Raw genomic sequence first — 44,549 nt, 5'->3', positions numbered from 1 at the left:
CGCCGACTCGGCCGACCCGAACATGGCCTCCTACCGCATCAGCGTGGACAACCTCGCCGACTGGATCGCCACCCGCGGCTACAGCGCCTCCTGACCGGCCATCCGCTGACAGGAGCGAGCACGAAGGGCCGGCCCCCACAAGGGGCCGGCCCTTCGTCGTGTCTCAGGACTCGGCGAGGACGGCGAGGATCCCCTCGCCGTACTTGGCCAGCTTGTTGTCGCCGACCCCGTTGATCCTCGACAGCTCGGTCAGCGAGGTCGGCGCCTCGGTGGCGATCTGCCGCAGCGTGGCGTCGTGGAAGATCACGTAGGCCGGGACGCCCTGTTCCTTGGCGGTGGCCGCCCGCCAGGCGCGCAGCCGCTCGAACACCGGGACGGCGGCCGGGGCGAGGTCGGCCACCATGGTGGCCGCGCCGCGGGGCTTGGCGGACCGGCCGGACGCCGGCCGCTCCGGCTCCCGCCGCATGGTGACCGTCCGCCGCCGGCCCAGCACCTCGGCGCTCGCCTCGGTCAGGGCCAGGGTGCCGTAGTCGCCCTCGACGGCGAGCAGGCCCTCGGCGAGCAGTTGCCGGACCACGCCCCGCCACTCGGCCTCGCGCAGGTCGGTGCCGATGCCGAAGGTGCTCAGCGAGTCGTGCCCGTGCTGGTCGATCTTGTCGGTGCGCTTGCCGAGCAGGATGTCCACGCAGTGCCCGGCGCCGAACCGCTGGTTGCGTTCGCGGTCGAGCCGGTAGACGGTGGAGAGCAGCTTCTGCGCGGCGACCGTGCCGTCCCAGGACTCCGGTGGCTCCAGGCAGGTGTCGCAGTTGCCGCAGTTGGCGGTGCCGCCCTCGCCGAAGTATTCGAGGAGTTGCGCACGGCGGCAGCGGACCGTCTCGCAGAGCGCCAGCATGGCGTCGAGGTGGGTGGCGAGGTTGCGCCGGTGGGCCAGGTCGCCCTCCGACGTCTCGATCATCTTGCGCTGCTGCACCACGTCCTGGAGCCCGTATGCCAGCCAGGCCGTCGACGGCAGCCCGTCCCGCCCGGCACGGCCGGTCTCCTGGTAGTAGCCCTCCACCGACTTGGGCAGGTCGAGGTGGGCGACGAAGCGTACGTCGGGCTTGTCGATGCCCATGCCGAAGGCGATGGTGGCGACCATGACGAGGCCGTCCTCGCGCAGGAAGCGCTGCTGGTTGGCCGCTCGGGTCGCCGCGTCGAGCCCGGCGTGGTAGGGCAGCGCCGGGATGCCGTTGGCGACCAGGGACTCGGCGGTCTTCTCCACCGAGGCCCGGGACAGGCAGTAGACGATGCCGGCGTCGCCCGGGTGCTCGTCGCGGAGCAGTGCGAGCAGTTGCTTGCGCGGCTCGCGCTTGGGCACGATCCGGTACTGGATGTTGGGCCGGTCGAAGCTGGCCACGAAGTGCCGGGCATCGGTGAGCTTGAGCCGGGTGGCGATCTCCGTGCGGGTGGCCGCGGTGGCGGTCGCGGTCAGCGCGATCCGCGGCACCCCCGGCCAGCGCTCGTGCAGCATCGACAGGTTGAGGTAGTCGGGGCGGAAGTCGTGCCCCCACTGCGAGACGCAGTGCGCCTCGTCGATCGCGAAGAGCCCGATCCGCCCGCGCTCCAGCAGGGCGACCGTGGCGCGCGTCGCGAGCGCCTCCGGGGCGAGGTAGAGCAGGTCCAGCTCACCGGCGAGGAACGCCGCCTCGACCCGCCGCCGCTCGGCCAAGTCCTGCGTCGAGTTGAGGAAACCGGCCCGGACGCCGACCGCGGTGAGCGCGTCGACCTGGTCCTGCATGAGCGCGATCAGTGGCGAGACGACCACCGCCACGCCGTCGCGGACCAGCGCCGGGATCTGGTAGCAGAGCGACTTGCCGCCCCCGGTGGGCATCAGCACCAGCGCGTCGCCGCCGGCCACCACGTGCTCGACGACCTCGTGCTGGAAGCCGCGGAAGGCGTCGTAGCCGAACACCCGGCGGAGCACCCGCAGGGCGTCCTCGGTCCGCTCATCGGTGGGGGAGACCATTCGCGCAGTCTACGAGCGCCCGCCGACAGCACCCCGTCCCGAACGGGCGCGTGGCGGGAACCAGGACCTTGACAAAACGGACAAGCACCTGTTCCGGTCGTCACCCCGTGGAATCCCGGGCGGGGTCGAAGCCGTTAGAGTCGCTGACTGACCACGCGCGGCCGACCGGCCGCGGCGCCACGGCTGGGGGTAGCGGGTGAGCGAGGCGCGGACGGCGGGAGACCTGGTGCCGACCACGGAGACAGCTCTCGGACGGCCGGCGCCGGCCGAGGCGGACACCACCCTGGTGGTGGTGACCGGCCTGTCCGGCGGTGGCCGCAGCACCGTGGCCCGGGCGCTGGAGAACGTCGGCTACTACGTGGTGGACAACCTGCCCCAGGCGCTGATGCTGGACATGGCCGAGCTGGCCTTCAAGGCCGGCGGCGCCGCCCGGCGTACGGCCATGGTGCTGGACGTCCGGTCGCGGGCCTTCTCCACCGACCTGGCCGGGGCGATCCGGGAGCTGCGTGAGCGCGGCTTCCAGCCCCGGGTGGTGTTCGTCGACGCCGACGACGAGGTGCTGATCCGCCGCTTCGAGAGTGTCCGCCGCTCGCACCCGTTGCAGGGCGACGGGCGGCTGGCCGACGGGATCGCCGTCGAGCGGGCCCTGCTGGAGGAGGCCCGGGACCAGGCCGACGTGATCATCGACACCAGCCACCTGAACGTCAACCAGCTCCGCCGCCGGGTCGAGGAGCTGTTCGGCGGGGAGGACTCCCGCCGGCTGCGGATCACCGTGCTCTCCTTCGGCTTCAAGTACGGCCTCCCGCCGGACGCCGACTTCGTGATGGACGCCCGGTTCCTGCCGAATCCCTACTGGGTGCCGGAGCTGCGCGAGCACACCGGGCGCGAGGAGGCGGTCAGCGCGTACGTGCTGGGCCAGGAGGGGGCGGACGCCTTCGTGGCCGGGTACGCGGACCTGGTCAACGCCACCACCGCCGGTTTCGAGCGGGAGGGCAAGCGCTACCTGACCGTGGCCGTCGGCTGCACCGGCGGCAAGCACCGCAGCGTGGCGATCGCCGAGGAGCTGGCCGCCCGGCTGCGCCGCTCCGGCATCGCCGCCAACGCCCAGCACCGCGACCTGGGGCGGGAATGACCCCGACCAGGGTGGTCGCCTTCGGCGGCGGACACGGGCTCTCGGCGTCGCTGCGGGCGCTGCGGCACTGCGTACCCGGACTGGACCTGGACATCACCGCGGTGGTCACCGTCGGCGACGACGGCGGCTCCAGCGGGCGGCTGCGCGCGGAGCGGGGTGGCCTGCCCCCGGGCGACCTGCGGCAGGCGCTCGTCGCCCTGGCCGGCGACCACCCGGCCACCCGGCGCAGCGCGGCGCTCTTCCAGCACCGCTTCGCGGCGGCCGGCGGGAGCGGGGGAGCGGCCGACCCGCTCGCCGGCCACGCGGTCGGCAACCTGCTGCTGCACGGGCTGACCGAGCTGCTCGGTGACCCGGTGGTCGCGCTCGACCACGCCGGGGCGATGCTCGGCGCGGTCGGCCGGGTGCTGCCGATGTCCCGGCAGCCGGTCGGGATCGAGGCCCGGGTACGGGGCGCCGACCCGGACCGCCCCGACGAGGTCCGCACGGTGCGCGGCCAGCACCAGGTGGCGGTCACCTCCGGCACGGTCGAGTCGCTGCGGCTCACCCCGGCCGCGCCGGCCGCCTGCGCGGAGGCGGTGGCCGCGGTGCGCGCGGCCGACTGGCTGATCTTCGGGCCGGGCAGCTGGTACACCAGCGTGCTGCCGCACCTGCTGGTGCCGGGGCTGGCCGACGCGATCGTCTCCAGCCCGGCGCGTCGGCTGGTGACCCTCAACCTGGTGGCGGAGAAGGAGACCTTCGGGCTCTCCCTGCCCGACCATCTGGACACCCTCCGGCGCTATCTGCCCGAGTTGAAGGTGGACATGGTGCTGGCCGACTCCAAGGCGGTGGGTGATCCCGTGGCGGTCGAAGTTGCGGCAGAATCGCTTGGTGCCCGGCTGGTCCTCGCTCCCGTCGCCGTCACCGACGGCACGCCCCGTCATGATCCGGCCGCCCTGGGCGCCGCGCTGGTGCCTGTCCTGGGCGCCGATCGTTAGACACGTACGTAATCACCGGCGACACGCCGGAACCGGTCCGTGAGGGGGCGCGCAACATGGCGATGACGGCTGCGGTCAAGGACGAGCTGAGTCGGGTCGACGTGCCCAAGCCCTGCTGCCGGCGGGCGGAGATGGCCGCCCTGCTCCGGTTCGCCGGCGGCCTGCACATCGTGTCGGGTCGCGTCGTGGTCGAGGCGGAGCTGGACACCGGCGCGGTGGCCCGGCGGCTGCGCCGGGAGATCGCCGAGGTCTACGGCTACCCGAGCGAGATCCACGTGCTCGCCTCGGGCGGCCTGCGCAAGGGCAGCCACTTCATCGTGCGGGTGGTCAAGGACGGCGAGGCCCTCGCCCGGCAGACCGGCCTGCTGGACGTCCGGGGCCGCCCGGTGCGCGGCCTGCCGCCGCACGTGGTGGCCGCCAACGTCTGTTGCGCGGTCTCCGCCTGGCGTGGAGCGTTCATGGCGCACGGCTCGCTGACCGAGCCGGGCCGGTCCAGCGCGCTGGAGATCACCTGCCCCGGCCCGGAGTCCGCGCTCGCCCTGGTCGGCGCCGCCCGCCGGATCGGCATCACCGCCAAGAACCGCGAGGTGCGCGGTGTGGACCGGGTGGTGGTCAAGGACGGCGACGCGATCGCCGCGCTGCTCACCCGGATCGGCGCCCACTCCAGCGTGCTGGCCTGGGAGGAGCGGCGGGTGCGCCGCGAGGTGCGGGCCACCGCGAACCGACTGGCCAACTTCGACGACGCCAACCTGCGCCGTTCGGCGCGCGCCGCGGTGGCCGCCGCAGCCCGGGTCACCCGGGCGCTGGAGATCCTCGCCGAGGACGCCCCCAACCACCTGACCTCGGCCGGCCAGTTGCGGCTGGAGCACCGGCAGGCGTCGCTGGAGGAACTCGGCGCGCTCGCCGACCCGCCGCTGACCAAGGACGCCATCGCCGGCCGGATCCGCCGGCTGCTCGCGCTCGCCGACAAGCGAGCCCGCGACCTGGGCATCCCGGATACCGAAGCGGCCGTCACGCCCGACATGCTCGTGGTCTGATAGGACCGGTGAGGCGTCGGGCTGCGAAGGGGATCACCACCCGCCGCAGCGCGGCGGCGCGCGCTCGGATAAGGTCGCTGCGTACGGCAAGGGGGCCGGCAAAGGCATCCCTCGCCGTGCTCACCGCCTCGGGCGGTCTGGTCTCCTGGGACCGCGGCGGGGTGGCCGAGATGAACCGTCAACGGCCGGCTCCACCGGTCGGCGAACAATCTCCGCCGGCCGGGGTCTGACGCCGGCGGACCAGAACGCGAGGAGATGGGACCTGTGACCATCCGGGTTGGCATCAACGGCTTCGGCCGGATCGGCCGCAACTTCTTCCGGGCAGTGCTGGCGTCCGGCGCTGACATCGAGGTCGTGGCGGTCAACGACCTGACCGACAACGCGACGCTCGCCCACCTTGTCAAGTACGACAGCATCCTGGGTCGCCTCCCGCACGAGGTGAAGGCCACCGCCGACGAGATCACCGTGGGCGGCAAGACCATCAAGGCGTACGCCGAGAAGGACCCGGCCAAGCTGCCGTGGGGCGAGGTCGGCGCCGACGTCGTCATCGAGTCCACCGGTTTCTTCACCGACGCCACCAAGGCGAAGGCGCACGTCGACGGCGGGGCCAAGAAGGTCATCATCTCCGCCCCGGCGAAGAACGAGGACGTCACCGTGGTCATGGGCGTCAACCAGGACCAGTACGACCCGGCCAAGCACACGATCATCTCGAACGCCTCCTGCACCACCAACTGCCTCGCCCCGATGGCCAAGGTGCTGCACGACACGTTCGGCATCCAGCAGGGTCTGATGACCACCATCCACGCGTACACGCAGGACCAGAACCTGCAGGACGCGCCGCACAAGGACCTGCGCCGGGCCCGGGCCGCCGCGCTCAACATCGTGCCGACCTCGACCGGCGCCGCGAAGGCGATCGGCCTGGTCCTGCCGGACCTCAAGGGCAAGCTGGACGGCTACGCGCTGCGCGTGCCGATCCCGACCGGCTCCGTCACCGACCTGACCGTCACGGTCGGCCGGGAGACCACGGTGGACGAGGTCAACGCCGCGCTCAAGGCCGCCGCGGACGGCCCGCTCAAGGGCATCCTGGTCTACAACGACGACGCGATCGTCTCCTCGGACATCGTCACCGACCCGGCGTCCTGCATCTTCGACGCGCCGCTGACCAAGGTGATCGGCAACCAGGTCAAGGTCGTCGGCTGGTACGACAACGAGTGGGGCTACTCGAACCGCCTGGTGGACCTGGTCAAGCTGGTGGGTAGCTCGCTGTGAGCATCCGTAACCTCGACGACCTGCTCGGCGAGGGGGTGTCGGGTCGGCGCGTGCTGGTGCGCGCCGACCTGAACGTCCCGCTCGACAAGCAGAGCGGTGAGATCACCGACGACGGCCGCATCCGGGCCGTGCTGCCGACCCTGAGCGCGCTGGTCCAGGCCGGCGCCAAGGTGGTCGTCTGCTCGCACCTGGGCCGCCCGAAGGGCGCGCCGGACCCGCAGTTCAGCCTCCGCCCGGTCGCCGGGCGGCTCGGCGAGCTGCTGGGCGCGCCGGTGCACTTCGCCGAGGACACCGTCGGCGACTCGGCCCGGTCCACCGTGGAGGGCCTGGCCGACGGCCAGGTCGCCCTGCTGGAGAACCTGCGCTTCAACAAGGGTGAGACCAGCAAGGACGACGCCGAGCGGGGCGCCTTCGCCGACCAGCTCGCCGCCTTCGGCGACGCGTACGTCGACGACGCCTTCGGCGCGGTGCACCGCAAGCACGCCAGCGTCCACGACGTGCCGGCGCGGCTGCCGCACTTCGCCGGCCGGCTCGTGCTGCGCGAGGTGGAGGTGCTCGGCAAGCTCACCGGCGACCCGGAGCGGCCGTACGTGGTGGTGCTGGGCGGCTCCAAGGTCTCCGACAAACTGGCCGTGATCGAGGCCCTGCTGCCGAAGGTCGACCGGCTGCTCATCGGCGGCGGGATGTGCTTCACCTTCCTCAAGGCCCAGGGCCACGAGGTGGGCACCTCGCTGCTCGAGGAGGACATGGTCGAGACCTGCCGCAACCTGTTGGAGCGCTCCGGCGGCAAGATCATGCTCCCGGTCGACGTGGTGGCCGCGGACGCGTTCGCGCCGGACGCCACCCACGACACCGTGCCCGCCGACGGCATCCCGAGCCACCGGCTCGGGCTGGACATCGGCCCGGAGACGGTGGCCGGTTTCGCCGCGGCGCTCTCCCAGGCGAAGACGATCTTCTGGAACGGCCCGATGGGCGTGTTCGAGATGGCCGCGTTCGCCAACGGCACCCGGGGCGTGGCCGAGGCGATCACCAAGGCCGACGCGTTCAGCGTCGTCGGTGGCGGTGACTCCGCCGCGGCCGTCCGGGCCCTCGGGCTGGACGAGTCGTCCTTCGGCCACATCTCCACGGGCGGCGGCGCCTCCCTGGAATACCTCGAGGGCAAGACCCTCCCCGGCATCGCGGCCCTGGAGAACTGAATGGCGAGCACCACCCGCCGGCCGCTGATGGCCGGCAACTGGAAGATGAACCTGAACCACCTCGAGGCCAACCTGCTGGTGCAGAAGCTGGCCGCGAGCCTCAACGAGAAGCAGCTCACCGACGTCGAGACGGTGGTCCTGCCGCCCTTCACCGATCTGCGCACCGTGCAGACCGCGGTGGACGGCGACAAGCTGCTGATCGGCTACGGCGCGCAGGACCTGTCGCCGTTCCAGTCGGGCGCGTACACCGGGGACATCGCCGGGCCGATGCTCGCCAAGCTGGGCTGCACCTACGTGGTGGTCGGCCACTCCGAGCGGCGGCAGTACCACAACGAGGACGACGCCCTGGTCAACGCCAAGGTGGCCGCCGCGCTGGCGAACGGGCTCACCCCGATCCTCTGCATCGGCGAGGGGCTGGAGATCCGCGAGCAGCTCCGGCACGTGCCGCACTGCTGCGATCAGTTGGACGGCGCGCTCAAGGGGCTCACCCCGGAGCAGGTCACCAGGGTCGTCGTGGCGTACGAGCCGGTCTGGGCGATCGGCACCGGCAAGACAGCGACCCCGGAGGACGCCCAGGAGGTCTGCGGCGAGGTGCGCAAGCGCCTGGCGGAGACCTTCGGCCAGGACACCGCGGACCAGGTCCGGATCCTCTACGGCGGCTCGGTGAAGTCGTCGAACGTGGCCGCGATCATGGCCCAGCCGGACGTGGACGGGGCCCTGGTCGGGGGCGCCAGCCTGGACGCCGAGGAATTCGCGCAGATCTGCCGGTTCCCGGAGCACATCGCCCGCTGAACGCTCGCTATCCTTGACGCTGCCCGTCCACCGGTCGGTGCCGCCGTGCCCGACACGACCGGGCAGTGATCGCAACGAGAGGACTGACCCCCGCCATGCCGATCTGGTTCGCCTACACGATGATCGTGTTGCTGGTCATCACGAGCATCCTGCTCACCCTGCTGATCCTCCTGCACCGCGGTAAGGGTGGCGGGTTGTCGAGCATGTTCGGCGGCGGCGTCAGCTCCAGCCTGGCCGGCTCCTCGGTGGCCGAGAAGAACCTCGACCGCTACACCGTTCTGGTCGGCATCATCTGGTTCGCGTGCATCGTCGGGATCGGGCTCTGGCTCCGGCTCCAGACGGGCAGCGGCGCCTGAGCGAGCGCTCCGAGTCGTACAATCTGCGCGCGGTCCGTCACGGACCGCGCGCAGTTTTTTCTCCGCACGTCGCCCGCCGCCCACCCCCGCAAGCGGCGGTCCCCTCCGACGACAGGAGCGAGCAGCCGTGTCCAGTGGCAACGTCATCCGCGGCACCCGGATCGGGTCCGCCCCTGAACGATTCGAGCAGCGGATCGAGCCGGCGCCCCGCCGGCCGGTCACCTACTGGTGCGCAAACGCCCACCGCGTCCAGTTCCTCATCGCCGCCGAGGCGGAGGCCCCGGAGACCTGGGACTGCCCGCGCTGCGGCGAACCGGCCGGCCCCGACCCGGGCAACCCGCCCGGCCGGGCCCGGGTCGAGCCCTACAAGAGCCACCTGGCGTACGTCCAGGAGCGGCGGACCCCGGAGCAGGGCGAGGCGCTGCTCGCCGAGGCCCTGGAGACGCTGCGCCGGCGGCGCGGCGGGGCCTGAACACGCGGGAGCCCCGACCCGCCCGGGCCGGGGCTCCGCCGTCGTTCAGCGCAGGCTGCGCAGCCGGGGCGGCACGTCGGCCGCCGCGGCCCGGTCCAGCAGCCAGAGGGTACGGGACACCCCCCGCACCCCGGCCGCCGGCAACTGCACCGGCCCGGCCCCGGCGAGGGCCATCCCGACCGCCCGGGCCTTGTCCGCCCCGGCGGCCACCAGCCAGACCTCCTCGGCCGTGTTGATCGCCGGGAGGGTCAGCGTGGTCCGCACCGGCGGCGGCTTGGGGCTGCCGCGCACCGCGCTGACCGGGCGGTTGTCGTGGTGCACCGGGTGCTCGGGAAAGACCGAGGCCACGTGCCCGTCCTCGCCGACGCCGAGCATCAGCACGTCGAAGTGGGGGAGGGCGGCGGTCCCCGGCCGGGCGGCCCGGGCCAGCTCCCGCGCGTACCCGGCGGCGGCCGCCTCCGGGTCGTTGCCGGCCGGCCCGTCCGAGGCCGGCATCGGGTGGATGCGGGCCGGGTCCAGCGGCACCGCGTCCAGCAGCGCCGCCCGGGCCTGGGTCTCGTTGCGCTCCGGGTCACCGGCCGGCAGGAACCGCTCGTCGCCCCACCAGACGTCGACCCGGGACCAGTCGACGGCGTCCCGGGCGGGCAGCTGCGTCACCGCCCGGTACACCGCCGCGGCGATCCGCCCGCCGGTCAGCACCACCGACGCCTGGCCGCGCTCGGCCTGCGCGTCGAGCAGCTTCACCACCAGCCGGGCCGCCACCGCCTGCGCCAGCAGGTCGGGGTCGGCGTGTACGGCGACACTCGCCTCAGTCATCCATCGCGCCTTCGTGCTCCGACCGCCCCGCGGCGGCCACCTGTGCTGTCCGACCGCCGAGCGGTCCGTGCGCTCCGCTCACTCGTTGGCGGTCGCGCCGGCGTGCGCGGTCACCCCGGCCTCGGCCCGCTGGGCGGTCGCCGGATCCTTCCACACGTGCACCCGCTGGGCGGGCCGCTGGTCGAGCCCGGTCAGCCCGGCGGTCGCACCGAGCGCCTCGGCGTAGACCTGGTCGGCGTCGAGCCGGCGCAGCTCCTCGGCCAGCTCGTCGCCGAGCGGGCGGCGGACCAGCGGCAGCGTCCGGTCCTCCTGGCCGGTACGCCGGAAGACGGCCACGTTCTCGTCCCGGGTCAGCGTCAGCTGGTCGCCGTTGGCGCAGCGCAGCTGCACCTCCCGCATCCGGGGGAACTCGTCGGTGTGCTGCCAGCTCGGGTCGATGCCGAGCCGGGCCACCAGCCAGCCGCGCATCAGCGCCGCCGTCGGGTCGGTCCGCGGCGCCACCACGGTCGCCTCGGTGACCCGGGCCTGGGTGGTGTCGAACGCCCCGGCGACCAGGGTGCGCCACGGGGTGATCCGGGTCCAGGCCAGCTCGGTGTCGCCCGGGGCGTAGTCCGCGGCCCGCTGCCGCAGGGCGGCGATCGGATCGGCGGCCTGGGCCGCGTCGGTGATCCGCCGGTCGGCCACCACGCCGAGGAAGTCGGTGGCGATCTCCTCCGGCGGCTCGCCGTGCCACCAGGTCACCACCGGCACGTCCGGCACCAGCAGCGGCATGACCACCGACTCGGCGTGCAGCGCGAGGCGCCCGTACATCCGGGTCACCACCGCCTCGCACGGGCCGAGCCGGCCGCCGACGACGATCTCCGCGTCCAGCCGGTTGCGGTCCCGCTCGACGTCGGAGCGGACCACCACGAGCAGCCGGCACGGGTGGGCGGCGGCCGCGATGGTCGCCGCCGCCTCGGCCTCCCGGACCCGCTTCTCGTCGACCACGACGATCAGCGTGAGCGCCATGCCGCTGGCCACCCCGCCCGCGCTGCGCCGCTCGGCGGCGAGCGCCTTGACCACCTCGTTCCCGGTGGTGTCCCACAAGCCGATCAACGGAACCTCCTGGTTCGCTCGCAGTGCTCGCTCACGCTCTCCGCCAGGACCGGCCCTCGCGGGCCAGCATCTCGTCGGCGGCCCGGGGACCCCACTCGCCGGCCCGGTACGGCTCCGGCTTCGTGCCCGCCCAGGCGTGCTCCAGCGGGTCCACCGCCTGCCAGCTCTGCTCCACCTCGGCGGCGTCCGGGAACAGCGTCCGGTCGCCGATGAGCACGTCCAGCACCAGCCGCTCGTACGCCTCGGGGCTGGACTCGGTGAACGCCTCGCCGTACTGGAAGTCCATCGCGATGTCGCGGACCTCCATGGTGGTGCCCGGCACCTTCGAGCCGAACTTCAGCACCACGCCCTCGTCGGGCTGCACCCGGATGACGAGCTGGTTGGGGCCGAGCGACTCCATGTCGGCCGGGTTGAACGGCAGGTGCGGCGCCGTCTTGAACACGATGGCCACCTCGGTGACCCGGCGGGGCAGCCGCTTGCCGGCCCGGATGTAGAACGGCACCCCGGCCCAGCGCCGGTTCTGGATGCCCAGCTTCACGGCCACGTACGTCTCGGTGGTGGAGTCCGCCGGCACGCCCTCCTCCTCGAGGTAGCCGACGGCGCGTTCGCCGCCGACCCAGCCGGGCAGGTACTGCCCGCGGACGGTGTCCTGGGAGACGTCCTGCGGCACCGTGATGGCCTTGAGCACCTTGAGCTTCTCGGTCCGGATCTCGTCGGCGTCGAAGCTGGTCGGCTCCTCCATGGCCACCAGGGCGAGCAGCTGGAGCAGGTGGTTCTGGAGCACGTCGCGGGCGGTGCCGACCGAGTCGTAGAAGGCGGCCCGGGTGCCGATGCCCACGTCCTCGGCCATGGTGATCTGCACCGAGTCGACGTACTTGGAGTTCCACAGCGGCTCGAACAGGTTGTTGGCGAACCGCAGGGCCAGGATGTTCTGGACCGTCTCCTTGCCCAGGTAGTGGTCGATCCGGAACACGTCCTGCCGGGTGAAGACGTCGTCGACCAGGTCGTTGAGCGCCTTCGCCGAGGGCAGGTCGTTACCGAACGGCTTCTCCACCACGACCCGGCGCCAGCCGCCGGACTTGGCGTTGTCCGCCATGCCGGTGCGGGCGAGCTGCTTGAGCACCACCGGGAAGGCCGCCGGGGGGATGGAGAAGTAGAAGGCGGCGTTGCCCGGGATGCCGTGGGTGTCGCGCAGTTCGTCGAGGGTGCTGGCGAGGTGGTCGAAGGCCGCGTCGTCGTCGAACGAGCCGCCGACGAACTTGATGTTGCCGGCGAGCCGGGCCCAGACCTCCTCCCGCCAGGGGGTACGGGCGTGCTTCTTGGCCGCGTCGTGGGCCAGCGACTCGAAGTCGCCGTCGCCCCAGTCGCGCCGGGCGAAGCCCAGGACCACGAAACCGGGCGGCAGCAGCCCCCGGTTCGCCAGGTCGTAGACCGCTGGCAGGAGCTTCTTCTTGGCCAGGTCGCCGGTCACCCCGAAGATCACCAGAGCGCAGGGCTCCGGGATCCGTGGCAGCCGGCGGTCCTGAGGATCGCGCAGCGGGTTCCCTGCGCTGTCCTCGGTTCGCGACTGCGGGGCTCGCAGGACCGGCTCACTCCTCGCGCTCACGGTGCCTCCTCGCTCCGCCGATGTCACGTCATTCATCGTCACGTCAGTGTCCGTCCGGCCGCGTCCAGTAGCTGGGCGACGCCCGCCGCCCGCTCGGTCAGGTGCAGGCGCAGCACCGGCCGCCCGCGATCGGCGAGGGCCCGCCGGTCGCCGGCGGCCTGCGCCGCCTGAAGGTCTCCGAAGGTGTACGGGCGGCCGGGCACCGGCAGGTCGTCGGTGACCGCGCCGGTCACCTGAAGGTGGCTGCCGGCCCGCGGGCCGCCCTTGTGGTACTGCCCGGTGGAGTGCAGGTACCGCGGTCCCCACCCGAAGGTCACCGGGCGCGCGGCCGCCCGCGCCAGCAGCGGGCGCAGCCCGGCCACGGCCGCGTCGGCCCACCGGTCGAGGTAGGCGGTCACCGCCAGGTAGCCGTCGTCGCCCAGCCCGTCGAGCAGCCAGCGCAGTGCGCCGGCCAGGTCGGCGGGGGCCCCGGCCGGGGCGTACACCTCGATGGCGCCGTCGGTGGCCGAGGGCGACTCCGCGGGGGGCGGGCCGGCGGCGAGCAGCCGCGCGGTGTGCTCCCGGCTCTCGGCGACGTCCGGCTGGTCGAACGGGTCGACGTCGAGCACGGCGGCGGCGATCGCGGTGGCGTACTGCCAGGTGAGGAACTGCGCGCCGAGCGGGCCGTTGACCGCCACGTCGGCGGGGCCGGGCGCGACGCCCGGGCCGAGGGCGCCGCCGTAGCCGACGGTCAGCACGTCGGGCCCGGTGGCGCCGGGCGCGTCCGGGGACTCGACCACCACCGGCAGGACGCCCTGGCCGACCTTGCCGGTGGACTCGGCGAGCAGTTGCTCGGCCCACTCGCCCAGCCCGTCGAGCCCGGTGCCGTCGGACACCAGTGCGACGGTGGCCCGGCCGGTGGTGGCCGCGGTGGCGAGCGCCGCCCCGAGGGCGAGCCCCGGGTTGTCCCGGTCGCGGCCCAGCGCATCGGCGACGGCCCCGGCGTCGTCGAGCAGGTCGGCGACCGGCACCCCGGCCAGCGCCGCCGGCACCAGCCCGAACGCGGTGAGCGCCGCGTACCGGCCGCCCACCTCCGGGTCGGACTGGATCACGACGACGCCCAGCTCGTCGGCGAGCGCCTCCAGCGGGGAGCCGGGGTCGGTGACCACGACGAAGTGCCGGGCGATCTCCGCCTCGCTCATCCCGGCGTCCAGGAACGCCTGCCAGTAGGCCCGCCGGACGCTGTCGGTCTCCACGGCGTCGGCGGAGTTGCCGGCGACCACCACGACCGTGCGTCCCAGCCGCTCGGTCAGGGCCGCCCGGACCTGGCCCGGGTCGGTGGTGTCCAGCACGGTCAGCGGCCGGCCGAGGGCCCGGGCGAGCACCTCCGGGGCGAGCGCGGAGCCGCCCGTCCCGGCCAGCACCACGTGGTCCAGGTCGGCCAGCTCCTCGGTCAGCTCGGCGAGCTGGGGGAGCAGCTCCCGGCTGCGTTCGTGGGTGTCCAGCCAGCCCAGCCGGGCCCGGGCCGTCGCCTCGGCCTCCGGCCCCCAGAGGGTCGGATCCTTGGCGGCGAGCCGGGCGGGGAGGCCCGCGGCGACCAGCGCGGCCCGCACGGACGCGGGCGCGGACCCGTCGACCGCGTCCGCACCGTGCACGGCCAGCCCGGCGGCGGCGTCCGCCCGGCCGGCCAGCAGGTCGCTCACCTCACCACCCCGTCCTCGTGGCGTGGCGCGCCCCGGGGTGGCACCCCGGGACGCGTCCGGCGCCGTCCGTCACGCGTCGCCCCCGGCCTGTTCGGCGGCCTTCGCGTTGCCCTTGGCCGCCCGGCCCGGCTTTCCGATGCCCTTGGCCGCCTCGGCGAGGGACTTCCTGACCCCGTCGATCAGCTCCAGGTAGCTCGTCTCGAACTTCTCCACGCCCTCCCGCTCGAGGGTGGCGATCACGTCGGCCATGTCCACACCGACCGCCTGGAGGTCGGTGAAGACCTTGCGGGCCGCGTCGTACGAGCCGGTGATGGTGTCGCCGCGGGTCTCGCCGTGGTCGGCGTAGGCGTGGATGACGGCTTCCGGCATGGTGTTGACCGTGCCGGGGGCGATCAGCTCCTCGACGTAGATGACGTCCCGGTAGTCGGGGTTCTTGGTGGAGGTCGAGGCCCACAGCGGGCGCTGCGGGTAGGCCCCGGCGTCGGCCAGCTTCCGCCACCGGTCGGAGCCGAAGACCTCGCCGTAGCGCTCGTACGCCAGCTGGGCGTTGGCGATGGCCGCCTTGCCGCGCAGCGCCTTGGCCTCGTCGGAGCCGATCTTCTCCAGCCGCTTGTCCACCTCGGTGTCGACCCGGGAGACGAAGAACGAGGCGACCGAGCCGATCTTCGACAGGTCGTGGCCGTTCGCCTTCGCCTGCTCCAGACCGGCCAGGAACGCCTCCATGACCTGCGAGTACCGGTCGAGGCCGAAGATCAGCGTGACGTTCACGCTGATCCCTTCGGCCAGGGTCGCGGTGATCGCCGGCAGGCCCGCCTCGGTGGCCGGGATCTTGATGAACAGGTTCGGCCGGTCGACCAGCCACCAGAGCGCCTTGGCCTCGGCCACGGTCCGGTCGGACTCGTGGGCCAGCCGCGGGTCGACCTCGATCGACACCCGGCCGTCCACGCCGGCGCTCTTGTCGTAGGACGGGCGCATCACGTCGCAGGCCCACCGCACGTCGTACGTGGTGAGCATGCGGACCGCCTCCTCGACCTCGAGGCCCCGGGTGGCGAGGTCGCGCAGCTGCCAGTTGTACTCGTCGGCGTCGCTCAGCGCCTTCGCGAAGATCGTCGGGTTGGTGGTCACCCCGGCCACGTGCTGCTCGCGGCGGAGCTTGTCCAGCCCGCCGGAGCTGAGTCGTACCCGGGAAAGATCGTCGAGCCAGATCGCCACACCAGCGGCCTGGAGCTCGCTCAGCCTGTCCGTCATGCCGTCCACGCTCCCCTCAGTTGCCGGTCGTGAAACCGGTGATGTCGCCCACCCGGGTCAGCGCCGCGTGCGCGGCGGCCACGATCCGGTCGGGGGTGAACCCGAACTGCTCGAAGAGCACGGTGTGCGGCGCGCTCGCCCCGTAGTGCTCCAGGCTCACGCACTCGCCGCTGTCCCCGACGATCGCCCGCCAGGACATGGCGATGCCCGCCTCCACGCTCACCCGTGCCTTTACCCCGCGCGGCAGGACCGACTCCCGGTACGCCTCGTCCTGCGCGAAGAACCACTCCTGGCAGGGCATCGAGACCACCCGGGTGGGGGTGCCGTCCGCCTCCAGCCGCTCCCGGGCGGTGAGGCAGAGCTGCACCTCGGAGCCGGTGCCGACGATGATCACCTGGGGCCTGCCGCCGGACGCCTCGGCCAGCACGTAGCCGCCCTTGGCCACGCCCTCGGCGGCGCCCAGTTCGGTGCGGTCGAGGGTCGGCAGCGCCTGCCGGCTGAGCGCCAGCGCGGTGGGCCGGTCGGTGTGCTCCAGGGCCTGCCGCCACGCCCAGACGGTCTCGTTGGCGTCGGCCGGGCGGACCACGTCCAGGCCGGGGATGGCGCGCAGCGCGGTCAGGTGCTCGACCGGCTGGTGGGTGGGGCCGTCCTCGCCGAGGCCGATCGAATCGTGCGTCCAGACGTAGGTGACCGGCAGCTTCATGAGCGCGGCGAGCCGCACCGAGGGGCGCATGTAGTCGCTGAACACGAGGAACGTGCCGCCGTAGGGGCGGGTGCCGCCGTGCAGGGCGATGCCGTTGAGGATCGCGCCCATGGCGTGCTCACGGATGCCGAAGTGCAGGGTGCGGCCGTACTCGTCGCCCGGGAAGTCCTTGGTGGCGTGCTCCGCCGGGATGAAGGACGGCTCGCCCTTCATGGTGGTGTTGTTGCTCTCCGCCAGGTCGGCGGAGCCGCCCCACAGCTCGGGCAGCACCGGGGCGAGGGCCTCCAGGACCTTGCCGGAGGCGGCCCGGGTGGCCACGCCCTTGGCGTCGGCCGGGAAGGTGGGTAGCGCGTCGGTCCAGCCCTGCGGGAGGGTCCGGGTGGACATCCGGTCCCAGAGCGCCTTGCGCTCCGGGTTGGCCTGCGCCCAGGCGTCGAACGTGGTGGTCCACGCCGCCTGCGCCTCGGCGCCCCGCTCCAGCACCTGGCGGGCGTGCTTGAGCACCTCGTCGTCGATCTCGAAGGTGCGCTCCGGGTCGAAGCCGAGGATCCGCTTGGTGGCCTTCACCTCGTCGGCGCCGAGCGCCGAGCCGTGGATCTTGCCGGTGTTCTGCTTGTTCGGGGCGGGCCAGCCGATGATGGTGCGCAGCGCGATGAAGGAGGGACGGCCGGTCTCCGCCCGGGCCGCCAGCAGCGCCTGGTGGAGCGCCTCGACGTCCTCGTGGTAGTCGCCCTGGTCGGCGTCGCCGCGGCGCCAGTCGACCGTCTGCACGTGCCAGCCGTACGCCGCGTACCGGGCGGCCACGTCCTCGCTCTTGGCGATCCGGGTGTCGTCCTCGATCGAGATCTCGTTGTCGTCGTAGATCACGCAGAGGTTGCCGAGCTGCTGGTGGCCGGCGAGGGCGCTCGCCTCGTGGCTGATGCCCTCCTCGATGTCACCGTCCGAGGCGATGCACCAGATGTCGTGGTCGAAGGGGGAGTCGCCGCGCTCGGACTCCGGGTCGAACAGGCCGCGCTCGCGGCGGGCCGCCATCGCCATGCCGACCGCGTTGCCGAGGCCCTGGCCGAGCGGGCCGGTGGTGGTCTCCACGCCGGGGGTGTGGCCGTGCTCCGGGTGGCCCGGGGTGAGCGAACCCCACTGGCGCAGCGCCTTGAGGTCGTCGAGGGCCAGCGGGTAGCCGGAGAGGAAGAGCTGGATGTAGAGGGTCAGGCTGGAGTGCCCGGCGGACAGCACGAACCGGTCCCGGCCGGTCCAGTTGGGGTCGGCCGGGTTGTGCCGCATGACCCGGTTGAAGAGCAGGTACGCCGCCGGGGCGAGGCTCATGGCCGTGCCCGGGTGGCCGTTGCCGGATTTCTCCACGGCGTCCATGGCCAGCACGCGGACCGTGTCGACGGCCCTGCGGTCGAGGTCGGACCAGTTGAGAGCGGGAAGCTCGGGTCGGTTGGCAGCCACGATGGTTGTGCTCCTCGGCAGATGGGCGGAACCCTCACTGATGACCCTATCGAGCGGCCCTAAACGTCCGCCCGGGGATCTCTGCATGCTGGTCTGTACGTCTCCGACCGGATCCGCCGTTCAACTGGGAATGTGACGGCCCGCACCGTTGCCGGGTCTGCGGGGCAGCCAAAACGACGACGCGTAGTGTGTGGGGCGGTGTGTGGACCCGGATGGGGTCCGAGCCGACCCCGACCTCCCCCGCCGAAGCCGGAAGGTGGCAATCCGTGAGCATGATCACCGAGCGCCCCGTCAGCGACTCTGCCGGGCAGCCGCCGGTGCGCACGGTGACGGAGGTCTCGGCGACCGGTCGGCGGGACGTGCGGGCCGTGGTGGCCGCGTACGTGGCGCTCACCAAGCCGCGGATCGTCGAGCTGCTGCTGGTCACCACCGTGCCGGCGATGATGCTGGCCGAGGGTGGCATGCCGGCGCTCTGGCTGGTGGCCGTGGTGCTGGTCGGCGGCTCGCTCGCGGCGGGTGCGGCCAGCGTGCTCAACTGCTACATCGACCGGGACATCGACCAGTTGATGCGGCGCACCAAGCGCCGCCCGCTGCCGGCGCACACCGTGTCGCCGCGCAACGCGCTGGTCTTCGGCCTGGTGCTGGCGGTGGTGTCGGTGGCGCTGATGGCCGCCGCCACCAACTGGCTGGCCGCCGGCCTGACGCTGGCGGCGATCGCCTACTACGACCTGGTCTACACGCTCTGGCTGAAGCGCACCACGGCCGCCAACACCTTCTGGGGCGGTGCCTGCGGGGCCGCGCCGGTGCTGATCGGCTGGGCGGCCGTCACCGGCTCGCTGGCGCCGGCCGCGTGGGGCCTGTTCGCGGTGGTGTTCTTCTGGCAGATGCCGCACTTCTACGCGCTGGCGATCAAGTACAAGGCCGATTACGCCCGGGCCGGCATCCCGATGCTGCCGGTGGTGGCCTCGGTCCGCCGGGTCAACGCGGAGATCATTCTCTTCTCCTGGCTGACCCTGCTCTCCTCGCTGGCCGTCTGGCCGCTCGGGATGAGCCCGATCTACGGCGTCACCGCGCTGGTGGTCGGTGGGATCTTCGTGGTCGAGGCGCACAAGCTCTGCCGGCGCGCGGCGCGCGGCGAGGCGGTCAAGCCGATGCGGCTGTTCCACTGGTCCACCACCTACCTCACCATCCTGTTCGCGGCCGTCGCCCTCGACGCCCTGCTCTAGTCGCATTGCGGCGCTGACCGGAGTGGATGAGTTCCCGCCTGTCGCGCATTTCATCAGAATTTTTTTCGGCCTGAGTCGGACGGGCTCAACCCGGACAGACTGTGACGATCTCCCCCGCCCGGTTTGCCCAGGCATAGGCGACATGTCCGGGCGAATTACCTGTGGTCTTCCTTAAACCTGTAGGTAATTGGCATCACATTCAGTTCATGGTTCTCGCACATCCGGGTGGATGTCTGCTTAGGCTTCGCGTCATGGCAGATGGTTCCGATACGACGCTGACGGCTGACAAGACCGCCGAGCAGGCCCCCAACGGCCTGGTCGCGGGCATCAAGTCGTTCGCCGCCGGACACGGCGGGGCGAAGGCGGTCATCGAGTACGTCGGCAAGCGCGGCGCACGGATCGTCCTCGTGGGTGAGGACGGGGTGTGGGCCGACCAGTTCGCCGACGGCACCGACGTCGCGCGGCAGGCCTGCGCCACCGCAGGCGTCGCCGTCGAGAACGCCTGGGAGCGTGAGCTGATGGACCAGATGCGTCCGAGCAACGACCTCTGGCGGTCGATGGCCCGGCGCACGATGGCCCGTTGACATAAATTGACCAACCACCACCAGTCGACCCGGGGGAAACCCCGGGTCGCTCTCGTCACCTGCAAGGCACTGCCCGACCTCGACCCGGACGACCGGCTCGCGCTCGACCCGCTCGCCGCCCGCGGCGTCGCCGCCGAGGCGGTGGTCTGGGACGACCCGGCCGTCGACTGGTCCCGCTACGACCTGGTCGTGCTCCGCTCGCCGTGGGACTACGCGCTGCGCCACGACGAGTTCGTCGCCTGGGCGCGGACGGTGCCCGCCCTGGTCAACCCGGCCGACGTGGTCGCCTGGAACACCGACAAGCGCTACCTGGCCGAGCTCTCGGCGGCCGGGGTGCGCACCGTGCCGACCGCCTGGGTCGAGCCCGGCGCCGACTGGGCCCCGCCCGCCGATACCGGGGAGTACGTGATCAAGCCGGCGGTCAGCGCCGGCAGCCAGGACACCGGCCGCTACGACCTGGCCGACCCGGAGCACCGGGAGTTGGCCGTGGCCCACGTCCGGCGGCTCTCCGCCGCCGGACGGGTCACCATGGTCCAGCCGTACCTGGCGGCCGTGGACACCGCCGGGGAGACCGCGCTGCTCTTCCTGGCCGGGCCGGACGGCCTGGCGTTCAGCCACGCGATCCGCAAGGGGCCGATGCTGACCGGCCCCGACCGCGGCGTGGCCGAGCTCTACAAGGAGGAGCGGATCGACGCCCGGACGGCCACCCCGGAGCAGCTCGACACGGCGGAGAAGACCCTGGCCGTCGTGCCCGGCGGCACCGACCGGCTGCTCTACGCCCGGGTGGACCTGATCCCCGGCCCGGACGGTGCGCCCGTCCTGGTCGAGCTGGAGCTGACCGAGCCGAGCCTGTTCGTCGGCTACGCCGACGGCGCCGCGGACCGGCTCGCCGGGGCGGTCGCCGCCCACCTGGCCCGGCGGTCCTGACCCGCGTCCCGGCCCGCGTCGAGCGGGCCGGGGCCGGCGTCACTCACCGTCGGAGTGGTTGCGCTCCCACCGGCCACCGATCGGCGGGGTGTCCAGCCGGACGGCGGCCTCGTTCCCGGCGAGGTCGTTGTCCTCCACCCGGCAGGAGACGCAACTGCCCGCGCCGGTGATCCAGAGCCCGTAGGTCTGGGTGTGCTCGTCCCGGTGCCAGATCCGGTTGCCCCGCACCGTGGCCGAGTCGAACGGGGCGTTGACCGCGATCCCGGCGCGCTCCGGCGGCCCGGCCGGCAGCTCGTACGGCGTGCCGGGCGCCGGGGTGGCCTCGTTCCAGCCGGTCGCCCCGTCGGGCCGCACCTCGGCCAGGGACAGCTCCGTGTCGGTGTTGTCGGCCACCACCGCGGTCCGCGAGTCGACCCGCAGGATCTTGCCCCGGTGCCCGCCCGGCGGCCAGTCCGCCGCCCCGTCGGTGACCCGGCGCGGGGCGTACCGCACGGTCGCGCCGGAACCGCGGCACTCCGGCGCGGACCGGCGCCCGTTGTCCCGGATCCGGTTGTCCACCACGGCGGCGTCGATCATCGGCCGGTCGATCCGGATCCCGTCCAGCGCGTTCTCCCAGATGTGGTTCCCCTGGATCACCACGTCCTCCGCAGGGCCCCGGTAGCCGTGGCCCAGGTCGTGCTCGTGGTAGCCGTAGCCGCCGTTACGGCTGATCCGGTTGCCCCGGATCACGTACGGACCGGGGGTGTTGCCCATGCTGATCCCGTCGCCCACGTTGCGGTCGATCACGCAGTCGGTCAGCAGCCCGCCGCGGCCGGCGATCCCGGCCGTGCCGTTGGCGGAGACGTCGAAACCCGCCTCCAGGTTGTTCGTCAGGGTGCAGGCCGAGACGATCAGCCCGTCGGCCCCCCAGTCGGAGATGCCGAACCGGTTCGCCTGGCTGTGGCAGCCGACGATGCGGAAGCCGCGCGGGGGCGGCCAGTAGTCCTTCTGCAGCTCCAGGAAGATCCCGTTGGTCCCGTTGCCCACCGTGGTGCAGTTGGCGATGGTGAGCCGCTCCACGTCGCCCCAGCCGCCGATGCCGACGCCGATGCCCGCGCCGCCCATCTGCTCGCCGTTGTCCAGCCGGCCGCAGCCCACCACGACCACCCCGTCGATCAGGCCGTCCTGGAGGAAGTCGCAGCCCAGGCCGGTCGCCCCGGTGTGGTGGATGTAGAGGTTGCGGAACACGCCGCGCACCACGTACTGGAGGCCGAGGCCCTTGGCCAGGTAGTTGTACTGGGTCATGCCGACGCCGGAGCCGTCGATCTCGAAGTCGGCGAAGGTGCAGTCGGCGATGTGCCGGTCCCGGTCCGCGCCGTGCTGCACGGTGGTCCAGAACGCCAGCGGGACGGGATCGTTCCGGTTGCCCTCGTTGCTGAGCAGGAACCGGGTGGCCGCCGACCCCGCGCCGATCAGCGACACCCCGCTGCGCCAGACGGTGCCGGCGTCCCGGATCGAGTAGATGCCCGGCGGGCAGTAGATCACCCGGGCCCGGCCGTCGGCCTCGTAGCCCTCGCCCAGCCGGTCCACGAGGGCGGCCAGCGCGGGCTGGTCGTTGGTCACGCCGTCGCCGGTGACCCCGAAGTCGTGGGCGTCGCACCACAGCGGCGCGCCGGCCACCGGTGTCAGCCGCTGCGGGACGGTCGTGGACAGGCCCTTGCGCGACACCGGCGGCTCCCCTCGGGCGGACGGTCCGTGGCGCGGACCGCATTCCCGCTGCCGGCGGGGGGGTAACGCCGGGGCGGCCTCAGGCGGCGGCGGTGACCGGCTGGTCGGCCGGGGTCGCCGCGGTGGTCGGGGCCGGCGGGGTGGCCGGGCGCCGCTCCCGGGTGGCCCAGAGCACGCCCAGGGTGGCCAGCAGCACCAGGCAGGAGCCGAGCATGTGCGCGGCGACCAGCACCGCGGGCAGGTGGGTGAAGTACTGCACGAAGCCGATCAGGCCCTGGCCCAGCTCGACGGCGACCAGCACCCCGGCGGCCCGGGCGGCCCGGGCGGCGCCCACCGCGCGGAACGCGAAGAGCAGCGCCACCGAGAGGCCGATCAGCAGGAACACCCCGTCGGCGTGCACCTGGGAGATCGCCTCCGGGTCCAGGCCGTTGCGGGCCGCACCCTGGTCGCCCGCGTGCGGCCCGCTGCCGGTCACCCAGGTGCCGACCACCAGCACGGCCGCGCTGACCACGGTGGCGAGCCAGGCGAGGGTACGCAGCGGCGCCGGCACGGTCGGGCGGACCGGCCCGTCCGGCTCGCCGGTGCGCCGCCAGAGCGCGTACGCGGCGGCGATCACCACCATCGAGGCGAGGAAGTGCAGCCCGACCACCCAGGGGTTGAGGTTGGTGAGCACGGTGATGCCGCCGATCACCGCCTGGGCGGGGATGCCGAAGAGCACGCCGATCGCCAGCGGCAGCAGGCCGCGGGGGCGGGGCCGCTGGGCCAGCACGGCGAGCACCACGGCCAGCGCGATGACCCCCACCGCGAAGGTGAGCAGCCGGTTGCCGAACTCGATCACCCCGTGCACGCCCATCTCGGCCGTGGTGTGGTACGACTCGTCGGTGCACCGCGGCCAGGTGGGGCAGCCGAGACCGGACGCGGTGAGCCGGACGGCCCCGCCGGTGACCACGATCGCCACGTTCGCGATGATCGAGGTGTACGCGAGGCGGCGCAGCAGCGTGGGGGAGACCGGGAACCGGACGGAAGCCTTCACGGAGCGAATCCTACGCACCGTAGTGGATCCCGATCGGGTGACTCCGCCGCACCGGTGGTCGGGATCACCGGACCCCGGGTTTGCGGGCCTCCGGCGAATTACGTAACGTTGGCGTTGTGAAAAACGCGGCGGCGCCCTCGGGGCACCAGCAGGCGACCATTCCGGTCGTCGGCCCCGCCGCGTCCACCGATCTTTCCACCCGCGACCGGGTGACCCAGCTGCTGCTGGAGCAGGGGGCGACCACCGCCGCCCAGCTCGGCTCGGCGCTCGGGCTCAGCCCGGCCGCGATCCGCCGGCACCTCGACGCGATGCTCGCCGAGGGCGACGTGGAGGCCCGCGAGCAGGTCGTGCGGGGCAGCCGGGGCCGGGGCCGACCGGCCAAGGTCTTCGTGCTGACCGAGGCGGCCCGGGTGCGCTGCGGCACCCACCACTACGACAACATCGCCACCGCCGCGCTGCGCTGGATCGCCCGCGCCGGCGGCTCGCGGGCCGTCGAGGCGTTCGCCGCCGAGCAGGTGACCGCCCTGGAGGAGCGCTGCCGCGCCGCCATGGAGGACGCCGGCGACGACCCGCTCGCCCGGGCGGAGGCGCTCGCCGGGGCGCTGACCGCCGAGGGCTACGCTGCCAACGCGTCCACGATCGCCTCCGGCGGCCAGCTGTGCCAGCACCACTGCCCGGTGGCGCACGTGGCCGCCGAGTTCCCCCAGCTGTGCGAGGCCGAGACCGCGGTGATCTCCCGTCTGGTCGGCACCCACGTGCAGCGCCTGGCCACCATCGCGCACGGCGACGGGGTGTGCACCACGCACATCCCCACCCAGCCGCGTGCCCAGTCCGGTAACACCGTCACCACTGTGAGGACAGATAGATGACCGAGCAGATCGTCCAGCCCCTGACCCAGGAGGAGCAGCTTGCCGCCCTGGGCCGCTACGAGTACGGCTGGGCCGACCCCGACGTCGCGGGGGCGTCCGCCCAGCGCGGCCTCAACGAGGCGGTGGTGCGGGACATCTCGGCCAAGAAGAACGAGCCGGCCTGGATGCTCGACCTGCGCCTGAAGGGCCTGCGGCTGTTCGACCGCAAGCCGATGCCGGCCTGGGGCGCGGACCTCACCGGGATCGACTTCGACAACATCAAGTACTTCGTGCGGTCCACCGAGAAGCAGGCCACCAGCTGGGAGGACCTGCCCGAGGACATCAAGAACACCTACGACCGGCTGGGCATCCCCGAGGCGGAGAAGCAGCGGCTGGTCGCCGGCGTCGCGGCGCAGTACGAGTCCGAGGTCGTCTACCACAAGATCCGTGAGGACCTCGAGGAGCAGGGTGTCATCTTCCTCGACACCGACACCGCGCTGCGCGAGCACGAGGACATCTTCAAGGAGTACTTCGGCACGGTGATCCCGGTCGGCGACAACAAGTTCGCCGCGCTGAACACCTCCGTCTGGTCCGGTGGCTCGTTCATCTACGTGCCGAAGGGCGTGCACGTGGAGATCCCGCTGCAGGCCTACTTCCGGATCAACACGGAGAACATGGGCCAGTTCGAGCGGACGCTGATCATCGTCGACGAGGGTGCGTACGTGCACTACGTCGAGGGCTGCACCGCGCCGCTCTACTCCTCCGACTCGCTGCACAGCGCGGTCGTGGAGATCATCGTCAAGAAGAACGCGCGGTGCCGCTACACGACCATCCAGAACTGGTCGAACAACGTCTACAACCTGGTCACCAAGCGCGCCGTCTGCCACGAGGGCGCCACCATGGAGTGGGTCGACGGCAACATCGGCTCCAAGGTCACCATGAAGTACCCGGCGGTCTACATGACCGGCGAGCACGCCAAGGGCGAGGTGCTCTCGGTGGCCATGGCCGGCGAGGGCCAGCACCAGGACGCGGGCGCCAAGATGGTGCACGCCGCGCCGCACACCTCCTCGACCATCGTGTCGAAGTCGATCGCCCGGGGCGGCGGCCGCACCTCCTACCGGGGCCTCGTGCAGGTGCTGGAGGGTTCGCACAGCAGCCGGAGCACGGTCAAGTGCGACGCGCTGCTGGTCGACACCATCTCCCGCTCCGACACCTACCCGTACGTCGACATCCGCGAGGACGACGTGTCGATGGGGCACGAGGCGACCGTCTCCAAGATCAGCGACGACCAGCTCTTCTACCTGATGAGCCGGGGCCTGAGCGAGGACGAGGCGATGGCGATGATCGTGCGCGGCTTCATCGAGCCGATCGCCAAGGAGCTTCCGATGGAGTACGCGCTGGAGCTCAACCGCCTGATCGAGCTGCAGATGGAGGGTGCGGTCGGCTGACGCCGGCCCACTCTCCGGTTCACCTGACACCGCCGTCGCCAGAACAGACCAAGGAAGAGATGACTACCCAGGCTTCCGCGCCGCCCGCGACCAAGTCGCAGGCGCTCCGCTCGTACGACGTCGCCGACTTCCCGGCCCTCACGGGCCTGGAGGAGGAGTGGCGCTTCACCCCGCTCAAGCGCCTGCGCGGCCTGGTCGGTGGGGCGCAGGCCGCGACCGGCACGGTCCGCCACGAGCACGGCGACCTGCCCGCGGGCGTCACCGTCGGCCGGATCGGCAAGGACGACCCGCGGGTGGGCAGCGTGCTCACCCCGTTCGACCGGGTCAGCGCGCTGGCGTACGGCGGGGTCGACGAGGCGCTGCTGGTGCAGGTCGCCCGGGACGCGGTGGTCGAGGCGCCGGTGAGCCTGCGGGTGGTCGGCGGCGGCGCCGAGGCGGTCGCCCTCGGCCACACCTTCGTCGAGGTGGGCCGGTTCGCCGAGGTGACCCTGGTGCTGGAGCACGTCGGGTCCGCCACCCTGGCCGACAACGTCGAGGTGTCGGTGGGCGACGGCGCCAAGCTGACGCTGGTCACCATCGCCGATTGGGCCGACGACGCGGTGCAGGCGCAGCACCTCAAGGTGAAGCTGGGCCGCGACGCCAAGGTGGTGCACGTCCAGGTCAGCCTCGGCGGCGACCTGGTCCGGCAGTACACCTCGGTGGAATACACCCAGCGCGGCGGCGAGGCCGAGCTGTACGGCCTCTACTTCGCCGACTCCGGCCAGCACCTGGAGCACCGGCAGCTGGTCGACCACACCGTGCCGGACTGCCGCAGCTACGTCGGCTACCGGGGCGCCCTCCAGGGCGACAGCGCGCACACCGTCTGGGTGGGTGACGTGCTGATCCGGGCCGAGGCGACCGGCACGGACACCTACGAGATCAACCGGAACCTGCTGCTCACCGACGGCGCCCGGGCGGACTCGGTGCCCAACCTGGAGATCGAGACCGGCGAGATCGCCGGCGCCGGGCACGCGAGCGCGACCGGCCGCTTCGACGACGAGCAGCTCTTCTACCTGATGGCCCGGGGCATCCCGGAGGGCGAGGCCCGCCGCCTGGTGGTCCGCGGCTTCTTCGCCGAGCTGATCAACAAGATCCCGGTCGAGGAGCTGCGCGAGCGGCTCGGCGACGCGATCGAGGCCCGCCTCGCCAAGGCCGGGGCCTGATGATCAAGATCTGCTCCACGGAGGACGTGCCCAAGGGCACCGCGATCAGCGCCGACGTCGACGGCACCCAGATCGCCGTCGTGCACGGCGAGGACGACGTCTTCTACGCCGTCTACGACGAGTGCTCGCACGCCGCCGTGGCCCTCTCCGAGGGCGAGGTCGACGGGTGCACGCTGGAATGCTGGCTGCACGGATCCCGTTTCGACCTACGGACCGGCGAGCCCACCGGGCTGCCCGCGACCGAACCCGTTCCCGTCTACCCCGTCGAAGTCCGCGACGGCGACATCTACGTCAGCCTGACGCCGAGCAATGGAGTGACCCGATAATGAGCACCCTGGAGATCCGCGACCTGAAGGTGTCGGTCAAGCTGCCCGAGGGTGAGCTCAAGCCGATCCTGCATGGGGTAGACCTGGCGGTTAATTCGGGTCAAACCCACGCGATCATGGGCCCGAACGGCTCCGGCAAGTCGACCCTGGCGTACTCGATCGCCGGCCACCCCAAGTACGAGATCACCGGCGGCTCGGTGACCCTCGACGGCGAGGACGTGCTGGCCATGTCCGTCGACGAGCGGGCCCGCGCCGGCCTCTTCCTGGCCATGCAGTACCCGGTCGAGGTCCCCGGCGTCTCGGTGGCCAACTTCCTGCGCACCGCCAAGACCGCCATCGACGGCGAGGCGCCGAAGCTGCGCACCTGGGCCGGCGAGCTGCGCGGCGCCATGGAGAAGCTCCAGATGGACCCGGCGTTCGCCCAGCGCAACGTCAACGAGGGCTTCTCCGGCGGCGAGAAGAAGCGGCACGAGATCGTGCAGCTCGAGCTGCTCAAGCCGAAGATGGCCATCCTCGACGAGACCGACTCCGGCCTCGACGTGGACGCGCTGCGCGTGGTCAGCGAGGGCGTCAACCGGGTGCGCGACACCGGCGACACCGGCCTGCTGCTGATCACCCACTACACCCGGATCCTGCGCTACATCAAGCCCGACTTCGTGCACGTCTTCGTGGCCGGCCGGATCGTCGAGCAGGGCGGCCCGGAGCTGGCCGACAAGCTCGAGGAAGAGGGCTACGAGCGGTACGTCGCCGGGGCCGGCTCGGCGCGGGCCTGAGCGGGCACCCGATGACCTCGATCGCGATCCCGTCGGGCATGCCGCAGTACGACGACGTGCCGCGTTACGACGTGGCCAAGGTGCGGGCCGACTTCCCGATCCTGGACCGGGAGGTCAACGGGCACCCGCTGGTCTACCTCGACAGCGCCAACACCTCGCACAAGCCGCGGCAGGTGCTCGACGTGCTCGCCGAGCACTACGCGCGGCACAACGCCAACGTGTCCCGCTCGGTGCACACGCTGGGCACCGAGGCGACCGAGGCGTACGAGGGGGCCCGGGCGAAGATCGCCGCCTTCATCAACGCGCCCAGCGTCGACGAGGTGGTCTTCACCAAGAACTCCACCGAGGCGATCAACCTGGTGGCGTACGCGTTCTCCAACGCCTCGCTGCGCCCGGACGCCGACCCGCGGTTCCGGATCGGGCCGGGTGACGAGATCGTCATCTCCGAGATGGAGCACCACTCGAACATCGTCCCGTGGCAGCTCCTCGCGGAGCGGACCGGCGCGACCCTGCGCTGGTTCCCGGTCACCGACCACGGCCGGCTCGACGAGTCCGGGCTGGACGACCTGGTCACCGAGCGGACGAAGATCGTCTCGCTGGTGCACATGTCCAACATCCTCGGCACGGTCAACGCCACCTCGCGGATCACCCAGCGGGTCCGGGAGGTGGGCGCCCTGCTGCTGCTCGACTGCTCGCAGTCGGTGCCGCACATGCCGATGGACGTGGTCGACTACGACGCCGACTTCATCGTCTTCACCGGCCACAAGATGTGCGGTCCGACCGGCATCGGCGTGCTCTGGGGCCGGGGCGAACTGCTCGCCGCGATGCCCCCGGTGTTCGGCGGCGGCTCGATGATCGAGACCGTGTCGATGGCGCGCTCCACGTTCGCCGCGCCGCCGGCCCGGTTCGAGGCGGGCACCCCGCCGATCGCCGAGGCGGTCGCGCTCGGCGCGGCGGTCGACTACCTCACCGGGGTCGGGATGCAGGCCATCCAGTGGCACGAGAAGGAGCTGACGGCGTACGCGCTGGACGCCCTCGCCACCGTGCCCGGGCTGCGGATCTTCGGCCCGAACGTGCCGGTCGGCCGGGGCGGGACGATCTCGTTCGCGCTCGGCGACGTGCACCCGCACGACGTCGGGCAGGTGCTCGACTCGCTCGGCGTGCAGGTCCGGGTGGGGCACCACTGCGCCAAGCCGGTGTGCACCCGGTTCGGCGTGCCGGCCACCACCCGGGCGTCGTTCTACCTGTACACCACGACCGAGGAGATCGACGCGCTGGTGGCCGGTCTCGAGCAGGTGCGGAAGGTGTTCGACTGATGCAGCTCGACCAGCTCTACCAGGAGATCATCCTGGACCACTACAAGCACCCGCACGGCCGTGGCCTGCGGGACGCGACGGACCCGGCCGCCCGGGTCGGCGAGGCGCACCACGTCAACCCGACCTGCGGCGACGAGATCACCGTGCGGGTGGCCACCGACGGCAAGGTGTTCACCGACATCTCGTACGACGGGATGGGCTGCTCGATCAGCCAGGCGTCGGCCAGCGTGCTGCACGAGCTGCTGCGCGGCCGGGCCGCGGACGACGCCGGCGCGGTGCACGAGGCGTTCGTGGAGTTGATGTCCGGGCGTGGCCAGGTCACGCCGGACGAGGAGGTGCTCGGAGACGGGGTGGCGTTCGCGGGTGTCGCGCGCTACCCGGCCCGGGTCAAGTGCGCGCTGCTGTCGTGGATGGCGTTCAAGGACGCCGCGGCACGCGCCGGGGTGGGCGTGAGCCCGGAGGTGAAGGCATGAGCAGCGAAGAGACCGCCTCGACGCCGGAGACCGGCGCGGTGGCGACCGACAGCGCGGCGGCGAACGGTGCGCCGGCCGGCGGCAAGGCCGTGATCGATGACATCGAGGAGGCCATGAAGGACGTGGTCGACCCCGAGCTGGGCATCAACGTGGTCGACCTCGGCCTGGTGTACGGCGTCCACGTCGACGACCAGAACGTGGCCACCCTGGACATGACGCTGACCTCGGCGGCCTGCCCGCTGACCGACGTGATCGAGGACCAGGCCCGGCAGGCGCTGACCACCGGCCCGGGCGGCGGACTGGTCAGCGACATCCGGATCAACTGGGTCTGGCTGCCGCCGTGGGGTCCCGACAAGATCACCGACGAGGGCCGCGACCAGCTCCGCTCCCTCGGCTTCAACGTCTGACCGTCCCCGGTCCCGGTCGAGCGCGACACCCTGCGGGTGTCGCGCTCGACCCGTCTCGGCGGGCTGAGATCTTGGTGCCAACCGGCCCCTACCGGGGCCATTTCCGTCCAAGGTCTCTGCCGGGCCGCTCGCACCGCCACCCCACCGAAAAACGGGTGGCGGGGTGGGGGAGTGGGGTGCAGGATGGGCCGGTGATCGAGGCGTACCCGAAGCAGGTTCCTGTCCGTGCGGCCACCGCCGCGCGTCGACAGCGCATCCTGCCGCCGGCCGCCTCGACCCGCCGCCCACCGTCGTGACCGGGGCGTTCCTCGCCGGTCTGGTGGCCGGCTACGGCGTCGCCGTGCCGGTCGGCGCGATCGCGATCCTCATCCTCGGGCTCAGCGCCCGGACCTCCTTCCGGGTCGGCGCGGCCGCCGCGCTCGGGGTGGCCACCGCAGACGGCCTCTACGCGGCGGTGGCGGTACTGGGCGGCGCCGCCGTCGCCGCCGTGATCGCGCCGGTCGCCGAACCGCTGCGGCTGGTGGCCGCGGCGGTGCTGTTCGCCCTTGCCGCGCACGGCGCGTGGCGGGCGCTGCGGTCCCGCGCCGCGGCCAGGGCCGCCGCCGTCAACCGTGGCCTCGACACCGCGGGGCGGGCGTTCGGCGGCATTCTGGCCCTGACCCTGCTCAATCCGGCCACCGTCATCTACTTCGCCGCGCTCGTCCTCGGCCGCAACGACGCGACCGGCCGGGACCCCGTGGGTGCGGCGCTCTTCGTGCTCGGCGCCTTCCTCGCCTCGGCCAGTTGGCAGTTGCTGATCGCCGGCGGCGGCACCCTGGTCGGTCGGGTCCTCACCGGCCCCCGGGGTCGTCTGGTGACCGCCCTGGCGTCCAGCGCGATCATCGCCGCGCTCGCCGTCGTCACGCTGCTGGGCTGACCCGCAGCGCATCGATGGCTGCCAGCGGCCGCCGTCCTGTCAGGAGTGCCACCTGTCCGGCTGATGTCGAGGATCCCTCGTCCGCCTAGGGTTTCTGACCATCCGTGGATCATCCGCGTACGCCCCGTGGATCCGGGAGCGTGGGCGGCTCCACCCACTCCTCACCGAGCAGGGGGACGACGACTTGAGGATCACTCTGGTACGACCGCGCCGGTCGACAGACCGTCGGGCGCGACGCGGGCGGATCGCGGGCCTCCTGGTCGCCGCGCTGGCGGCGGCGGTGCTGCCCGCGCTGGCGGCCCCGGCCCCGGCCGGCGCGGCCCCGCCCGCCGGGGGCCCGTGGCACAAGGTGGACGGTAAGCCCGCGCCGACCAAGGCCGGCCGGAAGGCGACCGTGCACGCCGAGCGGCTGACCACGTACACCCTGGACCGGAAGAGCATGAAGGGCGTCCTCGACAAGGCGCCGCCGGAGCGGAACCGGGCCCTCCGCGCGCCGGCCCAGGGCGTGACGCTGCCCGCGCCGGACGGGACGTTCCAGCGGTTCGAGCTGGTGGACTCGCCCGTGATGGAAGCCGGCCTGGCCGCGGCGCACCCGGAGATCAGCACGTACGCCGGTCGGGGCCTCGACGACCCGACCGCGACCGTGCGCGCGGACCTGACTCCGCTCGGCTTCCACGCCTCGGTCCGCTCGGCGGCCGGCAACTGGTACGTCGACCCCTACTACCACCTGGACCAGAGCCTCTACGCGAGCTACTTCGCCCGCGACCTGGAGAACCCGCACGGCGACCTCGTCGAGCGCGAGGATGTCATGGCGGCCGCCCAGGCCCTCGAGGGCGAGGTGGGCGTGGCGCCCACCGAGGTCCCCACCGGACCGGTGGTGAAGCTGCGCACCTACCGGGTGGCGCTGGTGACCGACCCCTCCTACGCCACCTTCTTCGGCGCGGAGAACGTCACCGCGGCCAAGGTCACGCTGATGAACCGGGTCACCCAGATCTACGAGGACGAGACCGCGATCCGGCTCGTGCTGATCAACGACACGGAGAAGACCAACCTCAACACCCCCGCGCTGGCCACCGAACCCAACGGCCCGTGCGGCGCGGCGGCGTGCTTCACCCCGGCCCAGCTCAGCTCCTGCGGCGGCGGCACGCTCAGCCGCAACCGGATCGTGCTCGGCCAACTCGTCGGCGCGACCAACTACGACGTGGGCCACGTCGGCCTCGGCGTGAACGGCGGCGGCGTGGCCAGCCTCGGCGTCATCGGCGGCAACGGCAAGGCCCAGGGCTGCACCGGCCTGCCGACACCGGTCGGTGATTTCTACGCGGTGGACTACGTGGCGCACGAGATGGGCCACCAGTTCGCCGGCAACCACACCTTCAACGGCAACCAGTGGAACTGCTCGGGTGGCAACCGGAGCGGGGCCAACTCGTACGAGCCGGGCAGCGGATCCTCCATCATGGCCTACGCCGGGATCTGCCAGCAGGACAACCTCCAGCCGCACAGCGACCCGTACTGGTCGCACCGCAGCTACACCGAGATCACCAACTACGTCACCGCCAGCCGCCCGGCGATCAACGAGGTGCAGACGGTCTCGCTGCGCGACCTCGACACGGACGGCGACTCGTTCACCGTGTCCTGGAACGGCGTCGAGTCCGCGCCGATCGTGCGGGGCGCCAACTACAGCACGGCCGGCATCAAGGCGGCCGTCGAGGCGATCGCCGGCTGGCCGGCCGGTGCGACGGTCACCGTGGCCGCCTTCGGCGGCACCGGCCTGCTCAACGACACCGGTTTCCAGGTCACCTTCGGTGGCACGCTGGCCGCGACCAACGTCGCCCCGCTCGCCCTGGCGGGCCTCTCCGGCGCGTCCGGGTTCGTCGGTGAGACCGCCAAGGGCGGCGCCATCGACAACGGCGGCTTCCTGGTCGAGGAGACCGCGAACCACGCTCCGGTGGTCACCGTGCCGGACACCGTCACCATCCCGGTACGCACCCCGTTCGCGTTGTCCGGCAGCGCCACCGACTCGGACGGCGACACCGTGACGTACATGTGGGAGCAGAACGACCGGGGGGGCGCCACCGGCACCGCGCTGGTGAACAACACCAAGGTCAACGGCCCGCTGTTCCGGGTCTTCGGCACGGCCGCGTACGTCTCGCCGAGCGACACCCTGAAGTACCACTCGCCCGGCCTGAACGCGGTCGACACCGACCCGACCCGGGTCTTCCCGGACCTGCCGCAGATCCTGGCGGGCAACACGAACGCCAAGACGGGCGCCTGCCCGGCCGCGCCGGCGCCGCCGACCAGCGGTGGCGCCACCAACGTGCTGCCGGAGCTCGTCGACTGCTACTCGGAGTTCCTGCCCACCCGGGACTGGGTCGGGTTCACCAACGACCGGACCATGCACTTCAAGCTGACCGCCCGGGACGGCCGTCCGGGTGGCGGCGGCGTCGGCAGCGCCGACGTCGCGGTGGTGCTGGCGCCGGACACCGGGCCGTTCCTGGTCACCTCGCAGGGTTCCGCCGCCGTCCTGGACGGTGGCTCCACGCAGGCGGTGACCTGGGACGTGGCCGGCACCGACGCGGCGCCGGTGAACGCCGGCCAGGTGAAGATCACGCTCTCCGCCGACGGCGGGAGGACCTTCCCGTACGTGCTGGCCGAGAGCACTCCGAACACCGGCAGCGCGACGGTGACCCTGCCGAACGTGGCGACGAAGCAGGCGCGGCTCCGGATCGAGGCGGTCGGGAACGTCTTCTTCGACCTCAACGACGCCGACCTCACCATCCGGGCCGTGCCCGTGGTGTCGAACGACGCCCCGGCGGGTGGGGCCGCCGTCCAGTACAGCGACGGGCTCGCGCCGACGGTCACGGTCACCGCGACCGACGCGGACACCGTCGGGGCGGAGCTGACCGCGTCCGCCGCCGGCCTGCCGGCCGGCCTCTCCCTGGCCGTCTCGGCCACCTCCGGCGCCGGGACACCGGGTACGCGGAGCTGGACGGTGACCGGGGCGACCAGCGCGGCGCCGGGCGACTACCCGGTCACCGTCACCGTCACCGACGGGACCGGCCTGGTCGCGGCCACCTCGTTCACGATCCGGGTCGACGCCGAGGACGCGGCGGCGAGCTGGGCCGGTGACACCCTGGTGACCACCGACGGCGCCGGGAGGGCCCTGCTGCGGGCCGTCGTCCGGGACAGCGCGGTGCTGCCCGGTGCCACGGACACCACCGCGGGGGACATCCGCAACGCCACGGTCACCTTCGCCGAGGGCGGCGTGCCGCTCTGCACCGGCGTGCTGGACCTGCTCGGCGCGGCCAGCAGCAGCGCATCCGCATCGTGCGAGGCGACCCTTCCCGCGGGCAGCCACACCGTCACCGCGACGGTCGGCGGCCACTACACGGGCAGCACCAGCGCCCAGGTGACCGTGGCCGCCTCCGACGGGTCGTTCCTCACCGGTGAGGGTGCGCTGGCCGCGGGCCGGCCCGCCGGTCGCTACCCGGCGGCCACCGGATCGTCGGTGACCGTCGACCTGGTCGCCAAGGCGGCCCAGCCCGCTAAGAGCCCGACCGGTTCCGCGACCATCGGGTTCCGGTCCGGCGGCCGGAACTACGAGATCCGGGGCACCGCCGTCGAGGGCGTCGGCCTGACCAGCAGCGGCGGGGCGGCCCAGGTGCGCTACCGGGCCAGCCTGGTCGACCGCACCGGGACGGTGGTGGCCGACGGGCTGACCCTGGCCGTGACGGTGACCGACCACGGTGCCCCCGGCCGGTCCGACAGCGTCGGGATCACCCTGTGGCAGGGCGGTGCGCTGCTCTTCTCGTCCGACTGGACGGGGGCCGGCACCGCCGAGGTGAGGCTGACCAGCGGAAACCTCAGCGTCCACTGATCGACGGGCGACGCGGGAGGGCACCGGTCCGGTGTCCTCCCGCGTTCCGTTTCTCCCCGTCGGATCCGGCCGCTTCCCGGTGCCGTACCGTCGTCGCATGAGCAGCCGACCCGCGGCCGGGGGCGGCCGGTGGGTCGAGGTCGACCCGGCCCGTGTCACCCGCTGGGTCGAGGGCTTCACCGACCGGCACGGCCCGCACACCACCACGATCGAGGGGTACGGGCTGCTGCTCGCCGCCCCGGACGGCGCCACCGCCGAGCTGCACACCCCGCCCGGCGCCCCGGCCGCCGCCGACGTGCCCGGGTTCGTGGCCGCGGCCGGCGCGCCCCGCCGGCTGGGCCTGCTGCTGGCCCGCAAGGGCGCGGTGGCGGTCGGCGTCGCCGACGGCCCCGACCTGGTCGTCTCCAAGGTGGACACCCGGTACGTGCAGGGGCGCACCGCCGCCGGGGGCTGGTCCCAGCAGCGGTTCGCCCGGCGGCGGGACAACCAGGCGAAGGCGGCGTTGGGCGACGCGGCCGAGCTGGCCGTACGCCTGCTGTTGCCGGAGGCGGCGAGCCTCGCGGCCGTGGTCGGCGGCGGAGACCGGCGGGCCGTGGACACCGTGCTGGCCGACCGGCGGCTGGCCCCGCTGGCCGCCCTGCGCGCGGAGCGGCTGCTCGACGTGCCCGAACCCCGGCACGCGGTGCTGGTCGGCGCGGTGGCCGCCGCCCGCGCGGTGCGGATCCTGATCCGCGACCCGGCCCCCGACGGCGCCGGCTGACCTCACCGATCGGCGACGGTCCGCCCTCCAGGCTGTCGTGGCGGACGGAGGCGGTCGCCGCTGATCCGCACCCCGACGACCCGGACCGGCCGCCCCGCTGACCGGCGGCCTGGATCAGCCGTCCGCCGACGGCCCCCAGGCCGCGGCGATCCGGTCGAGGAACTCGTCCTGGTGGTCGGGGAGGCGGCCGGCGAGCGGCAGCGGGACGAACCGGCAGGCGAAGCGCAGCCCGCCGTCCTCGCCGTCCCCGGCGACCCGGTGCACCCAGGTGCCGGCCGTCCCTCCGGTGGCGAGGAGCTGGACGTACGTGGTCTGCCGGGCCTGGCCCGTCACCGGGTGCGGCCACTCGCTGACGCCCAACTCGGCGACCGCCGCGACGCCGGTCAGCCCGGTCTCCTCGGCGACCTCACGGACGGCCGCCTCGGCCGGGGTCTCGCCCGGTTCGACGCCGCCTGCCGGGACCTGGGTGCCCGCCTCGGGGAAGTCGACGTGGTCGAAGACGAGCAGCTCGGGGCCGTCCGGCGTCCGCCGGAGGACGTACGCGGCGACCCGGAGCCGGGGTGGGACGCTCATCCGGACATCCTGCCCCGGCCGGGTTCGCCCTGGTGCCCGCCGACACGACGGGACCCCGGCGCCGGGGTGGTCGCCGGGGTCCGGGTGCGGTCGGTCGGCGTTACAGGGTGCCGCCGAAGGTGTCGCAGGCCTTCGGGTCGCCGGTGGAGAAGCCCTTGGTGAACCACTGCTTGCGCTGCTCGGAGGTGCCGTGGGTGAACTCGTCCGGGTTCACCGGCCGGCCGGAGCGCTGCTGGATCGCGTCGTCACCGATCTTCTCGGCCGTGTCGATCGCCTGCTGGATGTCCTGGTCGGTGATGCTCTTGAAGATCTTCTGGCCCTTCTCGTCGGAGGTGCCCGTGGCGTTCTTCGCCCAGGCGCCGGCGTAGCAGTCGGCCTGGAGTTCCAGCTTCACCGAGAGCGTGTTGGCGTTCTGCGGGTCGCGCTGCTGCTGGCGGCGCATCTGCGCCTCGGTGCCGAGCAGGTCCTGCATGTGGTGCCCGTACTCGTGGGCCAGCACGTACGGCTGGGCGAACTCGCCCTCCGCGCCGAGCTGGTCGGCGAGCATCCGGTAGAAGGTGAGGTCGATGTAGACCAGGTCGTCCGCCGGGCAGTAGAACGGGCCGACGCCGGAGTCGGCCGCGCCGCAGCCGGTGCTCACGTTCTGGCTGAAGAACACCGTCTTCGACGGCTTGTACTGCTCGCCGAACACCTCCGGCATGGCGGTGCGCCAGTACGCCTGGATCGAGTTGACGTAGAGGGTGTTGCGGCAGTCGAGCTGCTCCAGCGCGTCCTGCGCCGAGCACTTCTGCTCCAGCGAGGTGTTGTCGCCCTGCTCGGAGCCGCCGCCGTTGGTGGCCGCGTTCAGCCCGAAGCCGCCGCCCACGAGGGCGACCAGGACGGCGATGATGATGCCCACGATCCCGCCGCGGCCGCCGCCGATCGGGATCGGGATGCCCATCCCGCCGCCTCCGCCGGACCCTCGCCGATCCTCCACCTGGCTGGTGTCGACCCGCGCGTTCTCGTTCAGCTCCATGTTGACCCCGATCACCGATTAGTCCGTGTGTGGTGGTTGCGGTACCGGACCGGGTCCGGACGGGGTTTTCGGTACCCGATGATCTTGCGCGGTAATCCGGCGAGGCCGCCGCGGGCCGCCCGGTACACTTGATCCGTGCTGCGCTGCGAAGGCTGAACGGCCCCGCGCCGACGGGAACTGATGACCCGCCGGCGCTTTCGCGTGCCCTGAGTCAGCCCTTCGCCGAACCCCGAGAGCGAGTACCCGGAAATGATCACTGCCACCGGCCTGGAACTGCGCGCCGGTTCCCGGATCCTGCTGTCCGACACCACGCTGCGGGTGCAGCCGGGTGACCGGATCGGCCTGGTCGGCCGCAACGGCGCCGGCAAGACCACCACCCTCAAGGTGCTGGCGGGCGAGGGTCAGCCGTACGCCGGGCAGCTCGACCGGCGCAGCGCGATCGGCTACCTGCCGCAGGACCCGCGGACCGGTGACCTGGACGTCACCGGGCGGGACCGGGTGCTCTCCGCCCGCGGGCTGGACGTGCTCATGGCGCAGATGACGGAGCTGGAGGCGAAGCTCGCCGAGGGCGCCGACGACGAGAAGCTGGTCCGCCGCTACGGCGCGCTGGAGGACCAGTTCGCCTCCCTGGGCGGCTACGCGGCCGAGGCCGAGGCGGCCCGGATCTGCGCCAACCTGGGCCTGCCCGACCGGGCCCTGGCGCAGACCATCGGCACCCTCTCCGGCGGCCAGCGCCGCCGCATCGAGCTGGCCCGGATCCTGTTCCGCGACGCCGGCGAGAACGGCGGCGGCATCCTCCTGCTCGACGAGCCGACCAACCACCTGGACGCCGACTCGATCACCTGGCTGCGCGGCTTCCTCGCCAACCACAAGGGCGGCCTGATCGTGATCTCCCACGACGCGTCCCTGCTGGAGGCGGTGGTCAACAAGGTCTGGTTCCTGGACGCCACCCGCTCGGTGGTCGACGTCTACAACCTGGGCTGGAAGGCGTACCTGGAGGCGCGGGAGACCGACGAGCGGCGCCGCCGCCGGGAGCGGGCCAACGCCGAGAAGAAGGCCGGCGCGCTGAAGGCCCAGGCGGACAAGATGCGGGCCAAGGCCACCAAGACCGTCGCCGCGCAGAACATGGCCCGCCGGGCCGAGAAGCTGCTGTCCGGCCTGGAGGACGTCCGGGTCGCCGACAAGGTGGCGAAGGTGCGCTTCCCCACGCCGGCGCCGTGCGGTAAGACCCCGCTCACCGCCTCGGGCCTGTCCAAGTCGTACGGGTCGCTGGAGATCTTCACCGACGTCGACGTGGCGGTGGACCGCGGCTCCCGGGTGGCCATCCTGGGCCTCAACGGTGCCGGCAAGACCACCCTGCTGCGGATGCTCGGCGGCCTGCTCGAACCGGACACCGGCGAGGTGCGCCCCGGGCACGGCCTGCGGCTCGGCTACTACGCCCAGGAGCACGAGACGCTGGACGTGGAGCGGAGCATCCTGGAGCACATGCGCAGCGCCGCGCCGGAGCAGACCGACACCGACCTGCGCAAGATCCTCGGCGCGTTCCTCTTCTCCGGCGAGGACGTGGACAAGCCGGCCGGGGTGCTCTCCGGCGGCGAGAAGACCCGGCTGGCCCTGGCCACCCTGGTCTGCTCCGGCGCGAACGTGCTGCTGCTGGACGAGCCGACGAACAACCTCGACCCGGTCAGCCGCGAGCAGGTGCTGGACGCCATCGCCCGCTACCCCGGCGCCATCGTCCTGGTCACCCACGACCCGGGCGCCGTGCTGGCCCTCAAGCCCGACCGCGCCATCCTCCTCCCCGACGGCGACGAGGACGCCTGGTCCGACGACCTCCTGGAGCTGGTCGAACTGGCCTGACCCGGTCAGGGGAGCAGGTGGGGGAGGACGCCGGAGGTGGTCAGGATGACCACGCCGAGGGCGATGAAGACGGCCGGGACCAGCCAGTGGCCGGCGCGGCCGACCAGGGAGACCACCCGGGGGTGGCTGCCGAGCAGGGCGGCGACCACGCACCAGATGGCCACCAGGACGGCGAAGACCAGCAGCCAGACCAGGCCGGTGGCCGGGTTGAGCGAGCGGAACACCGGCACGTAGACGGCGATGTTGTCGGCGCCGTTGGCCACGGTCACCCCGGCCACGCCGAGCAGGCTGCCGACCACGGCCGGCGGCTCGTCGTCGCCGCGGGTCAGCAGGGCGCGCACACCCAGCCCGATCGGCAGCAACCCGAGCAGGCCGGTCCACGGGTCGGGCACCACCAGCAGCCCGGCGGCGACCACCACCGCGACGCCGACCAGCGCGCCGATGCCCGCGTACTGGCCGGCGACGATCTGCCAGGGGCGGGGCCGGCCGGTGCCGCGGGACGCCACGAAGAACACGGTGAGCACGACGATGTCGTCGATGTTGGTGGCGGCGAAGACCCCGGCGGCGGCGGCCACCGCGGCGAGCGGTTCGATCACGCGTGGGAGCGTACGGGTCGGCCGGCCGGTCGGCCTCTCATGATCCAGCCGGCCGACGCCGGATGACCGGTCAGAAGGATCACTCTATCGGGAAGCTGACATTGCATAGCGTGTCGGTTGGCGAATAGTTGATATCTGGCGCATGATCGTTCGAGGCGGTCTAATAGGTGGGACCGTATCCGAACCGCACAGTCTGGGACGTGAGGAATCAGCATGGCAGCCACCGGCACAGCCACCAGCACTGAGAAGGGTCGCCGGATCGTCGGGGCCGAGCGCCAGACGCTCGCCAAGGACCTGGTAAAGCGGTACACCTCGGGTGAGAGCATCCGTGCGCTCGCGGCCTCGACCGGCCGCTCCTACGGATTCATCCACCGGGTGCTCACCGAGTCCGGGGTGCAGCTGCGGCAGCGCGGCGGCGCCCGGCGCCGCAAGAAGGCGTGACCCGCCCCCCAGCGTCGTCCATCAGCGCCGCGCTCCGGGTGGTCCGGTGACCGCCGAGACGACCGGAGTGCGACTCGACTGCGACGGGCCGGTCGCGACGGTGACGTTGTGCCGGCCCGACGTGCTCAACGCCCAGACCCCGGCAATGTGGCGCGCGATGAGCGACTTCTCCCGGGATCTGCCCGGCGACGTCCGTGTCGTCGTGGTGCGCGGCGAGGGGCGGGCCTTCTCCGCCGGCCTCGACCTCTCGGTCGCCGGTTCCTCCGGCCCGGGCTCCTTCGCCGAGCTGTCCACCCTGCCCGAGCAGGAGTGCGCCGACCGGATCGCCGAGTACCAGGGCGGCTTCACCTGGCTGCACCGGCCGGACGTGATCTCGATCGCCGCCGTGCAGGGCCACGCCATCGGCGCCGGCTTCCAACTCGCCCTCGCCTGCGACCTGCGGGTGCTCGCCGAGGACGCCAGGCTCTCGATGGCCGAGGTGACCATCGGCCTGGTCCCCGACCTGGCCGGCACCAAGCGCCTCGCCGAACTGGTCGGCTACTCCCGCGCGCTGGAGATCTGCGCCACCGGCCGCCGGATGGACGCCGCCGAGGCGGACCGGATCGGCCTGGCCACCCTCGTCGTGCCGCCCGGGGAGCTGGACGGCGCGGTGCGCGACCTGACCGCCGGCCTGCTGGCCAACAACCGGGACGCGATCGTGGAGATCAAGGCGCTGCTCGCCGGGGCGGGCGGGCGCACCCACGCCGAGCAGCAGCGGGCCGAGCGGGAGGCGCAGACCCGGCGGATCCGCGACCTGGCCGGCCGGGGCGAATAGTAAGGACCGTTCGGGAAGATCCGGGTTACTCGCGAGGTTGTCGTAGTCGTCGGGAGAATTGACCCCGACGGTCCACGGCTGCCGACGACCCGGAGGTGACGAGTGTCCAACCCGATGGCCGGTGGCGGCATGGGCGGCTGGAGCATGCTCCGGTCGATGCGCAACCGCGACGAGATCTCCACCCACCAGCTCAAGCGCGGCACCGCCAAGCGGATCGTCGCGTTCGCCCGGCCCTACCGGCGCGACATCATCGTCTTCCTGATCACCGTGGTGATCGCCGCCGTGATCGGGGTGGCCACCCCGCTGCTCGCGGGTGACGTCATCGACGCGATCGCCGGCGGCGGCTCCGACGCGGGCGCCACCGTGGTCCGGCTCGCCCTGATCATCGCCGCGCTGGCCGTCGCCGACGCGCTCTTCTCGCTGGCCCAGCGGTGGTATTCGGCCCGGATCGGCGAGGGCATCATCCTCGACCTGCGGACCCGGGTCTACGACCACGTCCAGCGGATGCCGCTGCAGTTCTTCACCCGCACCCAGACCGGCGCCCTGGTCAGCCGGCTCAACAACGACGTGCTGGGCGCCCAGCGGGCGTTCACCTCGACGCTGTCCGGGGTGGTCAGCAACGTCATCCAGCTCGTGCTCACCGCCGGGGCGATGCTCGTCCTGTCCTGGCAGATCACCGTGCTGGCGCTGGTGCTGCTGCCCATCTTCATCATCCCGGCCCGCCGGGTCGGTAAGCGGCTGGCCGAGATCACCCGCGAGTCGTACAACCTCGACGCCAAGATGAACGCGACCATGACCGAGCGGTTCGGCGTCGCGGGCGCCCTGCTGGTCAAGCTCTTCGGCTCGCCCGAGGTGGAGGCCGCCCGGTTCGCCCAACGGGCCGAGCGGGTCCGCGACATCGGCATCCAGTCGGCCATGTACTCGCGCACCTTCTTCGTGGCCATGCTGCTGGTCGCCTCCCTCGCCCAGGCGCTCACCTACGGGCTCGGCGGCTGGCTCGCCGTCACCGGCGCGGTCAGCGCCGGCACCGTGGTCAAGCTGGCGCTGCTGCTCACCCGCCTCTACGGCCCGCTCACCGCGCTCTCCAACGTCCGGGTCGACGTGATGAGCGCGCTGGTCTCCTTCGACCGGGTCTTCGAGGTGCTCGACCTGCGCCCCGGCATCGAGGAGAAGCCCGCCGCCGTGCCGGTGCCCCGGGGCAACGGCCGGGTCGAGTTCCGGGACGTGCGGTTCCGCTACCCGAGCGCGGCCGAGGTCTCGCTGGCCTCGCTGGAGGAGGTCGCCGCGCTCGACCGCACGGTCAACGAGCCGGTGCTCAAGGGCGTCTCGTTCGCCGTCGAGCCCGGGCAGATGGTGGCCCTCGTCGGCCCCTCGGGCGCGGGCAAGTCCACGCTCTCCATGCTGATCTCCCGGATCTACGACGTGAGCGACGGCCAGGTGCTGGTCGGCGGGGTCGACGTCCGGGATGCCACGCTCGCCTCGCTCCGCGACGAGATCGGCGTGGTCACGCAGGATTCGCACCTGTTCCACGAGACCATCCGCGAGAACCTGCGCTACGCCAAGCCGGACGCCACCGACGACGAGATCTGGGCCGCGCTGGCCGGCGCGCAGGTCGCCGACCTGGTCCGCGCCCTGCCCGACGGGCTGGACACCACGGTCGGCGAGCGCGGCTACCGCTTCTCCGGCGGCGAGAAGCAACGCATCGCCATCGCCCGGCTGCTGCTCAAGGCGCCGTCGATCGTGATCCTCGACGAGGCCACCGCGCACCTCGACTCGGAGAGCGAGGCGGCGGTGCAGCGGGCGCTGTCGGTGGCGCTGACCGGGCGTACCGCGCTGGTGATCGCGCACCGGCTCTCCACCGTCCGCGACGCCGACCAGATCCTCGTCCTCGACGAGGGGCGGATCGTCGAGCGCGGGCGGCACGACGAGCTGGTCGCCGTGGGCGGGCTCTACGCCGAGCTCTACCGCACCCAGTTCGCGGTCACCGACTCGCCGGCCCCCTACGCGGAGCCGGAGCAGCCGGGGCCGGTGGTCACCGTGCCGGTCGGCACCTACGTGGCACAGGAGGCGCTGCCCCCGGCCGCCGCCAACTAGCCCTGGCCGGCAACCGCGGCAGCACGCAGCTCGCCGAAGGCCGCGCCGAGGGTCTCCGGGGTGAAGTGCGCGTTCAACCCGCTCGGGTTGGGCAGCACCCAGAGCCGGGCCGCCGCGAGCGGTTCCGGCTGCGGCCCGAAGCCCGCCTTCGGCCGGGCGAACCCGATCCGGTACGCGGTCACCCCGACCACCGCCACCCAGCGCGGCCGGTACCGCGCCACCTTGGCGGTCAGCTCCCGCGCCCCCTCGACCAGCTCCTCGGCGGTCAGCTCGTCGGCGCGGGCGCTGGCCCGGGCCACCATGTTGGTGATGCCCAGCCCGAGACCGGGCAGCTCGTCCTGCTCGCTCGGGTGCAACTGGCGCGGGGTGAAGCCGCCCCGGTGCAGCGCCGGCCAGAACCGGTTGCCCGGGCGGGCGAAGTGCCACCCGGTGGCCGCCGACCACAGGCCCGGGTTGATGCCGACGAAGAGCACGTCCAGCCCGGGCGCGATGACGTCCGGGAGGAGCCGGTCGGCGGCCGCCGCGAGCTGCTCCTTGCTGGGGCGGGGATAGCGCCGGGCCGGCGACCCGGGTGCGGGGTCCGGCCGGCCGCCGGCGGGACGGCGTCGGTCGCTCACAGGCCGCGCAGCGCGCCGCCGTCGACCGGCACGGTGACTCCGGTGACGTAGCCGGCAGCGGGGGAGAGCAGGAAGGCGGCCACCCGGCCGAACTCGGCGGGGTCGCCGATCCGGCCCAGCGGGATCGACGCCTCCGCCTCGGCGCGGGCCCGCTCCGGGTCGCCGCCGGCCGCCAGGAGTTCCCGGTTACGGTCGGTCATGATCCGCCCCGGCAGGAGGCTGACCACCCGTACGCCGCGGGGACCGTGCTCGTCGGCCAGGTCCTTGGCCACCCCGGCCAGGCCGGGGCGCAAGCCGTTGGAGATGCCGAGCCCGGGCAGCGGGCTGCGTACCGAGGTGGACAGCACCAGCCCGATGGCGCCCCCGTCGGTGAGCGCGGCGGCCACCGTGCGCGCGGTGCGGACGCTGCCCAGGAAGACCGTCTCGAAGGACTCCCGCCACTGCTCGTCGGTGACCTGGGCGGCGGTGCCCCGGGGCGGGCCGCCCACCGAGATCAGCGCCCCGTCGAGCCGGCCGAACTGCTCGCGCGCCGCCGCGACGAGCCGCTCCGGGGTGCCCGCGTCGGTGAGGTCCGCGGTCAGCCCGATGACCCGCTCCGGCCCGCCGAGCGCCTCGACGGCGGCGGCCACCCGCTCGGGGTCGCGGGACGAGATCACCACGCGGGCGCCGTCGGCGACGAGCTGCTCGGCGGTGGCGAAACCGAGGCCGCCCGAGGCGCCGGTCAGCACGTACACCCGGTCGGCGAGTCCGAGATCCATGGGGCCGATCCTGCCGTACCGCGGAGGGGCCTGCCGCCGTGGCAGGGCGGCGTCGGCCTGGCGGTCAACTCGTTCTCGCAGAGCGTCAACACCGGCGGCACCACGCCGACCACGCCGCCGGCCACCACC

Annotated in this window: 40 protein-coding genes and 1 pseudogene; 27 read left to right on the top strand and 14 right to left on the bottom strand. The window is 72.8% G+C overall.

What is annotated here, in order from left to right; genetic code table 11:
- Positions 1–94, top strand: a pseudogene (locus ABZV78_RS18390) (phytochelatin synthase); the annotation flags it as partial.
- Positions 95–163: 69 nt separating this feature from the next.
- Here ABZV78_RS18390 and recQ read toward each other — a convergent pair.
- Positions 164–2,005 carry a DNA helicase RecQ gene (recQ, locus tag ABZV78_RS18385; RefSeq protein ID WP_355639985.1) on the bottom strand — a complete coding sequence of 614 codons (1,842 nt, stop codon included), beginning with the start codon at positions 2,003–2,005 and terminating at the stop codon, positions 164–166.
- 223 nt (positions 2,006–2,228) lie between these two features.
- On the opposite strand from recQ, the gene rapZ reads away from it, so the two are divergent.
- From rapZ to ABZV78_RS18345, 8 genes are all read left to right on the top strand, one after another.
- Positions 2,229–3,137, top strand: coding sequence for an RNase adapter RapZ (gene rapZ / locus ABZV78_RS18380; protein ID WP_355639991.1), 909 nt, complete (start codon positions 2,229–2,231; stop codon positions 3,135–3,137).
- Positions 3,134–4,111: a uridine diphosphate-N-acetylglucosamine-binding protein YvcK gene (yvcK, locus tag ABZV78_RS18375; protein ID WP_355639983.1), complete on the top strand. Its 978-nt coding sequence runs from the start codon at positions 3,134–3,136 to the stop codon at positions 4,109–4,111. Before rapZ ends, yvcK begins: the two co-directional genes overlap by 4 nt.
- A 56-nt stretch (positions 4,112–4,167) precedes the next feature.
- Positions 4,168–5,148 carry a DNA-binding protein WhiA gene (gene whiA / locus ABZV78_RS18370; protein ID WP_091597037.1) on the top strand — a complete coding sequence of 327 codons (981 nt, stop codon included), beginning with the start codon at positions 4,168–4,170 and terminating at the stop codon, positions 5,146–5,148.
- A gap of 264 nt (positions 5,149–5,412) precedes the next feature.
- The gene (gene gap, locus ABZV78_RS18365; RefSeq protein WP_355639981.1) at positions 5,413–6,417 is read left to right on the top strand and encodes a type I glyceraldehyde-3-phosphate dehydrogenase; all 1,005 of its coding nucleotides are present in this window, start codon (positions 5,413–5,415) and stop codon (positions 6,415–6,417) included.
- On the top strand, positions 6,414–7,613 hold the full coding sequence (locus tag ABZV78_RS18360) for a phosphoglycerate kinase (RefSeq protein WP_355639979.1): 1,200 nt from the start codon (positions 6,414–6,416) through the stop codon (positions 7,611–7,613). Before gap ends, ABZV78_RS18360 begins: the two co-directional genes overlap by 4 nt.
- On the top strand, positions 7,614–8,405 hold the full coding sequence (gene tpiA / locus ABZV78_RS18355; protein WP_355639977.1) for a triose-phosphate isomerase: 792 nt from the start codon (positions 7,614–7,616) through the stop codon (positions 8,403–8,405). It abuts the gene before it with no gap.
- Between the two features lie 95 nt (positions 8,406–8,500).
- A complete protein-coding gene (gene secG, locus ABZV78_RS18350) occupies positions 8,501–8,761 on the top strand; it encodes a preprotein translocase subunit SecG (protein ID WP_151461972.1) in 261 nt (86 codons plus the stop codon).
- A 127-nt stretch (positions 8,762–8,888) separates the two neighbouring features.
- Positions 8,889–9,233, top strand: coding sequence for an RNA polymerase-binding protein RbpA (locus ABZV78_RS18345; protein WP_091270103.1), 345 nt, complete (start codon positions 8,889–8,891; stop codon positions 9,231–9,233).
- Positions 9,234–9,278: 45 nt separating this feature from the next.
- Here ABZV78_RS18345 and pgl read toward each other — a convergent pair whose 3' ends face one another.
- The 6 genes from pgl to tkt all read right to left on the bottom strand — a co-directional run bounded on the left by pgl (position 9,279) and on the right by tkt (position 17,835).
- Positions 9,279–10,049 (bottom strand): 6-phosphogluconolactonase, encoded by a 771-nt coding sequence (gene pgl / locus ABZV78_RS18340; protein WP_355639974.1) that lies wholly within the window; start codon positions 10,047–10,049, stop codon positions 9,279–9,281.
- A gap of 78 nt (positions 10,050–10,127) precedes the next feature.
- On the bottom strand, positions 10,128–11,144 hold the full coding sequence (locus tag ABZV78_RS18335) for a glucose-6-phosphate dehydrogenase assembly protein OpcA (protein ID WP_355639972.1): 1,017 nt from the start codon (positions 11,142–11,144) through the stop codon (positions 10,128–10,130).
- Positions 11,145–11,175: 31 nt separating this feature from the next.
- Positions 11,176–12,786, bottom strand: coding sequence for a glucose-6-phosphate dehydrogenase (gene zwf, locus ABZV78_RS18330; RefSeq protein WP_355639970.1), 1,611 nt, complete (start codon positions 12,784–12,786; stop codon positions 11,176–11,178).
- Positions 12,787–12,788: 2 nt separating this feature from the next.
- The gene (locus ABZV78_RS18325; protein WP_355639968.1) at positions 12,789–14,432 is read right to left on the bottom strand and encodes a glucose-6-phosphate isomerase; all 1,644 of its coding nucleotides are present in this window, start codon (positions 14,430–14,432) and stop codon (positions 12,789–12,791) included.
- Positions 14,433–14,501: 69 nt separating this feature from the next.
- Entirely contained in the window at positions 14,502–15,680 is a 1,179-nt protein-coding gene (tal, locus tag ABZV78_RS18320) for a transaldolase (RefSeq protein WP_355639966.1), read from the bottom strand.
- A 16-nt stretch (positions 15,681–15,696) separates the two neighbouring features.
- Positions 15,697–17,835: a transketolase gene (gene tkt / locus ABZV78_RS18315; RefSeq protein ID WP_355639965.1), complete on the bottom strand. Its 2,139-nt coding sequence runs from the start codon at positions 17,833–17,835 to the stop codon at positions 15,697–15,699.
- A 266-nt stretch (positions 17,836–18,101) separates the two neighbouring features.
- Here tkt and ABZV78_RS18310 point away from each other — a divergent pair, with 266 nt between their 5' ends.
- The 3 genes from ABZV78_RS18310 (at position 18,102) to ABZV78_RS18300 (ending at position 20,572) form a co-directional block, all read left to right on the top strand.
- Positions 18,102–19,061 carry a heme o synthase gene (locus ABZV78_RS18310; protein ID WP_355639963.1) on the top strand — a complete coding sequence of 320 codons (960 nt, stop codon included), beginning with the start codon at positions 18,102–18,104 and terminating at the stop codon, positions 19,059–19,061.
- Positions 19,062–19,312: 251 nt separating this feature from the next.
- The gene (locus tag ABZV78_RS18305; protein WP_355639961.1) at positions 19,313–19,645 is read left to right on the top strand and encodes a hypothetical protein; all 333 of its coding nucleotides are present in this window, start codon (positions 19,313–19,315) and stop codon (positions 19,643–19,645) included.
- 6 nt (positions 19,646–19,651) lie between these two features.
- Positions 19,652–20,572, top strand: a complete 921-nt coding sequence (locus ABZV78_RS18300; RefSeq protein ID WP_355639959.1) for a hypothetical protein — start codon at positions 19,652–19,654, stop codon at positions 20,570–20,572.
- Between the two features lie 39 nt (positions 20,573–20,611).
- On the opposite strand, the gene ABZV78_RS18295 is transcribed toward ABZV78_RS18300, so the two are convergent.
- Both ABZV78_RS18295 and ABZV78_RS18290 read right to left on the bottom strand, forming a co-directional pair.
- Positions 20,612–22,279, bottom strand: coding sequence for a right-handed parallel beta-helix repeat-containing protein (locus ABZV78_RS18295; RefSeq protein WP_355639957.1), 1,668 nt, complete (start codon positions 22,277–22,279; stop codon positions 20,612–20,614).
- Between the two features lie 79 nt (positions 22,280–22,358).
- The gene (locus tag ABZV78_RS18290) at positions 22,359–23,330 is read right to left on the bottom strand and encodes a COX15/CtaA family protein (protein WP_355639955.1); all 972 of its coding nucleotides are present in this window, start codon (positions 23,328–23,330) and stop codon (positions 22,359–22,361) included.
- A 98-nt stretch (positions 23,331–23,428) separates the two neighbouring features.
- Here ABZV78_RS18290 and ABZV78_RS18285 point away from each other — a divergent pair, with 98 nt between their 5' ends.
- The 11 genes from ABZV78_RS18285 (at position 23,429) to ABZV78_RS18235 (ending at position 35,655) form a co-directional block, all read left to right on the top strand.
- Entirely contained in the window at positions 23,429–24,181 is a 753-nt protein-coding gene (locus ABZV78_RS18285) for an ArsR family transcriptional regulator (protein WP_355639953.1), read from the top strand.
- Positions 24,178–25,608, top strand: coding sequence for a Fe-S cluster assembly protein SufB (gene sufB, locus ABZV78_RS18280; RefSeq protein WP_091270091.1), 1,431 nt, complete (start codon positions 24,178–24,180; stop codon positions 25,606–25,608). The genes ABZV78_RS18285 and sufB overlap by 4 nt, the downstream gene beginning before the upstream one ends.
- 59 nt (positions 25,609–25,667) lie before the next feature.
- A complete protein-coding gene (gene sufD, locus ABZV78_RS18275) occupies positions 25,668–26,810 on the top strand; it encodes a Fe-S cluster assembly protein SufD (protein ID WP_355639951.1) in 1,143 nt (380 codons plus the stop codon).
- Positions 26,810–27,136 carry a non-heme iron oxygenase ferredoxin subunit gene (locus tag ABZV78_RS18270; protein WP_355639949.1) on the top strand — a complete coding sequence of 109 codons (327 nt, stop codon included), beginning with the start codon at positions 26,810–26,812 and terminating at the stop codon, positions 27,134–27,136. The genes sufD and ABZV78_RS18270 overlap by 1 nt, the downstream gene beginning before the upstream one ends.
- The gene (sufC, locus tag ABZV78_RS18265; RefSeq protein WP_355639947.1) at positions 27,136–27,909 is read left to right on the top strand and encodes a Fe-S cluster assembly ATPase SufC; all 774 of its coding nucleotides are present in this window, start codon (positions 27,136–27,138) and stop codon (positions 27,907–27,909) included. Before ABZV78_RS18270 ends, sufC begins: the two co-directional genes overlap by 1 nt.
- 11 nt (positions 27,910–27,920) lie before the next feature.
- Complete coding sequence (locus ABZV78_RS18260) at positions 27,921–29,225, top strand: cysteine desulfurase (RefSeq protein WP_355639945.1); 1,305 nt, start codon at positions 27,921–27,923, stop codon at positions 29,223–29,225.
- Entirely contained in the window at positions 29,225–29,698 is a 474-nt protein-coding gene (sufU, locus tag ABZV78_RS18255) for a Fe-S cluster assembly sulfur transfer protein SufU (protein WP_355639944.1), read from the top strand. The genes ABZV78_RS18260 and sufU overlap by 1 nt, the downstream gene beginning before the upstream one ends.
- Complete coding sequence (locus tag ABZV78_RS18250; protein ID WP_355639942.1) at positions 29,695–30,105, top strand: metal-sulfur cluster assembly factor; 411 nt, start codon at positions 29,695–29,697, stop codon at positions 30,103–30,105. Before sufU ends, ABZV78_RS18250 begins: the two co-directional genes overlap by 4 nt.
- Before the next feature lie 292 nt (positions 30,106–30,397).
- Complete coding sequence (locus ABZV78_RS18245) at positions 30,398–31,021, top strand: LysE family transporter (protein WP_355639940.1); 624 nt, start codon at positions 30,398–30,400, stop codon at positions 31,019–31,021.
- Positions 31,022–31,205: 184 nt separating this feature from the next.
- On the top strand, positions 31,206–34,895 hold the full coding sequence (locus ABZV78_RS18240; RefSeq protein WP_355639938.1) for a M12 family metallo-peptidase: 3,690 nt from the start codon (positions 31,206–31,208) through the stop codon (positions 34,893–34,895).
- A 97-nt stretch (positions 34,896–34,992) separates the two neighbouring features.
- Positions 34,993–35,655 carry an acVLRF1 family peptidyl-tRNA hydrolase gene (locus ABZV78_RS18235; protein ID WP_355639936.1) on the top strand — a complete coding sequence of 221 codons (663 nt, stop codon included), beginning with the start codon at positions 34,993–34,995 and terminating at the stop codon, positions 35,653–35,655.
- Between the two features lie 114 nt (positions 35,656–35,769).
- On the opposite strand, the gene ABZV78_RS18230 is transcribed toward ABZV78_RS18235, so the two are convergent.
- Both ABZV78_RS18230 and ABZV78_RS18225 read right to left on the bottom strand, forming a co-directional pair.
- Complete coding sequence (locus ABZV78_RS18230) at positions 35,770–36,228, bottom strand: NUDIX domain-containing protein (protein ID WP_355639934.1); 459 nt, start codon at positions 36,226–36,228, stop codon at positions 35,770–35,772.
- Positions 36,229–36,328: 100 nt separating this feature from the next.
- Positions 36,329–37,243 (bottom strand): neutral zinc metallopeptidase, encoded by a 915-nt coding sequence (locus ABZV78_RS18225; protein WP_355639989.1) that lies wholly within the window; start codon positions 37,241–37,243, stop codon positions 36,329–36,331.
- Between the two features lie 249 nt (positions 37,244–37,492).
- On the opposite strand from ABZV78_RS18225, the gene ABZV78_RS18220 reads away from it, so the two are divergent.
- The gene (locus ABZV78_RS18220) at positions 37,493–39,100 is read left to right on the top strand and encodes an ABC-F family ATP-binding cassette domain-containing protein (RefSeq protein ID WP_355639932.1); all 1,608 of its coding nucleotides are present in this window, start codon (positions 37,493–37,495) and stop codon (positions 39,098–39,100) included.
- A gap of 5 nt (positions 39,101–39,105) precedes the next feature.
- Here the strand turns inward: ABZV78_RS18220 and ABZV78_RS18215 are convergent, their stop codons facing one another.
- Complete coding sequence (locus tag ABZV78_RS18215; RefSeq protein WP_355639930.1) at positions 39,106–39,696, bottom strand: cadmium resistance transporter; 591 nt, start codon at positions 39,694–39,696, stop codon at positions 39,106–39,108.
- A gap of 213 nt (positions 39,697–39,909) precedes the next feature.
- Here ABZV78_RS18215 and ABZV78_RS18210 point away from each other — a divergent pair, with 213 nt between their 5' ends.
- From ABZV78_RS18210 to ABZV78_RS18200, 3 genes are all read left to right on the top strand, one after another.
- Positions 39,910–40,137, top strand: coding sequence for a helix-turn-helix domain-containing protein (locus ABZV78_RS18210; RefSeq protein WP_007462679.1), 228 nt, complete (start codon positions 39,910–39,912; stop codon positions 40,135–40,137).
- Between the two features lie 46 nt (positions 40,138–40,183).
- On the top strand, positions 40,184–40,951 hold the full coding sequence (locus tag ABZV78_RS18205; RefSeq protein WP_355639929.1) for an enoyl-CoA hydratase/isomerase family protein: 768 nt from the start codon (positions 40,184–40,186) through the stop codon (positions 40,949–40,951).
- 114 nt (positions 40,952–41,065) lie between these two features.
- Positions 41,066–43,045, top strand: a complete 1,980-nt coding sequence (locus ABZV78_RS18200) for an ABC transporter ATP-binding protein (RefSeq protein WP_355639987.1) — start codon at positions 41,066–41,068, stop codon at positions 43,043–43,045.
- On the opposite strand, the gene mug is transcribed toward ABZV78_RS18200, so the two are convergent.
- Positions 43,042–43,662: a G/U mismatch-specific DNA glycosylase gene (gene mug, locus ABZV78_RS18195; protein WP_355639927.1), complete on the bottom strand. Its 621-nt coding sequence runs from the start codon at positions 43,660–43,662 to the stop codon at positions 43,042–43,044. The two genes, ABZV78_RS18200 and mug, sit on opposite strands and share 4 nt — an antisense overlap.
- Complete coding sequence (locus ABZV78_RS18190; protein WP_355639925.1) at positions 43,659–44,420, bottom strand: SDR family oxidoreductase; 762 nt, start codon at positions 44,418–44,420, stop codon at positions 43,659–43,661. The genes mug and ABZV78_RS18190 overlap by 4 nt, the downstream gene beginning before the upstream one ends.
- Positions 44,421–44,549: the final 129 nt, after the last annotated feature.

This window comes from Micromonospora sp. NPDC004540, from assembly GCF_040610095.1.
Lineage (GTDB): Bacteria > Actinomycetota > Actinomycetes > Mycobacteriales > Micromonosporaceae > Micromonospora.
Note: the sequence above shows the minus strand (reverse complement) of the source record. Positions and strands in the feature narration are given on the sequence as shown.

Bases quoted from the DNA above. Each gene is read 5' to 3' on its own strand.
- ABZV78_RS18190 (WP_355639925.1), bottom strand. From the start codon at position 44,420: ATGGATCTCGGACTCGCCGACCGGGTGTACGTGCTGACCGGCGCCTCG.
- ABZV78_RS18210 (WP_007462679.1), top strand. From the start codon at position 39,910: ATGGCAGCCACCGGCACAGCCACCAGCACTGAGAAGGGTCGCCGGATC.
- sufD (WP_355639951.1), top strand. From the start codon at position 25,668: ATGACTACCCAGGCTTCCGCGCCGCCCGCGACCAAGTCGCAGGCGCTC.
- ABZV78_RS18305 (WP_355639961.1), top strand. From the start codon at position 19,313: ATGGCAGATGGTTCCGATACGACGCTGACGGCTGACAAGACCGCCGAG.
- sufB (WP_091270091.1), top strand. From the start codon at position 24,178: ATGACCGAGCAGATCGTCCAGCCCCTGACCCAGGAGGAGCAGCTTGCC.
- ABZV78_RS18230 (WP_355639934.1), bottom strand. From the start codon at position 36,228: ATGAGCGTCCCACCCCGGCTCCGGGTCGCCGCGTACGTCCTCCGGCGG.
- tpiA (WP_355639977.1), top strand. From the start codon at position 7,614: ATGGCGAGCACCACCCGCCGGCCGCTGATGGCCGGCAACTGGAAGATG.
- zwf (WP_355639970.1), bottom strand. From the start codon at position 12,786: ATGAATGACGTGACATCGGCGGAGCGAGGAGGCACCGTGAGCGCGAGG.
- ABZV78_RS18235 (WP_355639936.1), top strand. From the start codon at position 34,993: ATGAGCAGCCGACCCGCGGCCGGGGGCGGCCGGTGGGTCGAGGTCGAC.
- ABZV78_RS18270 (WP_355639949.1), top strand. From the start codon at position 26,810: ATGATCAAGATCTGCTCCACGGAGGACGTGCCCAAGGGCACCGCGATC.
- secG (WP_151461972.1), top strand. From the start codon at position 8,501: ATGCCGATCTGGTTCGCCTACACGATGATCGTGTTGCTGGTCATCACG.
- ABZV78_RS18220 (WP_355639932.1), top strand. From the start codon at position 37,493: ATGATCACTGCCACCGGCCTGGAACTGCGCGCCGGTTCCCGGATCCTG.
- ABZV78_RS18200 (WP_355639987.1), top strand. From the start codon at position 41,066: ATGGCCGGTGGCGGCATGGGCGGCTGGAGCATGCTCCGGTCGATGCGC.
- ABZV78_RS18250 (WP_355639942.1), top strand. From the start codon at position 29,695: ATGAGCAGCGAAGAGACCGCCTCGACGCCGGAGACCGGCGCGGTGGCG.
- tal (WP_355639966.1), bottom strand. From the start codon at position 15,680: ATGACGGACAGGCTGAGCGAGCTCCAGGCCGCTGGTGTGGCGATCTGG.
- sufC (WP_355639947.1), top strand. From the start codon at position 27,136: ATGAGCACCCTGGAGATCCGCGACCTGAAGGTGTCGGTCAAGCTGCCC.
- whiA (WP_091597037.1), top strand. From the start codon at position 4,168: ATGGCGATGACGGCTGCGGTCAAGGACGAGCTGAGTCGGGTCGACGTG.
- recQ (WP_355639985.1), bottom strand. From the start codon at position 2,005: ATGGTCTCCCCCACCGATGAGCGGACCGAGGACGCCCTGCGGGTGCTC.
- ABZV78_RS18225 (WP_355639989.1), bottom strand. From the start codon at position 37,243: ATGGAGCTGAACGAGAACGCGCGGGTCGACACCAGCCAGGTGGAGGAT.
- sufU (WP_355639944.1), top strand. From the start codon at position 29,225: ATGCAGCTCGACCAGCTCTACCAGGAGATCATCCTGGACCACTACAAG.
- pgl (WP_355639974.1), bottom strand. From the start codon at position 10,049: ATGACTGAGGCGAGTGTCGCCGTACACGCCGACCCCGACCTGCTGGCG.
- ABZV78_RS18260 (WP_355639945.1), top strand. From the start codon at position 27,921: ATGACCTCGATCGCGATCCCGTCGGGCATGCCGCAGTACGACGACGTG.
- yvcK (WP_355639983.1), top strand. From the start codon at position 3,134: ATGACCCCGACCAGGGTGGTCGCCTTCGGCGGCGGACACGGGCTCTCG.